56 protein-coding genes (2 of these 56 running past the window's edge) are annotated in these 57,671 nt (G+C 45.2%); 8 read left to right on the forward strand and 48 right to left on the reverse strand.

Annotated features, from left to right (window positions below; all coding sequences use genetic code 11):
• The 11 genes from pilM to BLT91_RS12725 form a co-directional block, all read right to left on the reverse strand.
• A protein-coding gene (gene pilM, locus BLT91_RS12675) for a type IV pilus biogenesis protein PilM (protein ID WP_090821362.1) crosses the window boundary here: on the reverse strand, positions 1-960 show its 5' portion. It extends 231 nt beyond the left edge of the window; only the first 960 of its 1,191 coding nucleotides appear in the window; it begins with the start codon at positions 958-960; its stop codon lies off the left edge, out of view.
• Between the two features lie 59 nt (positions 961-1,019).
• The gene (locus tag BLT91_RS12680; RefSeq protein WP_090821364.1) at positions 1,020-1,805 is read right to left on the reverse strand and encodes a prepilin peptidase; all 786 of its coding nucleotides are present in this window, start codon (positions 1,803-1,805) and stop codon (positions 1,020-1,022) included.
• Between the two features lie 85 nt (positions 1,806-1,890).
• Positions 1,891-2,319: a competence type IV pilus major pilin ComGC gene (locus BLT91_RS32830; protein ID WP_254776918.1), complete on the reverse strand. Its 429-nt coding sequence runs from the start codon at positions 2,317-2,319 to the stop codon at positions 1,891-1,893.
• A 39-nt stretch (positions 2,320-2,358) separates the two neighbouring features.
• Positions 2,359-3,570, reverse strand: a complete 1,212-nt coding sequence (locus BLT91_RS12690; protein WP_090821366.1) for a type II secretion system F family protein — start codon at positions 3,568-3,570, stop codon at positions 2,359-2,361.
• A 32-nt stretch (positions 3,571-3,602) separates the two neighbouring features.
• Positions 3,603-4,634: a type IV pilus twitching motility protein PilT gene (locus tag BLT91_RS12695; protein ID WP_090821368.1), complete on the reverse strand. Its 1,032-nt coding sequence runs from the start codon at positions 4,632-4,634 to the stop codon at positions 3,603-3,605.
• Between the two features lie 107 nt (positions 4,635-4,741).
• Positions 4,742-6,406, reverse strand: coding sequence for a GspE/PulE family protein (locus tag BLT91_RS12700; RefSeq protein WP_090821370.1), 1,665 nt, complete (start codon positions 6,404-6,406; stop codon positions 4,742-4,744).
• Between the two features lie 231 nt (positions 6,407-6,637).
• A complete protein-coding gene (locus tag BLT91_RS12705) occupies positions 6,638-7,648 on the reverse strand; it encodes a metal-dependent hydrolase (protein WP_368086797.1) in 1,011 nt (336 codons plus the stop codon).
• Positions 7,649-7,667: 19 nt separating this feature from the next.
• Complete coding sequence (locus BLT91_RS12710) at positions 7,668-8,651, reverse strand: lysophospholipid acyltransferase family protein (RefSeq protein ID WP_090821373.1); 984 nt, start codon at positions 8,649-8,651, stop codon at positions 7,668-7,670.
• 20 nt (positions 8,652-8,671) lie between these two features.
• Positions 8,672-9,442, reverse strand: a complete 771-nt coding sequence (locus BLT91_RS12715; protein WP_090821375.1) for a GNAT family N-acetyltransferase — start codon at positions 9,440-9,442, stop codon at positions 8,672-8,674.
• A gap of 156 nt (positions 9,443-9,598) precedes the next feature.
• Positions 9,599-10,288 carry an LrgB family protein gene (locus BLT91_RS12720; protein ID WP_090821378.1) on the reverse strand — a complete coding sequence of 230 codons (690 nt, stop codon included), beginning with the start codon at positions 10,286-10,288 and terminating at the stop codon, positions 9,599-9,601.
• Complete coding sequence (locus BLT91_RS12725) at positions 10,278-10,679, reverse strand: CidA/LrgA family protein (RefSeq protein WP_254776919.1); 402 nt, start codon at positions 10,677-10,679, stop codon at positions 10,278-10,280. Before BLT91_RS12725 ends, BLT91_RS12720 begins: the two co-directional genes overlap by 11 nt.
• Positions 10,680-10,902: 223 nt before the next feature.
• Between BLT91_RS12725 and tlp the strand changes: the two genes are divergently transcribed.
• Positions 10,903-11,118, forward strand: coding sequence for a small acid-soluble spore protein Tlp (gene tlp / locus BLT91_RS12730; RefSeq protein ID WP_090821380.1), 216 nt, complete (start codon positions 10,903-10,905; stop codon positions 11,116-11,118).
• Positions 11,119-11,162: 44 nt separating this feature from the next.
• On the opposite strand, the gene rnz is transcribed toward tlp, so the two are convergent.
• A complete protein-coding gene (gene rnz, locus BLT91_RS12735) occupies positions 11,163-12,092 on the reverse strand; it encodes a ribonuclease Z (RefSeq protein ID WP_090821382.1) in 930 nt (309 codons plus the stop codon).
• Positions 12,093-12,198: 106 nt separating this feature from the next.
• The gene (metH, locus tag BLT91_RS12740; protein WP_090821384.1) at positions 12,199-15,636 is read right to left on the reverse strand and encodes a methionine synthase; all 3,438 of its coding nucleotides are present in this window, start codon (positions 15,634-15,636) and stop codon (positions 12,199-12,201) included.
• A 216-nt stretch (positions 15,637-15,852) separates the two neighbouring features.
• Here metH and BLT91_RS12745 point away from each other — a divergent pair, with 216 nt between their 5' ends.
• Positions 15,853-16,395 (forward strand): 1,2-dihydroxy-3-keto-5-methylthiopentene dioxygenase, encoded by a 543-nt coding sequence (locus BLT91_RS12745; protein WP_090821386.1) that lies wholly within the window; start codon positions 15,853-15,855, stop codon positions 16,393-16,395.
• Between the two features lie 78 nt (positions 16,396-16,473).
• Here the strand turns inward: BLT91_RS12745 and BLT91_RS12750 are convergent, their stop codons facing one another.
• From BLT91_RS12750 to BLT91_RS12760, 3 genes are all read right to left on the reverse strand, one after another.
• Complete coding sequence (locus BLT91_RS12750; RefSeq protein ID WP_090821389.1) at positions 16,474-17,265, reverse strand: HAD family hydrolase; 792 nt, start codon at positions 17,263-17,265, stop codon at positions 16,474-16,476.
• A gap of 43 nt (positions 17,266-17,308) precedes the next feature.
• Positions 17,309-17,491, reverse strand: coding sequence for a DUF896 domain-containing protein (locus tag BLT91_RS12755; protein ID WP_090821391.1), 183 nt, complete (start codon positions 17,489-17,491; stop codon positions 17,309-17,311).
• Positions 17,492-17,630: 139 nt separating this feature from the next.
• A complete protein-coding gene (locus tag BLT91_RS12760; RefSeq protein ID WP_090821393.1) occupies positions 17,631-18,032 on the reverse strand; it encodes a LysM peptidoglycan-binding domain-containing protein in 402 nt (133 codons plus the stop codon).
• A gap of 148 nt (positions 18,033-18,180) precedes the next feature.
• Between BLT91_RS12760 and lexA the strand changes: the two genes are divergently transcribed.
• Positions 18,181-18,798: a transcriptional repressor LexA gene (gene lexA / locus BLT91_RS12765; RefSeq protein WP_090821395.1), complete on the forward strand. Its 618-nt coding sequence runs from the start codon at positions 18,181-18,183 to the stop codon at positions 18,796-18,798.
• Positions 18,799-18,994: 196 nt separating this feature from the next.
• Here the strand turns inward: lexA and BLT91_RS12770 are convergent, their stop codons facing one another.
• The 13 genes from BLT91_RS12770 to BLT91_RS12830 form a co-directional block, all read right to left on the reverse strand.
• Positions 18,995-20,233, reverse strand: coding sequence for an aminopeptidase (locus tag BLT91_RS12770; RefSeq protein ID WP_090821397.1), 1,239 nt, complete (start codon positions 20,231-20,233; stop codon positions 18,995-18,997).
• A gap of 107 nt (positions 20,234-20,340) precedes the next feature.
• Complete coding sequence (gene glnA, locus BLT91_RS12775) at positions 20,341-21,681, reverse strand: type I glutamate--ammonia ligase (RefSeq protein WP_090821400.1); 1,341 nt, start codon at positions 21,679-21,681, stop codon at positions 20,341-20,343.
• Between the two features lie 40 nt (positions 21,682-21,721).
• Positions 21,722-22,132 (reverse strand): MerR family transcriptional regulator, encoded by a 411-nt coding sequence (locus BLT91_RS12780; RefSeq protein WP_047676992.1) that lies wholly within the window; start codon positions 22,130-22,132, stop codon positions 21,722-21,724.
• Between the two features lie 94 nt (positions 22,133-22,226).
• Positions 22,227-23,477, reverse strand: a complete 1,251-nt coding sequence (locus BLT91_RS12785) for a methionine gamma-lyase family protein (protein WP_090821402.1) — start codon at positions 23,475-23,477, stop codon at positions 22,227-22,229.
• Positions 23,478-23,479: 2 nt separating this feature from the next.
• Positions 23,480-24,805, reverse strand: coding sequence for a GTPase HflX (gene hflX, locus BLT91_RS12790; protein WP_090821404.1), 1,326 nt, complete (start codon positions 24,803-24,805; stop codon positions 23,480-23,482).
• Between the two features lie 190 nt (positions 24,806-24,995).
• Complete coding sequence (gene efeB / locus BLT91_RS12795; RefSeq protein WP_090821406.1) at positions 24,996-26,273, reverse strand: iron uptake transporter deferrochelatase/peroxidase subunit; 1,278 nt, start codon at positions 26,271-26,273, stop codon at positions 24,996-24,998.
• A 28-nt stretch (positions 26,274-26,301) separates the two neighbouring features.
• The gene (locus tag BLT91_RS12800) at positions 26,302-27,468 is read right to left on the reverse strand and encodes an EfeM/EfeO family lipoprotein (RefSeq protein WP_090821408.1); all 1,167 of its coding nucleotides are present in this window, start codon (positions 27,466-27,468) and stop codon (positions 26,302-26,304) included.
• A gap of 29 nt (positions 27,469-27,497) precedes the next feature.
• The gene (locus BLT91_RS12805; RefSeq protein ID WP_090821410.1) at positions 27,498-28,985 is read right to left on the reverse strand and encodes an FTR1 family iron permease; all 1,488 of its coding nucleotides are present in this window, start codon (positions 28,983-28,985) and stop codon (positions 27,498-27,500) included.
• 171 nt (positions 28,986-29,156) lie between these two features.
• Positions 29,157-30,134 (reverse strand): AAA family ATPase, encoded by a 978-nt coding sequence (locus BLT91_RS12810; protein ID WP_090821412.1) that lies wholly within the window; start codon positions 30,132-30,134, stop codon positions 29,157-29,159.
• A 167-nt stretch (positions 30,135-30,301) separates the two neighbouring features.
• Positions 30,302-30,607 carry an antibiotic biosynthesis monooxygenase family protein gene (locus BLT91_RS12815; protein ID WP_090821413.1) on the reverse strand — a complete coding sequence of 102 codons (306 nt, stop codon included), beginning with the start codon at positions 30,605-30,607 and terminating at the stop codon, positions 30,302-30,304.
• A gap of 27 nt (positions 30,608-30,634) precedes the next feature.
• On the reverse strand, positions 30,635-31,261 hold the full coding sequence (locus BLT91_RS12820) for a histidine phosphatase family protein (protein ID WP_090821415.1): 627 nt from the start codon (positions 31,259-31,261) through the stop codon (positions 30,635-30,637).
• A 23-nt stretch (positions 31,262-31,284) separates the two neighbouring features.
• Positions 31,285-32,286 carry a lipoate--protein ligase gene (locus BLT91_RS12825; RefSeq protein ID WP_090821417.1) on the reverse strand — a complete coding sequence of 334 codons (1,002 nt, stop codon included), beginning with the start codon at positions 32,284-32,286 and terminating at the stop codon, positions 31,285-31,287.
• Between the two features lie 13 nt (positions 32,287-32,299).
• Positions 32,300-32,785, reverse strand: a complete 486-nt coding sequence (locus tag BLT91_RS12830) for a GNAT family N-acetyltransferase (RefSeq protein WP_090821419.1) — start codon at positions 32,783-32,785, stop codon at positions 32,300-32,302.
• Between the two features lie 158 nt (positions 32,786-32,943).
• On the opposite strand from BLT91_RS12830, the gene BLT91_RS12835 reads away from it, so the two are divergent.
• The 3 genes from BLT91_RS12835 to BLT91_RS12845 are packed head-to-tail and all read left to right on the forward strand — an operon-like array spanning position 32,944 to position 34,627.
• Entirely contained in the window at positions 32,944-33,387 is a 444-nt protein-coding gene (locus tag BLT91_RS12835; protein ID WP_090821423.1) for a GNAT family N-acetyltransferase, cg3035/Rv0428c family, read from the forward strand.
• Between the two features lie 16 nt (positions 33,388-33,403).
• Entirely contained in the window at positions 33,404-33,721 is a 318-nt protein-coding gene (locus BLT91_RS12840; RefSeq protein ID WP_090821425.1) for a GNAT family N-acetyltransferase, read from the forward strand.
• Between the two features lie 36 nt (positions 33,722-33,757).
• A complete protein-coding gene (locus BLT91_RS12845; RefSeq protein WP_090821427.1) occupies positions 33,758-34,627 on the forward strand; it encodes an SDR family oxidoreductase in 870 nt (289 codons plus the stop codon).
• 72 nt (positions 34,628-34,699) lie between these two features.
• Here the strand turns inward: BLT91_RS12845 and BLT91_RS12850 are convergent, their stop codons facing one another.
• The 17 genes from BLT91_RS12850 to BLT91_RS12930 all read right to left on the reverse strand — a co-directional run bounded on the left by BLT91_RS12850 (position 34,700) and on the right by BLT91_RS12930 (position 55,696).
• On the reverse strand, positions 34,700-35,395 hold the full coding sequence (locus tag BLT91_RS12850) for a YdcF family protein (RefSeq protein WP_254776920.1): 696 nt from the start codon (positions 35,393-35,395) through the stop codon (positions 34,700-34,702).
• Positions 35,396-35,400: 5 nt separating this feature from the next.
• Positions 35,401-36,060 carry an alpha/beta hydrolase gene (locus tag BLT91_RS12855; protein ID WP_254776921.1) on the reverse strand — a complete coding sequence of 220 codons (660 nt, stop codon included), beginning with the start codon at positions 36,058-36,060 and terminating at the stop codon, positions 35,401-35,403.
• A 54-nt stretch (positions 36,061-36,114) separates the two neighbouring features.
• Entirely contained in the window at positions 36,115-36,852 is a 738-nt protein-coding gene (locus BLT91_RS12860) for a peptidylprolyl isomerase (protein WP_090821431.1), read from the reverse strand.
• Between the two features lie 44 nt (positions 36,853-36,896).
• On the reverse strand, positions 36,897-39,425 hold the full coding sequence (locus BLT91_RS12865; protein ID WP_254776922.1) for a transglycosylase domain-containing protein: 2,529 nt from the start codon (positions 39,423-39,425) through the stop codon (positions 36,897-36,899).
• 141 nt (positions 39,426-39,566) lie between these two features.
• Positions 39,567-39,803, reverse strand: coding sequence for an RNA chaperone Hfq (gene hfq, locus BLT91_RS12870; RefSeq protein WP_090821433.1), 237 nt, complete (start codon positions 39,801-39,803; stop codon positions 39,567-39,569).
• Positions 39,804-39,868: 65 nt separating this feature from the next.
• The gene (gene miaA, locus BLT91_RS12875) at positions 39,869-40,840 is read right to left on the reverse strand and encodes a tRNA (adenosine(37)-N6)-dimethylallyltransferase MiaA (RefSeq protein WP_090821435.1); all 972 of its coding nucleotides are present in this window, start codon (positions 40,838-40,840) and stop codon (positions 39,869-39,871) included.
• Positions 40,831-41,607: a class I SAM-dependent methyltransferase gene (locus tag BLT91_RS12880; RefSeq protein ID WP_090821437.1), complete on the reverse strand. Its 777-nt coding sequence runs from the start codon at positions 41,605-41,607 to the stop codon at positions 40,831-40,833. The genes miaA and BLT91_RS12880 overlap by 10 nt, the downstream gene beginning before the upstream one ends.
• A gap of 4 nt (positions 41,608-41,611) precedes the next feature.
• Positions 41,612-43,657: a DNA mismatch repair endonuclease MutL gene (mutL, locus tag BLT91_RS12885; protein ID WP_090821439.1), complete on the reverse strand. Its 2,046-nt coding sequence runs from the start codon at positions 43,655-43,657 to the stop codon at positions 41,612-41,614.
• A 5-nt stretch (positions 43,658-43,662) separates the two neighbouring features.
• The gene (locus BLT91_RS12890; protein WP_090821441.1) at positions 43,663-45,099 is read right to left on the reverse strand and encodes a S41 family peptidase; all 1,437 of its coding nucleotides are present in this window, start codon (positions 45,097-45,099) and stop codon (positions 43,663-43,665) included.
• Between the two features lie 45 nt (positions 45,100-45,144).
• Positions 45,145-47,778 carry a DNA mismatch repair protein MutS gene (gene mutS, locus BLT91_RS12895; protein WP_090821443.1) on the reverse strand — a complete coding sequence of 878 codons (2,634 nt, stop codon included), beginning with the start codon at positions 47,776-47,778 and terminating at the stop codon, positions 45,145-45,147.
• Positions 47,779-48,005: 227 nt separating this feature from the next.
• Entirely contained in the window at positions 48,006-49,475 is a 1,470-nt protein-coding gene (locus BLT91_RS12900) for a putative amidoligase domain-containing protein (protein ID WP_090821445.1), read from the reverse strand.
• 144 nt (positions 49,476-49,619) lie between these two features.
• Entirely contained in the window at positions 49,620-50,186 is a 567-nt protein-coding gene (cotE, locus tag BLT91_RS12905) for an outer spore coat protein CotE (protein ID WP_090821447.1), read from the reverse strand.
• Positions 50,187-50,268: 82 nt separating this feature from the next.
• On the reverse strand, positions 50,269-51,261 hold the full coding sequence (locus BLT91_RS12910) for an aromatic acid exporter family protein (RefSeq protein WP_090821449.1): 993 nt from the start codon (positions 51,259-51,261) through the stop codon (positions 50,269-50,271).
• A 70-nt stretch (positions 51,262-51,331) separates the two neighbouring features.
• On the reverse strand, positions 51,332-52,174 hold the full coding sequence (locus BLT91_RS12915; protein ID WP_090821451.1) for an ABC transporter permease: 843 nt from the start codon (positions 52,172-52,174) through the stop codon (positions 51,332-51,334).
• A complete protein-coding gene (locus BLT91_RS12920) occupies positions 52,171-52,941 on the reverse strand; it encodes an ABC transporter ATP-binding protein (protein WP_090821453.1) in 771 nt (256 codons plus the stop codon). Before BLT91_RS12920 ends, BLT91_RS12915 begins: the two co-directional genes overlap by 4 nt.
• A 44-nt stretch (positions 52,942-52,985) precedes the next feature.
• Positions 52,986-53,999 (reverse strand): ABC transporter substrate-binding protein, encoded by a 1,014-nt coding sequence (locus BLT91_RS12925; RefSeq protein ID WP_090821455.1) that lies wholly within the window; start codon positions 53,997-53,999, stop codon positions 52,986-52,988.
• Positions 54,000-54,175: 176 nt separating this feature from the next.
• On the reverse strand, positions 54,176-55,696 hold the full coding sequence (locus BLT91_RS12930; protein WP_090821458.1) for a carboxypeptidase M32: 1,521 nt from the start codon (positions 55,694-55,696) through the stop codon (positions 54,176-54,178).
• A 145-nt stretch (positions 55,697-55,841) separates the two neighbouring features.
• Here BLT91_RS12930 and BLT91_RS12935 point away from each other — a divergent pair, with 145 nt between their 5' ends.
• Complete coding sequence (locus tag BLT91_RS12935; RefSeq protein WP_090821460.1) at positions 55,842-56,165, forward strand: iron-sulfur cluster biosynthesis family protein; 324 nt, start codon at positions 55,842-55,844, stop codon at positions 56,163-56,165.
• 48 nt (positions 56,166-56,213) lie between these two features.
• Complete coding sequence (locus BLT91_RS12940; protein ID WP_090821462.1) at positions 56,214-56,792, forward strand: beta-class carbonic anhydrase; 579 nt, start codon at positions 56,214-56,216, stop codon at positions 56,790-56,792.
• Positions 56,793-56,853: 61 nt separating this feature from the next.
• Here BLT91_RS12940 and BLT91_RS12945 read toward each other — a convergent pair whose 3' ends face one another.
• Both BLT91_RS12945 and BLT91_RS12950 read right to left on the reverse strand, forming a co-directional pair.
• Positions 56,854-57,213, reverse strand: a complete 360-nt coding sequence (locus BLT91_RS12945; RefSeq protein ID WP_090821464.1) for a hypothetical protein — start codon at positions 57,211-57,213, stop codon at positions 56,854-56,856.
• An 87-nt stretch (positions 57,214-57,300) separates the two neighbouring features.
• Positions 57,301-57,671: the 3' portion of a hypothetical protein gene (locus BLT91_RS12950; RefSeq protein WP_090821466.1), read on the reverse strand. It continues 238 nt past the right edge of the window; only the last 371 of its 609 coding nucleotides appear in the window; the start codon falls outside the window, past its right edge; its stop codon occupies positions 57,301-57,303.

Consider the following 57,671-nt stretch of genomic DNA (forward strand, 5'->3'; position numbering starts at 1 on the left):
CATCAACCGCTCAAGTTCATGTGCCAAATCGTTGCAATGATTACGGAAATCTCCATCAGTCTTCAAAAACTCTGCAAACAACTGATCCGTACTCACTTTTACTTCTGAGGTTATATCCGGCTTTACTGCGAAATTGAGTGGAATACTGCGAGTAATCTTGAGCTCCTCACCATTAAAAATACTAAGATCACCAGCATTCTCATTCAAATCAACAAGCAAAAAAGTGTCCTTCCACTCGATCAACGATATTCTTTGCAGTAAACGAAATAAAGAGAGTGCTTTAATTTCAATGCTAGTAAGCTTGATCCCTGCGGAATCCATAACTTCAAGATATTGATCCATCATATCTTTTGGTGCAGCTACCAGCATGACATCGCATTGAATGGCTGTTTCTGCTTTTGGTTCATCCTCCTGAAAATCATCAAACAGCCCTTTGCCTCCGCCTAGATCCTCTTTCCCGGCAGCGGCCTCCAAAAAAGAATCCTTCCCCGTAGGAGCAACAGGCACTTTTTTCAACTTTTTCAACGTTTTTCTTTTTTTATGAGTAGCCCCATTCATCTTTACAAAATCATAAAGCGGATTCTCAAAAGGCAAATGAATGTTATGTTTCATCTCAAAATCTACAAGCTTGGCCAAATCCTTCTCCGCGATATCTGGCAGTTTTAGAAACCTAACCATAACAAGCTGGCTAGGGAATACCAGATGAACGTGCTTTGGCTTCGAATCTAGTCGTGCTATCATCGTTTGCAAGGTCTGTATCAATCGAAGCGGTTCTTTGATTCGGCCTTCTTCCATCACATGTGGCGGAAGCTCTTCAGTTATATTAGTCTGAATCAACGGTTCTTTTTTGTCGCGCAGCAGTACTTTGCTCATTTTTATAGATGAATCAGAAATTTCAATACCCAAGGAGGTTTGTCCTGGTTTCAACGCTTTAATAATAGAACCCCGTGATGTCCGCATAGAGTCCAGATTCACTCCTTTTCCTGAAATTCTGAGCTGTTAGCTGTGTGAAGAATGACTTAGTTGTAATGAAGTAAGCTTAAGTACCAAGTAATTAAGGGCTCTCCCCAAAAATAACTAAAGAAGGCGCCTGCGGCTATGAATGGACCAAATGGAATTCCCTGATCTTCTCGTGACGATTTCACGAGCATTTGTACAAGGCCATAAATTGTTCCTAATAAACTTGCAGCAAATAGCGTAAATAAGGTTAATTTGATCCCAGCTATGAGACCAATAAAAGCAAACAATTTGATATCACCGCCGCCCATGCCTTCTTTTTTCAGGACGAGGATGGATGCAAGTGCAATCAGATAAAGCAATCCCCCGCCAATGAAAAACGCTGCGAAGTAGTTCCAAAAAGGTAGTGGATGAATCCAAATTCGAAGAAGTAAAGCAGCTATCATACCTGAGAAAACAACTACATCAGGAATGATCCTGTACATGATATCGGCAATTGAACAAATCATTAAAATAGAAACAAATATCAGCCCGACAATCAGATCAAAAGAGGGGCCAATTTGCCATGTAGTTACAGCAAACGCAGCAGAAGTTACGAATTCACCTATGGGATAGATCGGTGAAATCTTAGCTCGGCAATACCTGCAAGCTCCGCGTAAACCCAAATAGCTAAGCACAGGAATCAGATCTAGCGGTTTAAGTTCATGATCACAATGAACACAACGTGAAGGCGGATAAGCGATAGATTCCTTTTTTACAACCCTTATACCTACAACGTTAAAAAAACTTCCAAAAACAAGTCCGAATAATGCAGCTGTTATCGCATATAGGAGAGTTAAAGATTCCATAGTAGCTCCATTCGGAAAAGATTCAATAAAGGTAACTCTTGGGAGTTACCTTTATTGGGGTGAAGATAAGTAGATAAAAAAAGTACTACGAAACCGTTATAGTTCCAGTTGAAGTCCAGCTACTGTTAGTGAAAGTAACAGGAATAGATGTATAAGTATTTGCCGTGGTAAGTTGTTGTTTTTTAGGCGCCTCTTTTAAATAACCTGCTGTTACTAATTGAGCTACCGTAATCGCTCCTGAAGCGTATCCCGTAACTGCTGTAGTTCCATCCGCAAGAAGACCGTTTCCATCTGGATCAACGTCTGTCATATAGCGAACTGCTGCATCATGCAACAGAAGCTCCGTTTGTGTATCTGCATTCTTCTTAGAGTTACTGATAACTCCACCAATAGCCGGAACCGCTATCGCAGCAATAACCCCTAAAATTACGATAACAGCTAGTAACTCGACAAGCGTCAATCCTTTTTGATTCTTGAGCAGCTTAAACCTTGTGTTCATCATTTTTTTCAACATGTGTACCCAACTCCTTTGAATGATAAAATAATAATTTATTTAATGAATACCACCCATCAGCTTAAACGTTGGAAGCATAACGGCAAGCACGATTCCTCCAACAATTCCTGAGAGCAGTAAGATCATTAGTGGTTCTAATAGCGATTTCAGTCGATCGGCCATTGTGTCAACATCAGCCTCGTAGAAATCAGCTACTTTTTCCAGCATGCTATCCAGAGCGCCTGTTTTCTCGCCGATAGCTAACATTTGTACGACCATTGGCGGGAATAGCCATGAGTTCTTGAAGGGATCTGCGATCGATCGTCCACTCCTCAAGCCTTCTCGTGATTCCAAGATCAGCTTTCCTATTACTTCATTGCCTACTACGTTCGAAACGATCGTCATTGCTTGAAGCATTGGAATCGCAGCCGCAAACAGTGAACTGAAGGTTCGACTGAAGCGAGCGATGGATTGCTTATGCGCCAATTTGCCAAAAACAGGAATCTTGAGCCTAAAATAATCCCAGTAATAGTTACCTTTCTTCGTACGCTTCATTGCATTGATGATGAGGCTTGGTGCGATCACGAAGATTGGCATGAAGAACCAGTAAGCTTTCAGAAGATCGCTTATCTTGATGACGATCCTTGTTGGTAGCGGCAGCTCCAATCCCATTGCTTTGAAATTCTCCACATATCTTGGGATTACGAATGTCATCAAAAGAGTAACTACTGCTATAGTAACTACGCCCATGATGATAGGATAGATCATTGCAGACTTCACTTTTTCCTTGGTGTAATACTCTTTCTCGTAAAACACCGCTAGACGATCCAACATCTCGTCCAAATTTCCGCTTGCCTCTCCGGCTCGGATCATGTTGATGAAAACCGTAGAAAATACGGTTGGAAACTGAGATGAAGCTATGGAAAGCTGCGTACCTCGCTGCATATCCTCAGCAACTTCCTTAAGAATTTTCTTAAATACCTTGCTCTCTGTCTGTTCGCTTAAGATGCGTACGGACTCAACCATATTGACACCGGATTTATACAAGGTAGAAAGTTGTCTGCAAAATACGGTAAAGTGTTCCGTTTTGACCTTCGGGCCACCGAAGGAGATTTCTCGATACAAAATGCTCTTACCCTGGTCAAAGCAATCGAGAATCCAAAGTCCTTTGCCCTTCAACTCATCAGTAGCAGACTGAAACGAAGGCGCTTCGAGTACCCCTTTATAGAAATGACCGTAATCATCAACAGCTTGATACCTGAACTTAGGCACTCGAACTCACCTCCTTTATTGCAGTTCGCTTACTACAGCTCTGCGAAACCGAAGAGTGCTTCTTTCGCGGTATCTACCGTGATTATTCGCTGCTGAAGCAGTTCGCGAAGCGCCATTTCCATGGTCTGCATTCCTTGAGCTTTCCCGGTTTGCATAACTGAGCGGATCTGATGCACCTTCTCCGAACGAATTAGATTCGCTACAGCTGGCGTATTAACTAACACTTCAATTGCGGCTACGCGACCGCTGCCGTCCGTGGTTGGCAGAAGCCTCTGTGCCATAACGCCCAACATAACGGATGCGAGCTGAACACGCACTTGCTGCTGAGCTTCTGGAGGAAATACATCAATGATTCTGTCAATCGTTTGAGGAGCATCTGCCGTATGTAAAGTTCCGAAAACCAAATGACCTGTTTCCGCCGCGGTAATCGCTATGCTGATCGTTTCCAGATCGCGCATTTCACCTACCAGAATAACGTCCGGGTCTTGTCGAAGTGCTGCCCTCAGTCCTGTAGAGAACGAATCTGTATCAACGCCGATCTCCCTCTGATTGACAATACACGATTTGTGCGGATGCACAAACTCGATTGGATCTTCCAGCGTAATGATATGATCATTTCTTGTACGATTGATATAATCTAGGATCGCAGATAGTGTTGTTGATTTTCCGCTTCCGGTAGGTCCAGTCACAAGTAGGAGCCCTTGCGGCTTTTTGGCAAAATCTTCGGCTATCGAGGGTAACCCTAGCATTTCCATCGCCGGTATTTTACTAGGTATAAGACGTATCGTCAGACTCACGTTGCCTTTTTGTTTATATACATTGACCCTGTATCTAGAAACATCTGGGATACCGTAAGAGAGGTCTAAATCCCCTTTTTCTAAAAAAGATTCATATTGTTCGCTTGTCATCAGTTCTTTCGCCATCTCCAACGTTGCAGAAGGGGTTAGAAGTTGATCGTTTACTGGTTTCAGTTCGCCATGAATACGAAACATAGCGGGCGAATTGACCGTAATATGAATGTCAGAAGCTTTACGCTCTTGAGCAATCTTCATCAGCTCTATCATTGCCAGAAGAATCCCTCCTATCTGTCGGAATAGGTATATATACATAGTATAATAGAACTATTTGGAAAGTGTTATATATAATTTTCGACATTTTATTCACAAAATGTTCAGTCCTTGCCCGTTACACGGAACACTTCCGCCAAAGTCGTTTGACCAGCGATCACTTTACCGATGCCATCTTTAATCATCGGTATCAATCCGTGTTCAGTCGCGTAATTCCGATATTCGTTGTCTGAACGTTTTTGCAAAATCATGGTGCGAAGCGTATCATTGATTGGTAAAATTTCATGAATTGCCAGTCGCCCCTTGTACCCGCTTCGTCCGCATTCTCCGCAGCCACTGCCTTTGCGCAGTGTTTCAGCTGTATACCCATGTTCTTCCAATAACTTTTTCTCTTCTAGAGTAGGCACATAGGAAGCTGCACAGCCTGGACAAATTTTACGAACAAGTCGCTGTGCAATAACGCAGTTTACCGCAGATGAAACCAAGAAAGGTTCTACTCCCATATCGATTAGACGTGTAATCGAATTCGCTGCGCTGTTTGTATGCAGTGTGCTGAGAACAAGATGTCCGGTCATGGCTGCGCGAATTGCAATCTCAGCTGTCTCCACATCCCTGATCTCCCCAACCATGACAATGTTTGGATCTTGACGTAGGATAGTACGCAGCCCTTTCGCGAATGTCAGTCCGGTTACCGAATTAACCTGCACTTGATTAATACCTTGAAGTTGATATTCAACGGGATCTTCAACGGTGATAATGTTAACTTCCTCGTTATTCAATCTGGATAGAGCGGAATACAAGGTTGTTGTTTTGCCGCTGCCAGTCGGTCCTGTAATGAGTACTACACCGTGAGCACTGCTTATGCCTTTTTGAAACAACATCAGGTTGTGCTCAGAGAGTCCTAATTTCTCGATTTCGGTGAGTGTGCTCCCCAGATCGAGAATTCGCATGACGACTTTCTCTCCATGAATCGTTGGAAGAGAGGAGATTCGAATATCTACCTTACGGAATTCAATATCCATCTCAACGCGACCATCTTGCGGCAGTCTTCTTTCCGCGACGTTCATGTTCGCCATGATTTTGATCCTAGCAATAATAACACTCTGCATGTGAGGAGGTAGTGTCCTCTCAGTTCGCATGACCCCATCCACTCGATATCGAATACGCAAGCTATCTTCCTGCGGATCCATGTGAATGTCACTCGCTCCAATTTGGATCGCTTGAATAATGATTTGATTCACCGTCTTGACGACTGGAGAATCCTCATCTTCCACTTGCGGCTTCGCTGCTTCCGATTCACGAGTATTTAAGTTCTGCATGATCTGCTCGACGGATTCTTGCAGCCCATAATAGCGCTTAATCGCACGTTGGAGTTCATCTTTCGAAGCAATCGTAGGCTCAATGCGGAAACCAGTCGTCATACGAAGCTCATCTATAGCAAAATAGTCCAAAGGGTCGGCCATCGCCAAAATAAGTTTATTGCCTTCAGTCCGAATTGGTAAAACCTGATGCTGCTCAGCAAGCCGCTGCGGGATAATATTAATAATTTTCGTTTCAATTTTTTGACGGTAAAGTTGGATATGCGGAATGCCCAGTTGGAATTCAAGCACTTCGATTAGCTGCTGTTCTGTTATGTAATTCCGGGTTATCAGCACATCGCCGAGTCTCATATTCAGCTCTTTTTGCTCTCTGAGGGCATTTTTCAGCTGTTCTTCCGAGATCAAGCCGGATTCGACCAAGAGATCTCCGATTCTTTTTCGAGGAGCCATAACTCCATTTCCCCCCCATCGTATTCAAAAAACCTTTTTCCGACATCAAAAAAGGCCAGTTGCTTTATTCGCACCTGACTCCTAAGTGCCTATATACAGGTAGTCAGCAAATCATTAAGGGCACAAAATGGATAATCTTTTTTATTTAAACATACCGGGAATTCTTTGGTCAATGTAAGTTTCATTCGACAAAAGAAAACCTCACTCCCGCAAGAGCAAGGCTTCCATTATTCATACATATGGCGGGTCCCACGCCTTTTTATCCCAACCGAGCGTGGCGCTCACAACGTTCATGTCGCGATCAAGAAAAACGTTAACGCCGAACGGCAGCTTGCGTTTGTGCCAAAAGCGCACATCCCGCCATTGCACTTCATAACCGTCGTTATTCTCTTTCCAGCACACGTGGATACGCTGTGCGAAGTGCAGGAAGGCACGAACACCATCTGTAGCCAAGGTAGCCTGCACGATAGGGTGCGAGTGGTCTTGATTGTAATCGATTTTACTGTACTCTACTTGGATCAGAACGCGGCCATTGAGGACTTCTCCTAAATAGAAGTGCTTATCTCCCTCAAGTACGAATTGCCAACGAAACCAACTGAGGCTAGGGATGAGATGGCAGATCCCATCTGCGAGGTTCAACTCACTTTTTACGAGCTCTATGAATCGATTGCGCTGCGAGGCTCTGATGGAAATGTAGAAAAAGGATGCGGCATAAATAAGAGCGAACATCTCTCCGATATGACTGCCTCCATTTCCTTCCCAAACGAATATCCATATTAAGATGCCTAGCGTATGAAGGCCAAACAAGAAAGGTTCATAGAGACAGAGGGTGTCGAGATGGAACCATTTCGGGGAAAATGGACGAAAGCACTGGACGCCATACACGTTAAACAGATCTAGAAAAACGTGAAACACAACAGCTGCAAATGTCCATAAATATAAGCTAATCAGATGCTCCCAAACGCCAAACATAGCAGCAAGAGGCAAGCTGAGAAGGATGGGCCAAATGAACAAAGCCGGCAATGAATGTGTAATCCCCCGATGAACACGCACATAGTTAGCATAACCTTTTAAACGTGCTAGGGTATCAAAATCAGGGGCATGCGAACCAATCAGTGTGCCTGCAAGTATGGCATGGGCTAGGGTAGGTTCCTGTACGACGGCCGGTTCCAAACAAGCTAATCCCGCTAGGGTAACACCGAATAATAAGTGGCTTCCAGTATCCATGTGTCGATCACTCATCCTTTTGTCTTGGTGTACATTATCCTGCTTCCGATGAGGTCATATCTAAACTCCCGATCAAACCGTTACTTGTTTGAACGGCAGTAACCGATTGGACTTTCTCCCAACGTTCCTGAGCATTAAACCAATAAAACCAAGACGATGGCTGATTTCGGATAACCTTCTCGATAAAACCATTCAGCAATAGGTTTGCCTTGGAACGCTCTGAATGTCCAGATCGGTCAAATTGTTCATGCAGATAAACAGGAGTGCCAAATTCCAGCCGATGATTAAATCCTCGGACGCGATATCCGTAGAAGGGCACAATAGGCACATGATGCTCGAGTGCCAACATTGCCGCCCCTTCAGGTGTACGCGTAAGTCTGCCAAACAACCTGGACAATGGAAATGTCGGTCTCCAGAAGTCACCGAGGATGAACACGACTCCGCCGCCAAGTACATGCTTTTTCAAAGTACGATATAGTTCTAGGGGGGGGACATTGTCATAATCCAAGCCTTTACATCCCAGAGCTGCGAACTTCATATAGAGTGGTTTAAGCTCAGGGCTCCCCGCTGAAGCAACTGTTAAACAATCGAATTTCTTAGTCAAATACCAATAATAGTAGAAAAAGTTGCCCACGTGAGGAGAATAAACAATGAATCCCTTCCCATTCGCACGGCTCTGTGCTTCTTGCAGATGTTCCTCACCATGTACATGAAAATAATTAGCATGAAGCTTTTTCAAACGATTGGATTGGAAGAGAATTTCATAAAGCGTGAACACTGCATTTTGAACATAATGCTTTGAGAAAGACCTCAATGAACTCTTAGGCATCTCACCTAGCAGGTCTACCATATTTTGTTCCACAAGCCTCAGAAACCCTTTACGTAATGCCCCGTATAGAACAAACGCTAATATATAACAGGCAGCTGCCATCATCCAAATGGGGAAGACACTGAAGACTCTCTCAATTCGATCAAGTCTATGTTCATTTGATGTTAGCTTCGCAATCCATTCATACAAGATAAGTCCTCCTTACCTACTTAAGTTGTTAGAAAATGGCGCTTATAACGACGCGTAACCCGATCTTTTTGCAAAATAATGAAAAAATCCACGGTTCCGAACAACTCATCGTAAGCCGGATCTCCGCCAATCTCAGCGCCGAGCCATTGATAACCTTTCATCAAAGGCGGCAGCTTGCGAAACAGGTTTTTATCGTTGCAATCGATGTCTAATTGAGCTAGGCCAGGAATTCGATGTGTCAAAAGAGGCTCAATACCGAACCGGTCTGTCAGCACCTGCTTCTGACGCAGCATCGTGTAGATTAAATTCAATTCTTCCAAATTGTCCATATGAATACTCGCACAACCAATCAAATGCGTATAATTTCGCTCGCTAATATAACCGGCAATTCCTTCCCATAGGAGTTGAATTGCTTTACCTCCGCGGTACTCAGCTGCAATACAGCTGCGGCCAAGCTCAAGTGTTTGATTTTTTAAATCTGCATAAGTCGTTAGATTAAATTCAGTTTCAGAATAAAATCCAATCCCGTTCAAAGCACGATCTCCAGGCAGCAATCGGTACGTTCCAATTACCTGATCGGTTTCGATATCTTTCACAATGAGATGATCACAGTACGCATCGTAGGCATCTTTTTCAAGCCCTTCCTCATTCAGCATCCGCATGTTTTTCTCTTCCTCAACAAAAACCTGATACCTAAGCCGCATGGCCTGCTCAATCTCATGTGCGCTGCTTGCAAGCATAACAGACAGCTTGGCATGCTGGGGTGCCGTATTCAGAAGTGTTCCGTTCATCTTCCTCACGCCTTTCAACTGGAGTCTCACAACTTAAGCTTAGCAAAGGTTTATTAAGTGTTCGTTTTCTTGTTGTTAAGCTTTTGTAATTTTTACAGAATCACAAAAAAAGAGCAAAACTCTTTGAGCGAGTTCTGCTCCAAAACAAGCACATCACTATTTTAACCACATGTAAATGGGAATAAATAAGATCGAAGTCATAATCCCACAAATGGCCATTGATAATCCGGCAAATCCGCCCTGTCGTTCAGAATCTTTGAGAACTTTAGCCGTTCCGATGCCATGAGCTGCTGTTCCAAGAGCAATTCCGATGGAGATATCATCTCTAATGCGAAGCCAACTCAAAATGCGAGTACCAAACATACTGCCAAACAGCCCAGTTATTGTGGTTAAAACCGCCGTCAGTTCGGGGATTCCACCTAGTCGTACAGCTATTTCGATAGATATGGGGGAACTTACCGATTTCGGCAGCATACTCAGAATAATCGATTGACTTCCGCCTAGAAGCCCTACAATGGCAGCACTCGCTCCAATGCCTGTAATTGAACCTGCTAAAACACTCAGCAAAACACGCGCCAAATTTGTACGAATTAATACTCTGTATTTGAAAAGAGGTACGCCTAACGCCACGGTAGCAGGTCCCAATAAAAGCGTCAGTACATCTGCCCCTCGTTTAAAGTCCTCAAAAGGAATACGAAAACACACCAATATAAGGATAATGAACCCCGTACATACAAAAAGCGGATGCATAAACCGCCATCGTTGGTATAACAAATTGGCAAACGCATAGCTGATCACACTTAGTGAAAGTCCGAATAATGGGTGCTGAAGTATACTATTTGTCATTTGTATTTCCCTCCTGACTCAGCTTAGACGAAACCCATCCAGTTACAATAAGAACAGCCACAGTTGCACCAATAATACCGCCACAAATGGCAACCCAATTGGCTCCAATGACCGGAATAAACAAAAGAATACCTACCGTATAAGGGATAAAAAAGAGCATCATGTGCCTAGTCAGTACGGAAGCCGCTTCTTCCACCCAACTAAGCTTTATAAGCTTAGCGAACAATGCCGCGGTAAATAGAATGAGCCCGATCACGTTGCCCGGTAACGGCAGGTGCAGGCTCATTTGAATCACAAAACCTATGAAATTAAAACCTAATAATATAGCAAAACCAAGCATAACTTCTCCATTCCAGCTCCAAGCAGCCCTATCCAGAGTCTTTGCAAGCATTTCTTATTTCTCTTAACATAACATAAAAAATCGAGGACATAAAGATAGAAAGCAGCACTTCTGCCCATGTTATTCCCATACCTTCACCTCGGTTTTCGCGGTTTTTTGGATAGTGTATGAGGGAGACCAGAGAAAATGACTGCTTTCCTAATGAATATTTTTTTTGTGTTGTGGAATCGTATAACAGGATGACAAAATTCTTAAAAAGGAGAGAAACACAATTATGGCAAAGCCAGACAATCGCGAAGATAATCCAGCACGCCTGCAGAACGCTATCGATCACACGATTGCCAACCTACATGAAGCTGAAGATTATTTAGACGAACATGCAGATGAAATAACTTCCGAGGAGAAACAAAGCATCGAATCCAAAAACGAGCGTCGCAAAGAAAGCATTAAAGGCTTCATTGAGGAGAAAAAAGACGAATCTAACAGATAAACACAAAGAAGCCTCTTCCATCATTGGAAGAGGCTTCTCACTTCTCACCCTTTGCGAGGGACTTCGAAGCTCCAGAAATCTTTAGCAATGTAGCTGTTGCCATGTAGTTTCTGAGCCTCTAGCAGAAGCTCCATAACGGCATCTCCTTGATATCGCGAGCTAATATGCGTCATAATCAGTGCGTTCGCTCCTGCTTCCTGAGCAGTCCTTGCCGCATCGTTAGAGGTCGCATGATCAAACGCATACGCAAGCTCCTGCTTGTCCATGGCGAACGTAGCCTCGTGAACTAGAACATCGGCTCCGCGAGCCAAGTGTTGAGCTCCGTGGCAATAGCGCGTATCACCTAAAATAACGACGATGCGTCCGGGAATCGGAGCACCAAGATAATCAGCCCCATGAAGCATACGCCCATCCTCCAACTGGACAGACTGGCCTGACTTCAGCTTACCATAGATGGGACCAGCAGGAATGCCAAGCTCTAAAAGTTTATCTTGCATAAGCTTGCCAGGCTGATCCTTCTCTATCACTCGATAACCGAAACATTCGATGCGATGCTCTAGACGAGCCGTCTCAACTTGGAAGCTATCGTCTTCGAAAATCAGACCATCTTCCTCGATTTCCACGATCTTCAGCGTATAGCTCAAATGCGCACCACTCACATCAAGCGCTGTTTCAACAAAACGCTTAAGACCTTGAGGTCCATATAATGTAAGCGGTGTATCACCACCTAAATAAGCACGACTCGTTAATAGTCCAGGCAGACCATACAAATGATCCCCGTGCAGATGTGTGATGAAAAGCATCTCTGTTCGTCCCAATTTCACCGGAGAATTCAGAATCTGCTGTTGCGTCCCTTCTCCACAGTCGAACAACCAGTAGGTTCCCCGTTCATCCAGCAAATTCAAGGCAATTGAGGTGACATTTCGTTGTTTGGAAGGCATGCCTGCCCCCGTTCCCAGAAAATAGATATCCACGATCTAAACTCCAATCTCTCTGAAAATCACAATGTTAAAATGTAAAGCGAGGACGCTTCCGAACAAGATTATTCGCGAAAGCTGCCTCGCTTTATTCATAAACTTCTTAACCTACGTTAAAGTAACGCGCTTCCTTATGAGCGAACACAATGGCCGAAACCGACGCTTCTGGCTCCATCATAAACGACTCCGTTAGCTCAACGCCAATATCCTCGGGCTTCAGTAAGTTGAACAGTTTCGCTTGGTCGTCCAGATTAGGACATGCCGGATAACCGAAAGAGAAACGTTGCCCGGTATATTTAGCCCCAAACCTCTCCTGCATCGTCATATCCACGCGATCAGCTATGCCCCATACATCTCGCATGATATGATGCATACGTTCAGCGAATCCTTCAGCCAACTCTAATGCAGTCGCCTGAAGAGCATGAGATTTCAAATAATCCCCTTTATCCCGCCATTCTTTGGCCAAATCGTTAATATCATGCCCGGCTGTAACAAGCAGGAAGCCCACATAATCCATTTGCCCGCTCTCAACTGACTTCAGGTAGTCAGATAAACAGAGATAAGGCTCTTTATCCTGACGCGGGAAGGTAAAGGTTTCAAGCACTTTGCTGTGATCCTGCGGGTCATATACGATAACATCGTTACCGCTAGACTGTGCTGGGAAGAAGCGGTACATCCCGTGAGCTTTGATAATCCCATCTTTCTGTGCAGCATATAGGATAGAATCAACCGTATCTTTGAGCTGTAAGGCTTTCGAATCTTTATCGCCCAGCAGTTGTTCCACTTTACCTTTCAAACCGAGATGATGTCCTAGCAGCATTTGCATGTTAACATAAGGCATTAGATGGCTGATTGGGTAATCTCTCATGATATGACGCTCCGTATCCTGCGGCACTTGCACAGGCAGGTCCTTGGAAACGGCAGACGAACTCACGCGCGTGAGCTGCGGCGATTTTTCTTCCTTCTTGCCAGTATCCATCACATCGGATTCCAGACTCTCTCTCAGCTCCTGAATGAGTCGTTTACGCTGCTCAGGATCACTTAGTCGGTTGGCAATATCCAAACCGTCCATCGCATCCTTTGCATACAGAACAACCCCCTCATATTCAGGCTGAATACGGGTTTTAGTGAATTTACGAGTAAGCGCAGCGCCACCAACCATAATCGGTACCTCCACACCAGCCGTGCGTAAATCCTGAGCTGTTATCACCATTTGCTGTGCAGATTTAACGAGCAATCCAGATAAACCAATGGCATCCGGCTTCTCTCTCCGATAAGCTTCAATAATTTGCTCCGGCGGTACTTTAATCCCGAGGTTTACAATCTTATAGCCATTGTTCGAAAGGATAATTTCGACTAGATTTTTCCCAATATCGTGGACATCACCTTTGACCGTTGCCAAGATGATTTTCCCTTTAACCGCTGTCTCGGATTTCTCCATGAATGGTTCCAGATAATTAACGGATGCCTTCATTACCTCGGCGCTTTGTAATACCTCCGCTACAATCAATTCATTGTTATTAAAGAGGCGTCCAACTTCCTCCATCCCCTTCATGAGCGGTCCATTAATAACTTCAAGCGGCGAATACGTTTTTAAAGCAATCTCTAAATCAGGAATTAGACCTTCCTTCGTCCCTTCAACCACATAAGAGCCAAGTCTTTCTTCCAAAGAGAGATTGGAAATCTTCTCTTTCTTCTCGACATTCTTCTCACGGAAATGAGCAACGAATTTCGCCAGTGTCTCATCATTCGTATTGTAAATAAGATCCTCGGCTAACTGACGCTCAGTATCGGGAATTGAAGCATAACGCTCCAGCTTCTCTGTATTTACAATGGCATAATCAAGGCCGGCCTTCGTACAATGATAAAGATATACCGAGTTCAGCACTTCTCGTCCGGCATCCGGTAATCCGAAAGAGATATTACTTAAGCCTAGAATCGTTTTGGCAGCTGGAAACTTTTCTTTTATCAATTTAATACCCTCAATCGTCTCAACTGCTGAGCCAATATACTGCGGGTCCCCTGAACCTACAGGGAACATATTAGGATCGAAAATAATATCCTCTGGATTCATGCCATACTTCTTAGTCAAAAGCTCGTAGGACCGCGTTGCCACTTCGATCTTCGCATCGCGCGAAACGGCTTGACCACGTTCATCAATGAGAATACAAACAACGGCTGCCCCATAACGATGGATTAAGGGTAAAATCCCTTCAAACTTCGCTTCACCATCCTCCAAGTTAATGGAGTTAATGATCGCTTTACCTTGTGAATACTTGAGACCAAGCTCAATGATATGGTCATAAGTCGAGTCTATCATTAAAGGAACCTTTACTTTTTTCACAACCTGCTGCATGAACTCTTCGACAGCATAAGCCTCATCAATATCCGTATCCTGCAGATTAATGTCGATGACGTGAGCGCCGTTCTTAACTTGATTACGGGCAATCTCAGAGCCTTCTTCAAACTTTCCTTCTTTTATCAGGCGTTTGAATTTGCGTGAACCGGAAATATTAGTCCGCTCCCCGACCATAATGGGACGGTTTTCAGGCTCAATATAAACCGTTTCAATGCCTGATACAGCAGGTGGATGGGAGCCATATTTCGTTCGCGGCTTATATTGTCCGAGTGTTTCGGCCAATGCACGAATATGATCCGGTGTTGTACCACAGCAGCCACCCGCAATATTCAGCCAGCCCTGTTCCGCAAATCCGGCCATTTTCTTCGCCAAAGATTCTGGAGACTCATGATAATGACCGTTCTCATCAGGTAAACCGGCGTTCGGATAACAACTAATTGCAGTTTCTGCAATTTCCGACAATGAACGAATATGATCCCTCATGAATTCAGGTCCTGTTGCACAATTCAAACCCATGGAAATGGGCTTCAAATGTTCAAGTGAAATATAGAAAGATTCAATATTTTGCCCAGCTAACGTTGTCCCCATTGGTTCAATTGTTCCCGAGATCATAATTGGAAGCTCAATGCCCAATGTTTCATAGGCTCTGCGTATTCCAATACTCCCTGCTTTCACATTGAGTGTATCCTGGGAAGTTTCTAAGAGAAGTGCATCAACGCCTGCTTCGACAAGGGCTAGCGCCTGCTGATAATAGCTTTCCTCTAGCTGAGCGAAAGTAACCCCACCCGTTACAGACAACGTTTTAGTCGTTGGGCCCATGGCACCTATGACATAACGAGGCCATTCCGTTGTGGAATATTTATTCGCCGCCTCGATAGCTAGCTTAGCTGCAGCAAGATTTAGCTCGCGATGACGGTCTTGCAAATTATATTCTGCTAATACGACACTCGTAGTCCCGAACGTGTTTGTTTCTATCATATCAGCGCCCGCGGCGAAGTAAGCTTCATGAATTTTACGGATAACATCAGGACGTGTAACACAGAGAATCTCATTACATCCGTCTAGATCATCACCTCCGAAATCATCAGCCGTTAAGTTCTCTTGCTGAATCATTGTACCCATGGCACCATCGAGGATCATTATCTTTTTCTTAAGCTGCTCTTGAATCGGTAGTTTGGTCATTGCATGACTCCCTTTCAACTTAACCTAAAGCTATAGAAATTAAAAAAACGACAAATTATGTTAAGATTTAGTGTAACAGAATCCCGCTTCTATGAAAAGAATTTGAATTATCATATTTACCTATAGGTTTTATCGGAAATTCTTATGCTGCTCCATCGACAGTTACCTTCATTTCCACTATAATACAAGTATATTTATCAGAGAGAGGGATGTAATGTGGCACAAATAAGAATTCGCAATACAAATGAACGCATTGAGGGCGAAGAACAGGTCAAAGCCTTCTTGGATAGTCAAAATGTTGTTTATGAACACTGGGATCCAAACAAGCTTCCTGTAGCGCTACGTGAGAAATTCATTCTTAACGATGAAGAAAAAGCTCAAATCATTAGCACTTATGAAGAAGAAATCCGCGATTTAGCAGCTCGACGTGGTTATGAAATATGGGATGTTATCGCACTTTCCGATTCAACGCCTAACATCGAAGAACTGCTTAAGAAATTCGAACAGGTTCATACCCATACAGAAGATGAAATTCGCGGTATCGTGTCCGGTAAAGGGATTTTCATTATCAAATCCGAAAGCGAAATTGGGTACTTTGATGTTGAGCTTGAACCAGGGGATGTGATTTCTGTACCTGAAAACACAAACCATTTCTTTACACTAATGGACAATCGTGAAATCGTTGCTGTCCGTCTCTTCATCGAAAAAGATGGCTGGGTAGCTTACAACATTGATGATCCAGAATTTATTAAAGCCTAATTCTTACATTTTATAAAAAAGCCCAACGGCGCTGGACTTATCGTCCTAAACAGCCGTTGGGCTTTTCGTTATTCTACATTACCCATTCATAACAATCGGTAAAATATCTTGAAGACGAGAAACCTCATATACAGGAACAATCTCATCTCCGCTTTGAAGTCCATGATGATTAATCCAAATGTTACGCATGCCTATGCTTCCAGAACCGAGGATATCGGTTGTCAATTTATCACCGATCATAATACCTTCCTCTGCTTGTATCCCTAGCAGTCCCAAAGCATGGTTGAAAATAGAAATCGCTGGTTTACCTTCACCAAATTCACCAGAAATCACAATATGATTAAAGTACGATGCAATATTCGGAACACCCGCTAACTTTTCCTTCTGTAGATCTGGCGAGCCATTCGTTAACAGCAGCAGCTGATAATTACCTTTCAAAGCGTCCAATACTCGGAACGTTTCCTCATACACGAAAGGACGGCTGCGGCGTTCTGCCGGAAATAGTTCGCCAAGCTTATAACCAAGCTCACGATCCTCTATACCAAGTGCTTGAAGCCCTCTTGTCCATGACTCAGTGCGATATCCAGGCGCCAGCTTTTCAAGCTTACGGAAGTTCTCATTCTCACCTTGGGTGAAATTAGCCCATAAGCCTTCGAATGGATTGATTCCAATCATTTTCGTAAACGGAAAGGTTTCAAAGGATTCATACAAATCGCGAGCTTCCTTACGAACAGAAGCCTCTAATTCCTCAGGATTCACAGCTACATGCTTTGCTGCTTCGGCACATGTTGCAACGAATGCTTCCTTCACACTAAGGTCATCCCACAATAGTGTATCATCCAAATCAAAAAGTACGGCTTTCAGCGTCATCATTCATTTCCCCTTTGAATGTTGTTTCTATGTGAAAAAGCAATTACTCTTCGTCTGTAAACTTGATGGAGTCAAGTTGAACTTTAAGATTGCCTCGGAAAGCTTCAATATACTTCTTTCTTAATTCGTTACGTTCATCGATTTCTTCATCTGTTAAACCAACTGTTTTAGCTTTACGAGCAAGCTCGTTAATTCGCTCGATGTTTTGTTCCATGTTGTCACTCATACTGATCCTCCCAGTCAAAAATTCAATATGAATATTACTTTGCCATCCCTAAAAGGGATTGTCAAGGTAACGGCAAAAAGAGGCATAGGACCGTGTCCTCACCTCATCAATTACAGTCTATTCGAGAAAACATCCTAATTTAAGGAAGCGATAAAACCTGACCTTCTTTTAAGGAACTGGTGTTTAAATGATTGATTGACTTTATTTTATCCACGTAAGAACGAATGTTCTCGTCACTCTTTTTGTGCGAAGAAGCAATGTTCCAAAGCGTGTCTCCACGTTGAATGATGACTTGATCTTGTACGACAACCTTTGAAATATGATTTGCGGATGTGATGGTAACCGGCGTTGCTGCAGCCCCATCCCCTGCATAGGCTTGAACCATTGCACCAAAAGAAAATACAGTACCGAGAATAACTGCTAATAGGACGAAGCGAACAATCGCTTTTGTATACCCAAAAGTAGGTGTCATCCCTTTGGATGCGCTAGCAGATCTATGAGGTTTGCGTGAATTGTTAGTGTGTGAATAAGCTATATACATGAGTAATCATCCCCCAAACATTTGTTCTGATATCAGAATAACACGAACACATGTTTGAGTCAACACTTTTTCTCGAACTTATGTTTGTACGAACTCGGGTTCTATGTTATACTTTGGGTAATGATTCCCAGTATTGGAGTGATAACTATTGAGTAAGATTTCACAGCGTCAACAAGCTATATTGGAATTTATTAAGAATGAAGTGAAAGATAAGGGATACCCACCTTCCGTTAGAGAAATCGGCGAAGCTGTTGGACTAGCTTCTAGTTCTACAGTACACGGGCATTTGGAACGTCTTGAGAAAAAAGGTTTAATTCGTCGAGATCCTACAAAGCCTCGTGCAATTGAAATTCTTGGCCTTGATGGGGCTGAAACTCATTTTGCAATTTCTGTAGCACGCGTGCCGCTCGTTGGTAAAGTCACAGCGGGGGTACCAATTACTGCAACAGAGAACATTGAAGACTATTTCCCTCTTCCTGTCAGCATGGTAGGAGATAACAATGTGTTCATGCTTAGTGTTATGGGAGATAGTATGATCGAAGCCGGCATTCATAATGGCGATTATGTTATCGTGAAGCAGCAACAAACCGCTAATAACGGGGACATTGTTGTGGCTATGACGGAAGACGATGAAGCAACGGTGAAACGCTTTTATAAGGAACGGGATCATTTCCGTCTTCAACCGGAGAACTCAGCTCTGCAGCCTATCCTCTTGAAGCACGTTACGATTCTTGGCCGTGTCATTGGTTTGTTCCGGGATATGTAACAACCCCCTAAGCCCTTTTCCAACTTACAATACCAATAAGAAAAGAACCGAGAGGACAACAGTCCCTCGGTTCTTTTCGTTAGGCAACAACAAAGCCTGTATACACACCCAAGCCGACATACTAGGAAATCAAGCAAATAACACAGCCTTACGCTCTTAGAACATCTTTCTTTTTGAAAATCTGACCGAAAGTCAATTAAAATGCAAGTGCCCAATTTCCTGCACGGAATATAGGTTCAACCGAACCGTCTTCAACCACGCCATCGATCTCAAGGTCAGCCGTACCTATCATGAAATCCACATGAATCAAACTGGTGTTCCCACCTCGAGCTTTCAACTCTTCTCTCGATAAGGATGCCCCATCCTTCATATTGATTGGATAACAGCTGCCCAAAGCAAGGTGACAGGATGCATTCTCATCGATGCCTGTGTTGTAAAATATACGATCAAGATTGGAGATCGGCGAATCATAAGGCACGAGAGCAACTTCACCCAAATAACGCGCACCCTCGTCCATGTCCAATAACCTTGCCAGATGCTCATAGCCTACTTCGGCCTGATATTCCACGACTTTCCCATCCTCGAACCTAAAAGAAAACCGATCCACAAGTGCCCCGTTTACATTTAAAGGCTTCGTACTCGACACGGTTCCGTTAACGCCTGTTCGCTTGGGCATTGTGAAGACTTCCTCAGTTGGCATGTTCGCAACGAAACGGATACCACTTGCGTTTTCTGTATCACCGCCCAGCCAAATATGACCTTCTGGCAATTCAACTCGTAAATCTGTTCCAGCTGCCCGATATTGAAGCGCCTTATACTGCTTCTCGTTTAGCACCTTACGAACGCGCTTCAATTGCTCAATATGAGCTCGCCACGCCGCAACTGGATCATCTTCATAAACGCGATTAATCCGGAAAATGTCCTCCCACATCGCATCTACTCGCTGTTCCTTAGGCAGATCTGCATATACTTTTGAAGCCCAAGCAACTGTAGGCGCTTTAATTAAGCACCAGCTGAATGCACTCGTCCTGACATATTGTTGGTACTTTGCTCTCGCAGTAGCCATTGCTTTGGATGCCCTAGAAATCAGACTTGCATCAATTCCAGCGTACAGATCAGGATCCGGCACTTTGATATTCAGCAAAGCCCCACCATTTTCAACAAAACGCTCCAGCATATCTGTATACCACTTCGGATAATAATCAAGAGCTTCATCATGAGCATTTTCAAATCGACTACGAGTAATCACATCATCCTGCCAGTGCACCTGAACATAATTCGCCCCAGCCTCATAAGCTTTCTTAACAATAAGCCTAGTTAACTCAAGGGATTCTATCGGTGACTCTATCATCAGATCTTGACCTTTACCTAGATTTACCCCTACTTTGACTACAAGCTCCGCGTACTTTTCCAAATGAATTTGAAAGTTGTCCATATCTTTACGATCTCCTTCGCATTAAAAAGCCCCTCAGCTCAGAATATCTCCTGATGACTGACGGGCTATTCTTATCTAGTTGTTTAATCTCAAAGCGCCAATAGAGATTAGTAAAGTGACAAATACTGATCTCTTTCCCATTGGTGAACTTGCGTGCGGTACATATCCCACTCGATTTCTTTGAGCTCATAAAAGTGAGCTAGTGCGTGCTCGCCAAGTGTATCGCAGATCACATCATCGCGAAGCAGCTCGTCCAGTGCTTGTTTCAAGTTCAATGGCAAAGTTGGAATGCCTTGGCTTTCTCTTTCCTCTTCCGTCATCACATAGATATTACGATCAGTTGGAGGAGGAAGCTGCATTTTGTTCTTAATGCCGTCAATACCGGCAGCAAGCATAACCGCAAGAGCCAAGTATGGATTGGCAGCCGGATCAGGGTTACGAACTTCAACGCGTGTGCTTAAACCGCGGGAAGCTGGAATACGGATCATCGGACTACGGTTACTAGCAGACCATGCTACGTAAACTGGTGCTTCATAACCAGGTACGAGACGTTTATAAGAGTTAACAGTAGGGTTCGTAATCGCAGCAAATGAACGTGCATGACGAAGTACACCTGCCATATAATGTCTAGCAACATTACTTAAACCTAACTTATCGTTCTCGTCATAAAAGGCATTCACCTCGCCCTTGAATAACGATTGGTGACAGTGCATACCTGAACCGTTCATACCAAACAGAGGTTTAGGCATAAAGGTCGCATGCAGACCATGCTGACGGGCAACTGTTTTGACAACGAGCTTGAAGGTTTGAATTTGGTCAGCCGCCTTAATCGCATCTGCGTATTTAAAGTCGATTTCATGCTGACCTGGCGCCACTTCGTGGTGGGAAGCTTCAATTTCAAAACCCATCTCTTCGAGTGTTAACACGATATCGCGACGGCAGTTTTCGCCCAGATCCATCGGAGCCAAATCAAAATATCCGCCTTGGTCATTCAATTCGGTAGTCGGATTGCCTTTGTCATCGGTCTTGAACAAGAAAAACTCTGGTTCTGGACCAACATTCATGGCTGTAAAGCCTAACTCTTCGGCTTGTTTCAAGGCATTTTTCAAGATCGCACGCGGATCTCCCGGGAATGCTCTGCCATCTGGCAAATAAATATCACAGATTAAGCGAGCCACTTTGCTCTCCGTAACCCATGGAAAAATAACCCACGTATTCAAATCAGGATACAAATACATATCCGACTCTTCAATACGCACATAACCCTCAATGGATGATCCATCGAACATCATCTTATTGTCCAACGCTTTTTCTAATTGGCTGTAAGGAATTTCTACGTTCTTAATACTTCCCATCAAGTCAGTAAACTGCAAACGAATGAAGCGAACATTTTCTTCTTTGGCAATGAGTAAAATATCTTCTTTGGTATAGTTATTGGCGTAGCCCACGTGTGCATTCTCCTCTCAATTTACGAACGATTACGAAATGTTATTTATAAAATCGGGAAAGTTGCCCTTGAATTAAGGAAACCTGATCTGGGCGTTTACCTCCGCCAATCAACTGCTGCTTAAGCATTTTGTGCAGCTGCGAGTCGGTCAACTCTTTACGCTTAACTTCCGTGTGTTCGTTTAGAATCGTTGCATCTTCTGAATCTTTATCAACAGGGATGAGCACCTGCTTAATCCCCGCAATGTTCACACCTTTTTCAATTAAATCCTTGATCTCGAGAAGTCGTTCTACATCGTTAAAAGAGTAGAGACGTTGGTTACCAGCCGTTCTAGCCGGGATAATGAGTTCATGTTGCTCATAATAGCGGATTTGTCTCGCGGTTAAATCGGTCAGCTTCATGACGATCCCAATCGGGAATAACGCCATATTTCTACGTATTTCATCACTCATGCTATCACTCCTGCTTAGTCAAGTACCTCACCCTTATTGTACCTTTCTAACAAAAATGTGTCAAGGAGTGTCAGGTTTGTTCACAGTCTTTTTTTCACAACAATCCCTTGTCTTCCATATGCTGGATTGCTGTAAGTACCCCTAACTTACAGTGTGAGTAGGTAAGTCCACCCTGCATATACGCGATGTAAGGCTCACGTATCGGTGCATCCGCTGATAGTTCTAGACTGCCGCCTTGGATGAACGTCCCGGCCGCCATAATGACGGGATGCTCATATCCGGGCATATCCCACGGCTCTGGAACAACGTGCGAATCTACGGCAGCCGCCTTCTGTATGCCCTGCACGAACGTGATCAAGTGATCCGCCGACGTGAAGCGAATCGCTTGGATAAGATCCGTGCGCGGCGTTTGCCAGCGCGGGTGGCTCTCGAAGCCCAGCTCTTCGAACACCGCGGCGGCGAAGACAGAGCCCTTGACCGCTTGCCCCACCAGATGAGGGGCAAGGAACAGCCCTTGAAACATTGCTCGCGTCGTACCGAGCATGGCACCGACCTCGCCCCCAATACCGGGGGCGGTCAATCGGTAGGCGGCTAGCTCCACGAGGTCGCGCCGCCCGGCGATATATCCGCCGGATGGGGCGATGCCGCCGCCGGGGTTCTTGATCAACGAGCCAGCCATGAGATCGACGCCAACCTGCGTCGGCTCCTGCAGCTCGGTGAACTCTCCGTAGCAATTATCGACGAAGACGATAAGGGCAGGGTTCACTTCCTTGACAAATCGGACCATTTCTCCGATTTGCTCGACGGTGAACGACGGCCGCCATGAGTAGCCGCGCGAACGCTGAATGCCGATCAACTTCGTGTTCGGCTGAATGGCTGCCGTGATCGCAGACCAGTCTGGTGCGCCTTCTTCGGTCAAAGCGACCTCGCTGTACACGATGCCAAAGTCCTGCAGCGAACCCTTGCCGTCACCAGGCTTCCCAATTACCTTATGCAACGTATCATAAGGCTTACCCGTTATGTAAAGAAGATGTTCACCTGGGCGTAGAACACCAAACAAAGCTGTGCCTATCGTATGCGTGCCCGATACAAAGTGGGGGCGAACTAGTGCTGCTTCAGCTCCCATCGCATCTGCATACACAAGATCCAGCACTTCTCTGCCGCGGTCATTGTATCCGTAGCCTGTCGAAGAAGCGAAGTGGTAATCGCTTACCTTATGTTTTTGGAAAGCGCTAATCACTTTCCATTGATTAAGATCAATCGTTTTCTCGATCTGACGAAAAGCGCTTTCTACCCGGCGTTCAGCGCTTTCCATTAATGCCATAACTTTATCCCCGAATTGCATGATTAGTAAATCTCTCCCTCATTATCTTGAACCTCTTGCTGAGCATGTTGATCATAAGCCACTAATTGATAGGCCAATTTCACATAATCATCCTTGTTCACACGTACTTTAAACAGCATATCTTCCCCGTCCACTTCCGTCTCCAGCACATCGCCAATTCGGTACATAAGGGAAATGATATCTCCCTTGTCAGCTGGAATGCGGAACTCTTTACTCTCGCCCATCAGCTTCTCTTGAATGGCGATTCGCAGGCGCTCCAAATCATCAGAGTTGTACGCACTGATTTTCAGAAACTCACCTTCGGTTGACAACATTTCCATTTCCTCTTGCGAGCAAAGATCAATTTTATTGTAAATGGTCAGCTGTTCCTTCTGATGTGCCCCCAGTTCTTCCAATACCTCTGCGACGACGCGCATTTGCTCATTTCGCATATCTGTAGAGCTATCTACAACATGCAGGATCAGATCGGCTTCATTGGCCTCTTCAAGCGTGGCACGGAACGATGCGACAAGATCATGCGGCAGATTTTGAATAAAGCCTACGGTATCTGTTAGAACGATTTCCTTGCCGCTTGGCAATTCCATCGTCCGTGAAGTCGGATCTAACGTTGCAAACAATTGATTCTCAATATAAACGTCTGCTTGTGTCAATTGTTTCAATAAAGTTGATTTCCCTGCGTTCGTATACCCCACAAGGGCAACTTGAAACACACCTGTCTTCTTACGGCGTTCCCGATGTAAGGTGCGATGACGTACGACTTCTTCCAGCTGCGCCTTCAACTCGTCGATACGGCCGCGAATATGTCTACGGTCGGTCTCCAGCTTCGACTCCCCTGGACCTCTAGTTCCAATACCGCCTCCAAGCCGTGAGAGGTTTTTACCCTGTCCGGATAACCTTGGAAGCAGATAGCTAAGCTGGGCCAGCTCAACCTGAATAATACCTTCTCTTGTTTTTGCACGCTGGGCGAAGATATCCAAAATTAACTGCGTACGGTCGATGATTTTCACATCTAAGGCGGCCTCTAAGTTTCGGACTTGAGCACCTGAAAGCTCTTGATCGAAGATAGCTGTATTCCCTCCGAGCTCTTCAAGTCTTACCTTTAGCTCTTCTACTTTCCCTTTACCGATAAACCATTTAGTATCCTTCGACTCTTTATTCTGTATCATAGTCTCCAAAACAAGCACACCTGCTGTTTCCGCCAACTTGACCAGTTCTTGCAGCGAGTATTCCGCTAACAATTCATTTTTCTTCTGTTTCTGAGTGACCAAGCTGACGAGCACAGCTCGGTCATCGATCTCTTTTTCTACCATATGTGAAGTTGTTTTCATAAAGGTCTCCTTTACATCGCATTTAAACGATCGAAATGGCTCCAAATGGGCTTATTCCTTCATCATTGTGTAGGAAATGCTTGGGAAAGTCAATTTGCAGAACAGGAAAATTCAATTATAATGGTGTTCCCAATTTGCACACGAAAAAAAACCGAAAGACCAAGAGCCTTTCGGTAGCTTTCCACCTAATTTAAGTAAATAAACTTTGTCCTAAGTAAGCACCTTTAGAAGGGACACCTGGCAGTACAGCGAAATATCCCCCGCCCGTTGTATCCGTATAGGAAAGCATTTTGTCAGGAAACTTGGGATTAGTCAATCTTTTCTGGATGGATTCAAACTGCGTTTGGATATTCCTGTTGAAACACACGAACAACAGACCAGCATTGATTCGGCCAACATTATCGAGGTTATCCATGAAATTATACCCGCGGCGCAAAATGCGTTCACGCTCGGAATTCTCTCCCGTGCGCGGATTTGAAAGGCGGATATGAGAATCGAGTGCTGTAACTTCACCTTTGATATCGCCCGCGAAATTAGGACTATCAAATTCTCCACGTCCATCCATCGGTGCTCCGGAAACCTTCTGACGTCCAATAATCTCTTCTTGATCGGAATAAGATTGTTGATCCCATGTTTCAATGCGCATATGAATACGGCGAACAACCATGTAGGTGCCTCCGGCTAACCAAGATGCACCTTCTCCCGCCTCGACCCAAACATTATTTTTCATAAATTGTTCATCTTGTAAATCTGGATTAGCAGTACCATCCTTGAAGCCGAATAAGTTCCGTTTCGTCCCCTGGGACTTCACGCCCAGCTGTCCGGTCTGCTGCCATCGCAAATGGGCAACACCGCGCGCCGCTTTAGATAAGTTACGAATGGCATGGAAACAGATGATCGGATCATCTGCGCAAGCCTGGATAACGATGTCTCCATGGGTCAATTGCTCCTGAAGCGAGTCTTTATGGAAGATAGGCATTTCTGTGAGGCCAGATGGTTTACGAAATCGAAGACCGAATCGATCGACACCATCCTTCTCAAACAAGGACGCACCTACAGCGAAAGTAATCGTCAGCTTGCCCGAATCGAGCCCCAACTGTTCCCCTGTATCCAAGGGTGGAAATTTACCCTCCTGAGGCTCATCTGCTAGAGGTTTGCCTGCCATTAAAGCAGCTGCCATCTCCGTCCAAAGCTGCAGGAGCTCCTTAAGCTCTTTCACATCCTGTGTCGTCACATCGAAGGCAGCCACATTTGCAAAGTTCTGAGCAGGGGTCACGACACCCGTTTGATGAGCGCCATAAAATGAGATTGTGTCTTTCTCTGCCCCTGCAGATGCTGAAACTGGTTGAGTGTTAGAACCGCTAGGTATCGCTTGCTGTGCCTTCCCCAGCAAATCCCCCAGGACAACGCCAGCAGCCCCTGCCGCCGTCATCCCCAAAAAAGCACGGCGATTCATTTTGTCTCCCATTGCCGTTGTTTCCCCTTTCCTAATCCCCTTATTTACTTAACGTCCCTGGCATTTTTACTAGTGACTCAGCAAATGTTTCCAATTTATTTTTCAAATCTTTTTGTTTGGCTTGTTCAATTTTGCCGAAATCGTTCCAAACTGCACCAACAGGTGAAAGTGTGTTCATTGTTTCTATTACCGCAGCTAAGCTTTTGCTGATTTTCTCATCTAGTGCAGGATCTTTCTTTTTCAACTCACTTTTTATGAGTTCATAGATCGCTTGTGCACCCTCAACGTTAGCTCGGATAACGGGTACTGTCGCTCCACTCCAGCGCTCTTCTTCACCAGTGATTTTTTTGGATTGTGCTTCCTCCATCAACTCACCAACACCAGCGATAAAGTCAATAGGTTCGATTGAAGTGGCCGCGATCGCTTGCTGCATTTTCTTGCCATCTTCTAATAAACGCGTTGAGAATGATTCAGCTTCTTTCACGTTCTTTTTCACAAATAGCAAATACTCTATACGATGATATCCCGTGAAATCAGGGTCATTTTCATTTTTAAAATCATCCACACGAGCATCCATAACACCATCTAGCTCGCTAAAAGTCTCGATAATAGGCTCAATTCTCTCATAGGGCATTCGTGATTGACCATAGGATACTTGTGCCTTTTTCAAATCACCGCTCTTCACAGCAGCATCCAATTGCTCTAGGCCGGCAACTAATTGTTTTCCTTGTTCTTGAACGTATTTATTATAGGCTATTGCTGCCGCTTGAAGCTCTTTGGATGCTGTGATGACATCTTTATTGACAGCACCTTTGTTATTGCTCAGGGAAGTACTGAGCTCCGTTATTGCTGCTTTCAAATTGTTATTCAATGCGGTCAATGTCGCATAATCCAGCTTGTCTTGTTTCAAGCCCGCTTCTAGTGGAGTCAGAAATTTCTCTACTTTAAAATACAACTCTGGAAATTTTGGCTTTACTTCATCTTCAAAGCTAGCCCATTGATCTTCAAGCAGGGTTGATTGCTTCTTCGGATCTTTAACCTTATTAGCGTCCAGTTGACCTTTCAACTGCTCAATGCTTGAAAGGAGTGCCGCTGAGCCTTCTTTTAACGGCACTTTGGTCAACTCCGTTGATACTGTTTTACCACAGCCTGCGAGTATAAGTGTTGTAGCTGCTGCTAGAATAATAAGTTTTTGATGTTTGTTCATGAACTAAATCCCTCCACTTTTCTCTATAATTAAGCTTTATTTGATAAATCCAAATTCCTGATTTGAATTGTTTTACGTCGGTCCAAGATGACCGCGAACAGAGCAGATACCAACAATAGAAATTGCGGAATCGCACTCTCTAACGTCGGGTATAACGCAATAACGTCCCAGCTTGGCAGCCAGGAGGCCGTCGTTGCAGGCACATAACCAGCCAATTGAAGTCCGTGAACGCCCATCCCCGTAAATTTAAAGCAAAGATAAAAGACGAAGAAGCTTGAAACAAGAAAGAAAGGACGCATAGGAATACGCAAGCCAATTTTCAGAATTAAGAAAGCGACAATCAGCAGTATGACAACCCCAATGACAATGCCTCCAATCAGTGAGCTTAACGAAATCGAGGACGCCATCCCAATCATGAAGAGGACTGTCTCCGTACCTTCACGGAAAACAGCAAGAAAAGCAAGCAGACTTAGTGAAACTAGACTCCCGGTTGCTAAAGCTTTTACGCTCTGATCCCTTATGTATTTCTGCCAGTTAGAAACGCTTGATTTGCTATGCAGCCAGTAGCTCATATACAGCAGCATGACAGCAGCAAAAATTCCTGTACAACCAGCAATTAAGAAGTTGTTATTGCCAAATGCACTTGTGGAAAACAACTGCTGAACAATAATACCAAGCGCCAAACTTACAAGTAAGCCTCCAAGCACTCCGTACCAAATCCATTGCTTCTTCTCACTATGACCCGACTTATTAAGGAATCCGAGCAAGGCAATCACGACTAACAAAGCTTCCAGCCCCTCTCGAAGCAAAATAGTAGTAGCATCCAACATGGTGTAGGTTGTTTTGGCTGCTAAAGGCTGTAAATCGGCATGCATTTTTGCAATTGTTGCTGAAGCATCACTAACTTGAACAGGTTTAGCAGACAGCTGCGCGTAGGCTGTAACCATGTCTCTTTCCATCGACGTGTATACAGATGAGGATTGCGTAAGTACGTTTCCTTCAATTTGCAACCAGGACTTGCGAAGGGTTTGAACGCTTGCTAAAGCACCTTCGAGATCGTTCTGCTTTAATTGATCAGCCGCTTTCTCCAGTAAAGAAACCAATGAGCCCACCGTTACATTCTCACTACTCTGAGCTACTTTACCGAATGCATCCAGATTCCCATCTATGAAGTTCTTGTTGAGATTGTGTAGTTCTTTCAGTCCCGCAATAAGCTTCTGGGAGTCAATTGGCTGCTTTAGCGTTTGGAAAGATACTTCCCCCATCGCTTGTTCAATCTTCTGATACGCTGCCAGCGAGCGCTCTTTAATACCACCTTCATAGGTCAACCAGTTCTTTTGAAACGTATCGAACAGTTTGGAGGCTTCCTCCAATTTCCCGCTCTCCGCAGCTTGAATGGCGCGAATAATACCCTCATCACCCTTGGCTAGATCATCTTCCGCTTTTGCACCAACCGTTAAAGGCACGGACAGAAACATCAGCAGCACTATCCAAGTCACAAACAAAACTCTATGCATGATTCACAACTCCCTATAGAAAATAAAACCAAATTTCAAGTTTCCATTAATATTGATAATCATTATCACTCGATCACTCTGTTTATTTTACGCCATTCATCCCATCTGTCAATTCTTTTTTGCAAGAAAAAAAGCCATTTAACTTAGATAAGTTAAACCGCTTTAGAAATTTCATTTAAATTTCATATCTTCAGGCCTAATCGACATTAATTCAAATTTGGAAGGCGCATTTACATATTGGCTAAGTAATCTTACCGCTTGATGCCGCATCGCTTTCTCCAGAATGTTTCTAACATATCTTGCATTGCTAAATGCACGCCATGTAGTGGCTTTCTCTTCAGTCAAATGCTGCTTAAGCTTTACGAGCGTTTGCGGAAGAAGAACATACTCGCGGTCTTTCGCCATGAGCTCGGTAATCTGAATCAGCTGTTCAATCGGATAATCCTCAAAATCAATTTGAATTGGAAACCTCGATGGAAGCCCTGGATTCGTTGACAGAAACTGCTCCATTTCATCGCTATACCCAGCTAGGATTAGAATGAATTCATTCTTCTTATCCTCCATTCCTTTGACTAGTGCATCAATCGATTCCTTTCCAAAATCCTTATCCCCTCCACGCGCTAAACTGTAGGCTTCATCGATAAACAGGATGCCGCCCATTGCTTTTTTCATCAACTCACGTGTCTTAAGAGCTGTATGCCCAATGTATTCACCTACGAGATCCGCGCGCTCCACCTCGATGAAATGGCCCTTGCTCAAAACACCCATCGCGTGAAACATGCGGCCCATAAGACGAGCTACCGTCGTTTTACCTGTTCCGGGGCTCCCTTTGAAAATCATATGGTACACATGCGCATTGCTTATCAGACCAGCTTCAGCGCGGAATTGAGAAATTTGTAAAAGCGCGTAAATTTCGTGCACCAGCTCTTTGACATTATCGAGGCCTATCAATTGATTAAGTTCTTTGAAAATATCCGAAAGCGGACCCTCGAGCGGTGTCCTTTTTCCTGTTAGCTGTGGCTCGGAATCGGCCAGCGGCGAAGCGTGGGTCTGGTCGCCTACTCCATCAACTGCTCGCTTATGCATTCCAGACTCTGGCTGCCGCAAGACGATGTTGATCTGTCTGGATGGCAAGCTTCGACCACTCATGAGGATCACCTCGTTTACATGATGAATTTGATGGTTAGTATCAATCCATCCTACGCTCGTTTGATGCATTTTAGACCGCAGTCGTCTTTAATGATGCTCAACCTACCGCCATTATCGCTCTCACAGACAAAAAAATCCTCCGGCAGCATCACCAGAGACTCTCAACTTCATTTTGCACCGTAAGATTGGGTTAGGCTATAATGCTCAACCACCGGAAACGGATCATAGAAATGATGCAGCAGCTTGCGCCACTCCTGATATTCAGCAGAACCGCGGAAACCTACGGTGTGATCATCAAGTGTTTCCCATTGAACGAATAGCAAGTATTTGTTGCTATCCTCAATACAAGTCTGCAACTCATGAGAAATGTAACCTTTCATCGATGAAATAATGGATGATGCTTGGCGAAAAGCCGCTTCGAACTCTGCATTTTTCCCTGTAATTACAGGAAGAACAGCTACTTCTAAAATCATGTATACATCCTCCATTCGAATCCAATTTTAGAAGCCAAATGCTTCTTCTTGAAAATGAGACGTATCTCCGTGAAGACGGATATTAGGCTCATTATCTATCATTTCTACAAGACTTAGGCAAGTAGGATGAAAATAGGGCGGGTTCCATAGGTCTGTAAATGCTCTTCCTTCAAAATAAGCCATTATGATTTTCAACGTGACCGTGTGTGAAACCAAGCCTATTGTTTTTCCAGTATGCTCCTTAAGCAGCAGCATTAGAGCAGGAATGACGCGAGCCTGTAGATCGTCATATGACTCACCCTTCGTTGGTCTATATAGGTCTGGGGTATGCCAGAACGCATGATAGTTATCAGAATCAAATTCCTCAATTTCAGCAGAAACTCGCCCCTCCCATGCACCTAGATTCATCTCTCTCCAATCGTCCGAGGAATGAATTGATAAGTCACGCGAGCCTTTCACAATATGAGCTGTTTGCATAGTACGCCCGCTGCTGCTTGAGTATAGCACATCAAACGGAACATCCTTCAATGCGTTAGACAACCATGTGGCTTGCTGCTCCCCTAAAGCAGAAAGTGGCGAATCCAAGTGTCCTTGCATTCTGCGCTCCACATTCCACACCGTTTCCCCATGCCGGATTAAATAAAGCTTTGTCATCGCAAGAACTCCCCTACTGGTAGTTAAGGTAACATCAATAATGCTATAAAAGACTCCAAATCCATCGCACCAAAGTAACGATGCAGCTCAATACCAGCCAGTCGCTCCCTTAACGCGAACTCTTCGTACCGAGAACCACGTAACGCTTCCTCCAGCTCTGCTACATCGCTAGCTCCGAAGAAGTCCCCATATATTTTCAAATGATGTATATGACCTTCTTCAATATCTAATCGCACATCTAACTTACCAACACCTTCGAAACGTTTGGAGTTTTGTACGGTGCTTTTGGGCGATTTACCGTAATTCCAGTCCCAGTTCTGGTAGCGCTCTTCGGATAGCTCGTGAATACGGCCCCAATCTTCCTCAGAGAGCTTGTATGAGGGAACCTTTGACGCCTCCTCACCAAAGATAGACTCTAGCAGTTTCATCCGGAAATCCTCAATCGTAATGGACTTTTCCAGAAACTCTACAATGTTAGCGACCCTGCTGCGAATCGATTTAATGCCTTTGGACTGAATTTTGTCGGGACTAACCTTGAGGGCCGATACGACGTTTTCGATCTCAGAATCGAATAGAAGTGTCCCGTGACTGAACATCCTACCTTTAGTCGCAAATTGAGCATTTCCTGAAATTTTGCGTTCACCGACTTGGATATCGTTCCGACCCGTTAATGCCGCTTCAACACCAAGCTGGCGAAGCGCTTTAACTACAGGCTCAGTGAATTTTTGGAAATTGTGAAAAGAGTTTCCGTCATCTTGGGTTATGAAGCTGAAATTCAGATTGCCCAAATCATGATACACTGCTCCGCCACCCGATAACCTGCGAACCACGTGCAGATGGTTCTCTTTAACATATTCAGGATTGATTTCTTCCAACGTATTTTGATTTTTACCTATAATGATAGACGGTTCGTTGATATAAAAAAGCAAATAACTCTCCTGATTAGGAAGATGTCTTAAGACATATTCCTCAATGGCCAAATTAATACGGGGATCTGTAATCCCTTCATTATCGATAAAAAGCATGATCGCACTCCCTTCATTTTTGTATTTTAATAGTGGTCGTCATGGTACGATTTAATGTCATCATCCCTAAGGATTTATAAAAAGCTATGGCACGGTCATTAAATTCCCAAACGTTTAATTCCAGCGAAGAAGCTGCTCGCTCTTCGGCCCAGGCTACAGAAGCCCTATATAGCTTGGTACCAATACCCTGACGCTGAAAGTCCGGTGAGATAGCCAGTTCATTTAAATAGGCATAAGTTCGAGGAACTAGCGCTTCATAGGAAGGGCTTTTCTTCATTTCCAGCATAGCCAAACCAACCACCAAGCCATCCAAATCTGCTATGAATATCACTTTGTTCTGTTGATCCGAGAAGCTGCGGTACCAGCCCATGGCAACAACGCGATCTAACCTGGCAAATCGATCAGGCAAAGCATCTGCATGCTCCTCCTGCCCGACACGAATTATGGCATTTACGGCCTCGTAATCTTCCGAACGTGCCGTACGTATGATGAGTTCCAAGAAAATCCACCTCCTGTAACCTGTTAACGGGTTCGTTCCGTTGCTTCATAGCTTATATCAAAGAACAAAACTTTTCCACTTTACTGTATTGAATATTTATACATTAATATGTATATTTATTAATATTATTAAAATATTTGGAGAGGAGATTGCTGCAATTGAACGAAAAAAAAGATTTTTATACCACTATTGATACCGTGGCTTCAAATACTTGGCCTGCCGAATCATCAGCTTTCATCGACAAGTGGCTCCTACGGGCCTCTCAAGGCATTACCAAACGTGCAAACAGTGTGCTTACGATTAGCGAATATCCGAATAATTCAAATTGGCTAGCGAAAATAGAACATTTCTATCACGCTCTTGGCTTACCCGCTATTTTTCAAATCAGCAGCACTTCCCCACAGGATCTGGATGAGCTTCTTCAAAAAAATGGTTATGCGATAGATACGCCATGTTTGATGATGACCGCTGCCAGTCAGGAGGTAGCTGAGAGAGCACAGAATAAGATGCAGATGAAAAACGCGCCCTTTACGACGGAATGGGCACAAGTTGCTGATACTGAATGGGTTGACGCTTTTCTCACGCTCGAAAACCTTCTATAGCGGTCTATTTGAACGGATGCCTGTTACAAAAGGGTTCGTCAAGCTCAAACAAGATGGTCAAATCATCGCACTAGGCACCGCTATTGTCCAGGAAGAATGGGCAGGCTTTGTAAATGTTGTTATCCAAGAGGAACACCGCGGAAAAGGACTTGGTTACGCAATTATGCATGCGCTAACCGACTGGAGTTTGGAAAATGGAGCTGTAAGGCAATATTTGCAGGTCATAGCCTCCAATAAACCTGCGGTAACCTTGTATCAAAAGCTCGGCTATCGAGCTAGCTTTGGGTATCATTACCGAATTAAGTATGATTTACAGCCCTTTGCATCATCCTAACTAAGAATTTGTATAGGATGAAAGGAGTAACACATTATGGCAACAGCAACACAAAAGAAACCTGTTTTTCCACCCCAACACCAGAACCAACAACCAGGCATTGAGTCCAAAATGAATCCTCTTCCTGTCTTTGAGAATGCTGATTACAAAGCAGCTGGCAAGCTGAAGGATAAAGTCGCTCTTATTACCGGTGGCGATAGCGGGATAGGCAGAGCGGTCGCAGTTGCCTATGCCAAAGAAGGCGCCGACGTCGTATTGGTCTATCTGAACGAGCATACCGATGCGGAAGAAACGCAGCGTCATGTGGAGAAGGCAGGACGCCAATGCTTGCATGTCGCAGGAGACATTGGCGACGAAAACTTCTGCAAGAAGATTATTGAACAAACTGTGGGGAAGTTCGGTAAGCTCGATATTCTAGTTAACAATGCAGCGGAGCAGCATCCGCAGCCAAGCATTGAGAATATCACATCGCAGCAGCTGGAGCGGACATTTCGAACGAATATTTTCTCATTCTTTTATTTAACTAAAGCTGCTCTTCCCCATCTAAAGTCCGGAAGTGCCATTATTAACACGGCTTCCATTACGGCATATCACGGTCATGAGCAGCTGATCGATTACTCCGCTACGAAAGGCGCCATTGTCACCTTCACACGATCCCTCTCACTTCAGCTAAACCCTAAAGGCATACGCGTGAACGCTGTCGCCCCAGGACCGATCTGGACACCTCTCATTCCTTCTACCTTCACAGCAGAGGAAGTGGCTACGTTCGGCTCGACCACACCGATGAAACGTGCAGGTCAGCCTAGTGAGCTCGCAGCCAGCTATGTTTTCCTGGCCAGTGAGGATTCATCCTATATGGCCGGGCAGGTGCTTCATGTGAACGGGGGAGCCATTGTGAACGGGTAACTAACATAAATGCAAAAAAGCATGACTTTTAAGTGGAGAGCTTCCGCTTATAGGCCATGCTTTTTTTTATCGCTAAATGCCTGTCTTCAGCAGCAGCTTTGTCCACATCCACTTCGTATAGGCTAGCGTTTCTCTGGCTTCATGGTACGGCATGAATAGCACTTCTGACTTTGTTGACGATATAAGAGGCTGCTTCAAACCTATCGTTTCCGCAATATCTAATGAACGCGAACCATGATACCGGTGTGTCACAATGATCGAGCTGACAAGACCTTGCTCGTCCATAATTTGTTTGCTGAATAATAAATTCTCATACGTGCTTGTTGCCCGCGGCTCTAGCAAGATACTCTTCGAGGGAAGTCCTTTTTTCACCAAATAATCACGCATTCCTTCCGCCTCCGTCAATTTGGAGCCGTTATGGTCCAGACCTCCGGTGACAATCAGTTGTTTGAACTTTCCCTGTTTATACAGATTCAGAGCCAGATCAAGTCGCTCCTGAAGTCCCGGGCTTGGGATATCTTGACGCAAGGAAGCTCCAAGAACAATACCCACATCAACTTGTTTAGGAAGCGTTTGATCGGGGGACACTTGAACTTTCCATTGAATGTAAATGATCCAGGAAACAACCAAAAGGAACAAGATGACAATAATTCGAAATAAGGTTAAGAGTGTTCGATGAAGGCCCGACTTTTGAACAGACTTCCTAGCCTTTCTTGGTTTGGGAGAAGTGGATCGTTGTTTTTTGTTCATGTTTGCTTTTACCGTCATCCATGCTACTCCTTATCCAAAAATGCGCTAACTTGACGAAAAAGCGCAGCTGCATCATCACTAAGACAAATTAGATGGTTGGATCTTGGATGCCAATGGAGCTCGCGTATACCTCTCAGTTTACTGTATATGTAGCGCGCACTCTGGGGATGGATCACATGATCCTTCTCGGACTGTGCGACCAGCGTGGGTATACTCACCTGACTTAGCTCTGGTTTCAAATGCCGAACTAGTCGAGTAAACTGCCAAGTGGCACTTAATGGCGTTGATTTGGCTTTAAACAAGTTCAATTTCCTTTTATATTTCCACTCTTCACGAATAACTTCAAGCATTCTGCCTGGACTGATATAGATCACTGCTGTGTTGAGTAAAATGAGCCTCCGGACTGGGTATCGCACTGACAGATAGGCCGCAAGCAGCCCTCCCATTGAAAACCCAACTAAGTCGAATGTCCCATACTCACTCGTCATTCTCTCCGCATGCTCTTCTGCAGCTCGAACCCAGTCCTTCCAACGAGACGACTTCAATTGATGATAAGAATCTCCATTCCAGGGGAGTCTGGGTACCTCACAAAGATGACCGCTTTCACGTAAATGCCGAGCCAACGGCTCAACCTCATATGGTCCACCTGTGAATCCGTGGAACAATAAACATGGCTGTTTCACCAGACATCCTCTCCAATCAAAGTTCCAACAATATCTTGCTGTTAGTAAAATATTCTATTTTTCTTTGATTGTGATGGTGTTGATCGTTACCTTTTCTTTAGGCTTACTAGGTGAGGAATCTCCAGTGTTTGGATCCCGCTCAACTGGCGTTTCTGCGATCTTCGCAATCGTGGCCATGCCCTCTGTAGTCACTTTTCCAAAAATGGAGTAGTTAGGCATTTTATTCAGAGATGTGCAGTCTTCTCCCGAACAAACGAAAAACTGGCTGCCATTGGTATTCGGACCGGAATTCGCCATCGCGACAATCCCCGGTTCATACTTATGCGTGGTTTTCAGCTCATCTGCAAACTTGTAGCCAGGACCGCCCCTGCCAGTTCCTTGTGGGTCTCCCGTTTGAATCATGAACGTTTTGATGATGCGATGGAACGTCACATTGTTATAGAAACCTTCTTTGGAAAGAAACACAAAGTTGTTTACCGTCTTCGGAGCTTCCTTCGCAAAAAGATCAATCGTAAATGAACCTTTCGACGTCGTTACTTCGGCTTGATAATTTTTGTTCGGATCGATAATCATCTCCGGTGCTTTACTCCATTGCTTAGATGCTGCAGCAGGTGAAGCCGCTGGGGATGCTGCAGGAGAAGCCGCTGGTGCTGTAGCGCCGCTTTTAGGCGTTGCTGTGCTACCAACAGATTCCGGCGGTTTGTTGCCGCAGGCCGAGGTGAGTAAAGTCAACGTGATCAAAGCAAGCAGGAGAAACTTAATTGGTTTAAGGATGTTGAAGCGCAAGTTCATTGTAATTTCCTCCGTAAATGAGTTTTTGGGATTTGAACGGATCTTTATTTTGGCATCGGTATAATAATTTGCCCATCTTGCTTGCCGTCATTCGGCTTATCTGTTGGACCATCAACCGGCCTGTTTGCCGGTGATGGACTTGAACTGACGTTTGGACTCGGACTCGCCCCAGGCTTACCAGTGTTACCCATTGATGGTGTAGGTTTCGCACCCGGAGATGGCGGAGTCACGCCAGGTGAGGGAGAAGGTGAAACTCCTGGATTTGGAGACGGTTTGGAACCGTCAGGAAGCGTGCCATCCTTCGGGATTTCGACGGAAACCACATTCGATTTAACACCTTCAATATTAGAGTCCAAATTAATCGGAACAACGTAATATTGATACGTTTCTTCGCTGCTCACGGAAGTGTCATTCACCACATTCGTTGCCGAATTAATCAGCATTTTCGGCTCTGTTTCTTTGGAACCTTTCCGATACAGTTGATAAGCGATCTTCTCGCCAAGTGATGCCCAAGTAATTTTGACCGACTTCTTATCCGGCTCATAAACAGCAGCCAAATCGGTAATGCCACTTGGTGGTTCGGTTAGATCAGGTACACCATCAGGCTTCACGAAGTTCGTAACAGGTCGGCCTTCCAGCGACTTCGACATGACTTCTTTGAAAATAGCCGAAGGGCTTCCACTTCCCACAGTGACATAGTGCTTCGAATCGACTTTATCAAAGCCCTCCCATACAGCAGCCGTCCATTCCGGCGTATAACCGACGAACCAGACGTCGCGATCATACTGCTCAATGCCCTTAATATCCAACCCCGTTGACCCTGTTTTACCTGCAACAGGACGATTAATTTTCGCTTTTGCACCTGTTCCGCCTGGTTCTACAACGCCCTGTAGCAGAAGCGTCATGTAATAAGCGGTTTTAGGCTGAATAACCTGTTTCTTCTCAGCCTTATAAGCGGCAATTTCTTTGCCTTGCGCATCCGTAATACGTAGAATAGCATGCGTCTTATTTTGCATCCCTTGATTAGCGAAAGCCGTATACGCCGTCGCCATTTGCAGGGGAGATACCCCATCCGTAAGTCCACCTAACGCGATAGATAAATTTTTGTCCTTTTGAGTATTGAGAGGAGCTCCAATTTTATTGGCAAAGGAAATGCCAGCATTCACGCCCATTCTCTCCAATAACCAAACAGGAGCCAAATTGTAAGACTTTTTAACCGCCTCAAACATTGTCACTTGTCCATGAGTTACACGGTCATAGTTGCGCGGGGAATAGGTTCCATTCGCGAAAGAGGTTTGCGTATCATCCAGCATAGAATACGGCGTATAATTCCCGCTTTCCAATGCTGGACCGTAGGCTGCTATCGGCTTGAACGAAGAGCCTGGCTGTCTTTTGGAATACACACGACTGAATCCTCTCGCTTTGTAATCCCGGCCGCCGATCATCGCCATCAAACCGCCTGTTTTATTATCCATAATGACCATGGCGCTCTGAATCTTTTGACCATCGGAAGCATCCTTTTGGAAAAAGCTCGGATTCGCATACGTCTGCTCCATTACCTTTTGTGCCTTCGGATTCATCGTTGTATAAATGCGGTAGCCTTTGGTCAGCAATTCATCTTCATTGATTCCATACATGTCTTCCGCTTCATTCATCACATAATCCACGTAAGACGCGTAATCCTTAGGGCCTTGACTAGCCGCTGCAGGTGGTACATAATCCACAGCTGTGGCTTCAGCACGCTCAGCTTCTGTAATATAGCCTTGATCCATCATCAGCTTAAGAACGACAGCACGACGTTCCTTCGATAAATCGGGATTCGCGAGAGGCGAATATTTGGTTGGCGCCTTCGGCAAAGCAGCTAGCGTCGCCATTTCCCATACTTTCAAGTCATTCAGGTTGGATTTACCGAAATACACCTTAGCTGCCGCTTTAATGCCATAAGCGTTGCTGCCGAAGAAAATACGATTTAAATATCTTTCCAAAATTTCATCCTTCGTATATTTTTCATCCAAGGCAAAGGCGATTGACATTTCCGTCCCTTTACGGAAAGCTGTTTTCTCGGAACTCAGGAATACGTTCTTAGCGAGCTGTTGGGTAATTGTACTTCCGCCCTCTACAGCACTCATATGAATAATATCTGTGACAACCGCTCGTCCGATTGCTCTTAAATCAACACCGGAATGCTCATTGAAACGGCGATCCTCCGTCGCAATGAAAGCTTGCTTCAATCGCTCTGGAACGTCTTTGATATTCACACTTTCACGGTTTTCACCTTTATAAATTTTGGAAATTTCTGTTGGAGGCTTATCTTTGCCTTCTTCTTGCGCATAAATGAGCGTCGATTCACTTGTTGTTTCGATCTTGTCAATGTTCGCCTCAAGAATTTTGAAGCCGTTCATAATAACGACGATGTAAATAGCCATCGCACAAATAATAGCTAGAATCGTAGCAATAATCGAGCCCATAATTAGTTTGCGAAAATTAAATCCCTTTTTCTTAGATCCTTTTTTATTTCCTTGTGGTTTAGTCTTAGTATTCGTCGTTGACTGTTTATTCGTAGGTTTCTCCAAATCCACCGACTCCCTCGTTGTTTATTTCTCTATCTATTAACTAACAAAAGAACAACCTTAATCAAGGTTGCTCCACAAGTTTCTATTCATTTAGACGTTTCAGTCCATTAAAAAGTTGCAAGACGTACAATGTAGGAGTGATTACTCCGAAGCTTCTGCAGCCATTAAAGACACGGCTCGTTGTGGTGTGAAGGTGGAGATGGCATGTTTGTACACCATTTGTTGACGGCCCTCACTGTCGATAATGATCGTGAAGTTGTCAAAAGCGCGAATAAGTCCTCTGATTTGAAACCCATTGGTTAAATATACGGTAACGGGAATGCTTTCTTTGCGCAGTTGATTTAGAAAATTGTCCTGGATATTAATGGATCTGTTCATCAGTTGGTCCCCCTTAATGGAATGAAACTTTCGCCAGACGGCGCTATTTTCTAGTGGTGTATTTGTTAATTATATTCAATTTTATGTACAAACTTTCCTGCTAGTATATCATTAATAATTTGGAAATGGGCAGAAAAATTTGCTGATTCCGTCACATCCAACCAATGAATGTCTTTCATATGCCGAAACCATGACAATTGGCGCTTGGCAAATCGGCGCGTGTCACGCTTCAATAGCGTCACTGCTTCCTCTAGGCTCAATTCACCTTCCAAATAGCTGACGATTTCTTTGTACCCGAGCGCTTGCATAGAAATTGCTTGTTTCGGACAACCTGCGGCCAGTATCGACTGGACTTCTTCGATAAGTCCCTCCTGCATCATTGCGTCGATACGTTCTTCTATGCGCTTATAAAGCAGTGCACGATCCATCGTCAGTCCAATGATACATAGTTCGTAGGGAGACTCTTTTTTCTGGGAGGCTAAATGGGTTGACATCGTTTCACCTGAGACATGGTAAATCTCAAGAGCACGAATCACACGTCTACGGTCATTGGCATGAAGCCGATCGGCACTCGCCGGGTCAATATTACGCAGCTTCTGATGCAGCGCCTCATCCCCAAGCTCAGTGGCAAACGCCTCCTGTTCCTGACGGAACGCTTCATCCATACTGACGTCCGTAAACTGATAATTGTAACACACGGACTCGATATAAAGTCCCGTTCCTCCAACAATAAAAGGAAGCTTCCCACGTGAGTGAATGTCCAGAATCAAATCCTTCACACGCTCTTGAAATTCAGCTGCCGAAAAGGGATAGGAAGGATCATGAATATCAATCAAATGATGCGGGACAAGCTTCTGCTCAACTTCGCTCGCTTTGGCTGTTCCAATATCCATACCACGGTATACCTGCATGGAATCTCCGGAAATGATTTCGCACCCAAACTTCTGGGCAATTACTAAACTTAGTTTGGTCTTACCTACTGCCGTGGGACCAAGAAGCACGAGTAATTTCGGCTTGGCTGATGGGGCTAACACAATCGAATCACTCCATACGTTGTTTTGGTCGTTGATCGTAATACATGCTCAAACCCGAGCCGGGCAAATTCTTTACTATCTCTGTTCTCTTTGAGCACAATGCTCTTACGTGCAACTCTCCTTGCTTCTGCGATGGAGGCTACGTTGACGGCTTCATCATTCGCATTGCGTCTAAGAAGAGAAATCGCTTGAGATTCCTCAATCGGACTGCGAAACATCGGATCGAAATAGACAACATCCACACTTTGCGTTGCTAATTGCTGCAAATAGGCAAGGTGATGCGTCTTTCTGACCGTGATGCGCCTCATGGCCTCGTTAAGCTCAGTTATTTCTGATTCATAGACGGCTAAGCCTTCTTGAATCAGCATAGCTGGAATCTCTTCGCTTTCTAGTGCTGTGACGCTTCCTTGTGGGCCGACAGCAAAAGAGAAAACGATAGAATCCGACGCTAAACCGGCTGTACAGTCTACAATCGCATCGCCGATTGCTGCACCAGACGCTTCAATCAATAAATCGGATTCGCCTTGCAGCATGCGTTTGACACGAACGAGTGCCATACTTGGATGGAAAAAGTACGCAGGACGGTCATCTTCATAGTACCTGATCTCATCTCTGGTCACAAGCAGAAGGCAATCATCCTCATAATTTCTCCTAAGATGTTCCAAAGAATACTTCCTTCGGGGTACGATCTGGCCGCCATACGAAGCAGCCAGCCGCCCTGCCTTGTCTAATAAGGCATTGGAAGGGTTATACGAAGTTGTCACTAACACAGTTTTACATCACTCGCTTAAACATTTTTTCCAGTTCATAAGTCGTAAAGCTGACGACGATCGGCCGTCCGTGTGGACAGGTGTAGGGATTACGGCAACCTGAGAGCCGGTCAATTAGTGTTTCCATCTCGAGGACACTTAGTCCTTGATTCGCTTTGATTGATGCTTTACAAGAGCACATTATAGCAGCCTTTTCCCTCAGCTTGGCAATATCGACTGCCTTTTTCTCGCTGAGGACCCATTCGCACATGTCTTCAACGATCCCTTTCTCTTCCCCTGACGGAAACCAGTGCGGATGAGCACGGACTAGAAACGTATTCCCCCCGAATGCTTCCATAAACACGCCTGCTTGTTCAAAAAGAGACAGTTTCTCGGCAACAATACCTGCTTCGGACGGTGTAAATTCTAAGGTAATAGGAACGAGCAATTCTTGGCTCGCCTCAGCAGGATTGCCAAAACGCTCGTAATAATATTCATAATTAATTCGCTCATGCGCAGCATGCTGATCAATCAAGTACAAACCTTCTTCATTTTGGGCGACCAAATAAGTACCGTGCATTTGACCAATCGGGTCTAATCTGGGAAATGCGGGCAGTTTTGATGTCTCGCTGTCCTGATTGGAAGGCAAAAGGTCCATGAAGGCTTCATTCGTGCGGCGCTGCTGCTGAATGGATGTACTTCTAGGATTGCTACCTGCAGAGGTGTAAGTGTTGTTCGAAGGCGATGATGCTCGACTCGCGTAAGAAGCCCCCGAGTTTGGCGAGCTTTTTTGAGGTTCTGCTGCAGATGGCCTAGTTATCGTCTCAGAAGCCTTCACAGGTTCCGATCTGTAAGGTGAGACGATTTCTTTCACTTGCGGTAAATCCGTTCTATCCGCAGCCATGGATACACGTTGTACCGTAAAATCAGGGAACGTTGAACTTGACTGTGAAGTTAACGGTGATGAAATCGGTGATGCCGGGTTTGAACGAGTAGAAGGCTCCACTGTTCTTGCGAGCTCCAGCTGCTCCTGTACGTATGCCCCCTTAGGCGCAGCCGCCTTTACTCCCTGCGGGATCAGCACCTGCCTACCAAACAGTCGCTTCACTTCCGCTTCAATCAAAGCGGTCAACTCCGCTTCCTTACTGAAGCGGACCTCCAGCTTGGATGGATGCACATTCACATCCACCAGCGCGGGGTCCATCCCGATTTGCAGCACAGCAACCGGGTAGCGGTTGATCGGCAGCAGGGTATGATAGCCCTGCAGCAGCGCTTGATTCAGCGCGAAATTGCGCACATAACGACCATTCACAATGGTCGAGATGCCGCCACGGTTCGCGCGGGTCATTTCAGGCTTCGCCACGAAGCCCGTGATCGTGTAATCCAAGCTTTCCACTTGGATAGGGAGCATCTGCTTGCCAATGGCGGTGCCATAAATACCGGCAATGACTTGCAGCAAATCTCCATTGCCCAGCGTTTGCAGCAGGAGATTGCCATTATGTTTTAACGAAAAGGCAATGCCAGGATGAGCCAGCGCTAATCTGTATAAATAATCAGAGATGTGGCCAAGCTCTGTCTGGATCGTTTTCATGTATTTCAACCGAGCCGGTGTATTATAAAATAACTCCTTCACTGACACTTCCGTTCCGCGTGAAGCAGCGGTTTCATCGACGCTGCGAATCGTCCCGCCTTCAATGAAAATTTTCCGCCCCAGACCATCATTCGAAGAACTAGTGACACACTCCAGCCTGGATACCGATGCTATACTCGGCAATGCCTCGCCACGGAACCCTAAGGTACGTATGGAAAATAAATCTTTGCTTGTCGAAATCTTGCTCGTCGCATGGCGCTGAAAAGCTAATTCACAATCTTCCAAAGCCATACCTGAACCATTATCAGACACACGTATTAGCTGGAGACCACCCTCCTCGATCGTCACATCAATTCGTGTACTATCGGCATCGACTGAGTTCTCGACAAGCTCTTTCACCACGGAAGAAGGGCGTTCAACCACTTCCCCAGCGGCAATTTGGTTCGCTATATGTTCACTTAAGAGTTGAATTTTGCCCATAATTCCTAGTTCCCCTTTACAGCACGGATGGAAACATTCTCTCCTTGATCATTCACCTGCAGCTGTGGAAAATAATCATCAAACAGATCGACATTGACATAGCTAGTCCCATTCTCAATAATCAGCTTATCAGCTTCAACAGGAATGGCGTGAGTTCCTTTGTTGTCGGAAATATCGACTGTACGATTGGCCTCATTCCATGTGATCGTAGCCCCGACAAGAGCCGCAAGGCCGCGTGTAGATGCATACAATTTTCCGTTTTCATGAAAACTCCCGAATCCACTTCCCATTTCAACCCCGTTGTAGGTGACTTTGTGCTTGGAAATCTCGACCTGAATATCTGATATTCCCGCTGTATGTAAAGCGGTAATCAGTTGAGCAGCAGCCCCATCAACTTTGATGTCTGGTGTAATCCCGACTTTATTCACTTTTCGCTTATTCGGCGTTAAATACTCTTCAACCGTCACTTTCAGCGCACTGTTGTTATCCAATTGATACAGCTGCTGAACGCTGCCTTTGCCATATGTTTGCATACCGATCACTTTGGCTACGTGATAGTCCTGCAGAGCGCCTGACAGCACTTCTGATGCGCTAGCACTATTCTCATTCGCTAAAATATAAACTGGAATTGACAATTCAGATCCACCACTAATCAATACCGGATCATCCACGCCATCTCGGTCTCTAGTATGAATCAGTACGCCTTCTTTGACAAAATGTTTCGCAATGTTCTGAGCCGTATCAACAAGTCCACCCGGGTTGTTTCGAACATCAAGAATTAACGTTTTCAATCCCTTTGCTTGCAAATCAGCAAGCTGTTTGTCAAAATCCTCGTCTGCATCGCTAGAGAAGTCTGTGATCTGAATATAGCCAACACCATTTGTGAAGCTCTTGCTATACACTTCCGGGACATTGACCCCGTTACGAGTAATCTCAACGGTTAGTTCTTTATCCTCACGCTGCACGGTAACCTTTACTTTCGTTCCAGCCACACCAACGATTTTGTTTCGGACTTCCTCAATGGAGGTCTTAGAAGCAGGAACGCCATCCACGGCTCGGACATAATCATCGCGCTTTAAGCCGGCTGATTCGGCAGGGGAACCAGCGAAAACCTCAGACAAATAGATACCTTTGTCATCAATCCCGATACGAGCGCCCATGCCTACATAATTATTTTCTAAGGAGCTAGAGAACTGTCCATATTCTTCTTGACTAAAAAACACCGTATATGGATCTTTCAGGCCTTCGACCATTTGCTTAATGCTTTGATTGGCTAGTGCTTCTTCCGTCACACCGCTCACATGCAGCTTGCCGATGATTTCTCTCACTTGCTGCGTTTGTAAATCCTCTTGCGCCATCGCGCTTACGGGCAGTACCGTCAAAAGAGCCGACACAATAGCTAGTGAAACCTTCATTGTTTTCAATCTTGGCTGATCTTTCATGTGCGTCTCTCCCTGATTATGAAATAATTAGGCTGCCGTAATTGGTTATTGCAGCTTTTGCTTCCATTCATATACTAAATTGAGCGCCTGCAATGGCGTCATATTGATTAAATCAATGCCTTTCAGCTGATCGAGCACCAGCTGAGATTTGCCGTCCGGCTTCTTCTTGACGGCAAGGTTTTCCTTGCTGTCCTCCTCGAAGAGGGAAAGCTGCTGGATAGGGGCTGCCGCTGGTGCGTCGTTGGCAGCCGTGGTTGCGGTTGCGGCGATCTGCGCTGCGCCCGCCGCCCGCTCTTCAAACCCATTCAACAGCTCATAGGAGCGCTGAATGATCGCATCTGGCAGTCCGGCGATTTCGGCACAGTAGATGCCGTAACTCGTACTGGCTGCCCCGGGGATGAGCTTGCGCAGGAAGGTCACCTGCCTGCCGCTTTCTTTCACGGCCATGCAGTGGTTGCGCAGATGCATAAGGCTTTCTTCCAGATGCGCAAGCTCATGGAAATGCGTCGACACGAGTGTCTTACAGCCGATTCTATCGTGCAAGAACTCGATGACCGCCTGCGCAATTGCCATGCCTTCTCCAGTCGAGGTACCGCGGCCAAGCTCATCGATAATGACGAGGCTCTTTCTCGTCGCCTTCTCCGTCATCACTTGGATGTCCATCATCTCGACCATGAACGTGCTCTGCCCGCCGATCAGGTCATCGGCGGCGCCGATCCGCGTGAAGATCCGATCGGTAACCGGGATGCGCGCAGATCGGGCAGGTACGAAACAGCCGATCTGCGCCATAAGGCAGATCACGGCGACTTGCCGCATATACGTGCTCTTACCGGCCATGTTCGGACCGGTAATAAGCAGGATGCGGCCCTGCTCCCCCTCAAGGCGCGAATCGTTCGCGATGAACGAGCCGTCTTGAATGACCGCCTCCACCACGGGGTGGCGGCCTTCTTCAATCTGGAGATCAAAGCCTTCGCCGATCTCCGGCCTGCGGTAATGCTGCGCCGCACTGACAGTGGCCAGCGATTGATACACATCGGCGGTAGCGATCACTTCCGCCAGCTTTTGTAATCTGGAGATATGCTGGGAAATCCGGTCGCGAAGCTCCGTGAACAGCTCGAACTCCAGATCAATCATTTTATCCTGCGCTTCCAGGATGAGCGCTTCTTTCTCTTTCAGCTCCGGCGTTACGTAGCGCTCGGCATTCGCAAGCGTCTGCTTGCGTTCGTAACGGCCTTCCTGCAGTGCGGACATGTTCGCTTTGGTGACTTCAATAAAGTAACCGAACACTTTGTTGTAGCCGATTTTCAGCGACTTGATACCCGTCGCCTCCCGCTCCTGACGCTCCAACTCCGCAATCCACTGTTTTCCGTTCTTACTCGCTTCCCGGAGTTGATCTAGATAAGGCTGATAGCCTTCACGGATCATCCCGCCATCACGAATGGATACCGGAGGCTCGTCCTCAATGGCGCTAGCAATCCACGACATGACATCATCACAGACGTCCATATTTTCGACCAGATTGCGCAGTGTTTCAGAGCCGGAAGCTGCACAAACTTCTTGCAGAAAAGGAATCTGCTGCAAGGAATGCTTCAAAGCGATCATATCGCGGGCGTTTGCATTCCCATAGGAGATACGAGCCACTAACCGCTCCAAATCGTAAACTTCCTTCAAAGCTTGCTTCACATCTTCCCGTACGATGAGCTGATTATAGAGCAGATTTACAGCTTCCAAACGCTCTTCAATGCGTGAAACGCTCATAAGCGGCTTTTCGATCCAACGACGCAGCATGCGTGCGCCCATGGCCGTAACGGTTTTATCCAGCAGCCATAGCAAAGAACCTTTTTTCGCTCGTTCACGAACCGTTTCTACTAATTCTAGATTTCTACGAGTAAAAGGATCCATCGTCATAAATTGATCGGGTTCATAGACCCGTATGTGCTTAACGTGTGTAAGTGCGCGTTTTTGAGTTTCTTTCAAATAGGCTAAAAGTGATGCTACACCATGCCGATTCAAAGCTGATAATGCAGGCAGCGCGGCATCTTCTGCAAAATGCTCGTCCAGCAGCTTCTCATCCGCCTGCGTCCATTCCGTTAGCACCGTGCTGCGGCCCCAAGTAAGGCCTGTTTCCCGAATGGTTGTTAATAATTCCTTATCTGTAATGATCTCGGAAGGGTTGTATACATTTAGTTCATCTACAACAAGCTCCCATGAATTAGAAAGCAGCGTTGTATACAGTTCACCCGTTGAAATATCGCAAGCCGTAAAGGCATACCCATCATCCTTACTCACTAGTGAGACGATATAATTATTGCTTGATTCTCCTAGCAGCTTGCTATCCATAACTGTTCCCGGTGTAACAATCCGAACGATCTCGCGGCGAACGACACCTTTGGCTTCGGATGGATCTTCCACTTGCTCGCAAATGGCTACTTTGAAACCCTTCTCGATTAAACGTGACATATAAGTATCTGCTGCGTGATGAGGCACACCGCACATAGGGATTTTCTCGTCAGCGCCGCCTTCTCTTCCCGTTAACGTAATTTCCAGCTCTCGCGAAGCATTGATTGCATCTTCAAAAAACATCTCATAGAAATCACCCAGGCGAAAAAACAAAAAAGCATCCGGGACTTGCGCCTTCACGGCCAAGTATTGCTGTATCATCGGCGTATATTGGGCCACCTTGCGTACCTCCAACCAATCACTATATTCAATGTCAAATCTATGAAACTACCAGTCATGATTTTCATATGTGTGTAAAAAAAACATGTCAGAGGCTTCAAAACGTCAGCCTCATCATGTAGAAAGCGAATGTCCAAAATCAGGGTGCTTTCCTCACATGATGAGGTGAGGTCTTGAGTTCTTAGCCTCGAATGTATAAGTATGTTTATGTCTGTATAGATACTCTATTATAACATGATTTGCTCCTCAAAAGCTTCTTTCCGATGGTACGGGGCAATTTTCCATGCTTTCCGAATATCCGCTCTTTCGTTCCATGGTTCCATCGATTCAATTCTTATTCGGAGACGTTCTAATACGTCTGCGAATAACTCATAACCCTTCAGCTGCTCGAGATCCTGCCAAAGCTTCGCAACCGTGGCTTGGAGCCGCTGTTTATCGCCGCGATAGTAGGCTGCCTGAATATCTGGGTCCTGCAGGGGCTGCCGCGGGAGCAGCCAGTAGTTGTCAGCGATTAGCGAAGCCAGCGCGAATACACCGCGCGTAATGACGGGTGACTGCATCCAGCTCGGCAGTGTACGGTACTCGAATCCCCCGTGCGACTTCTTGCGAAAGTCGCCGAGGTAGCCGTATCGAGGGCGACGCTGGCGCGTTGTGTCGCCCTCGATCAAGATCAAGGGCAGCGCGAGGTAGTTATCGAGCGCGCGCAGGAGATGCCCATTCAGCCAGCAGCGGCTGAAGTGAATATGTCCGCCCAGGGGGTAGCCCCCCACCGGCATGCCGCCCGAGAGCCACATGAGGCTCTCGTCACGAATTGCCCGCGAGGCGAGCTGCATCGTAGAATGCAGGTTTCTCGCCAGCTCTCGCGGGTCTGTGCTAGGCTGCGGGCGCAGCTCCGCCAGCGGCAAGATCAGTCGCTGCCCGCTGAGTACGATCGCATCGCAGCCGACTTCACCGTCCCGCGTCAGGAAGCGGTCGGCGAAGACGACGTTGCCCTGTGGGCTGAGCAGAAGGAACTCCGGGTCACTGCCGAGCATTGCCCGCTCCTTCCTGCGCAGCTCCTTCGTTAAGGCGAGCTCATAGCGATCGATCGCCTGCGCGAATAGCAGCGCTAGCTTCCCGTTGAGCTTCGGAACGGGATCCACGTCCAATACAAGCGTATGTCCGCTCGGCAATACACCGATGGTTACGAGCCCATAGTCCAGACCTAATGCGTAGATAGCTTTTACAGCCTCACGGCTAGCTCTGCGCACATGAAAACTGGCCCGTTCCGGAGCCACTTCTATGTAGGCCGAATTGGCATTAAATTGTCTTTGGACATAGAGCGCTTTCTCGGATAACAGGAGTGTCTCTTTTTTCTCATAAACAACCAATGTCTGTAAATGGAACACGGCCACCTTATATTTATGCGTAAATGCCAAGCGCTCATCCTTTGCCAGACTGCGTCCTTTATGAGAGGCTAGCGTCTTGATCCCATGCAGATGCAGCAGTTCTTCACGCTTCGTGCGTATCTTAGCCCTTAGAATAGCTTTTATGGGCTGCAACGCCGGCTTCTGTGGCCACTCATCGTGAGCTGCCCCCCAATGAATGATGATCTGGCCACCCCAATCGTCAGGAATCCTTGATCCATTCGGAATGCGAGTGAGACCCGCCAGCTCCAATGCTTCTTTTTCCTGTGCGTGCAGCAGAAATGTTTCCATCCATTTTGCCCCTTCTCGTTTCTCCTACCATCATTCCTATCCCTGATTCTGGTCAGCTGCCCAATTATTCGTATAAAACAAAAAAGAGGGCAAATGCCCTCTGCCGAACCTCTTTCACCAGCATACACTGGAGCATAAGATTCCTTAATCCAATTCATCCTCGAGCAAATCGGCGTCCAGATCCTCGAAATCACCATCGCCGTTGTCATCGAAATCCACATGCTTGTCGTCGAAGTCACTGGGGCTGTACGGGCTAACAATGACATTGACTTTCGTTTCGGCAATGAGCTCGACTTGGAACTCGCGTTCCACCCGAATAAGTACGCTGTCGCCGCTTGAAGAGATACTGGCTTCCACACAGTTCGGCTCTTGCGTTGCGACAGCGGACACTTCAGCTGTAGTTGGCTTATGTTTTTTGTCCAGATAGCTTAGCCCAACGATTTCTACATACGATACGGTTTCTTTTGCTACGTCTGTTTTGGTGTTACGATCGTAAGAATACCAGATGTTGATATCATAAGTACCAACTACCTCTACGCCATCTCCGGATTGGATCGACTCGAATTGGTTATTAATAATCCAAGCGCCCAATATACTGGTCGGAGAAAAGGGCGGAGTCACGGTATGACTTACATGCGAAAATTTGCGACCTTTACCGCAGACAGCTTTTGTAATGATCTCTCTGCTTTGCAAATCTTTATCTAATGACATCCTTTCAACCTCCTCCATACAATCATTCATTACAAGTGTATGCAGGACAGTAGTCTAGAGTGACAATTATTTTATATTATTTTTACTTGTTAAAAATACTTATATCTTTAAGAGTCAACCCCGCCTCCGGGCGTTGTTTTTTTTGTTTTTTAGCTATAGATAAATAGTGCATAAGTTCCCTGTTGAGCTGTAAAATGGCTGATCGCACCTCGAATTCCTCTCGGCTTGTCGGCAGCGCCAACTGTTTATAGCGAGCGTCCAGCTCTTGCAATTCTTTCTCCGCTTTACCTGTATAGTATTCTTCTTTTACAGTTTGACTAATATCTTCAAGAATTGCTGCGACCCACTCCCCTTGCGGCAAAGTCTGATATACCTGAGCAACAAGATCGATCATCCGGTGAATCGACTCCAACTGTTCGCCTCTCATATAGAAATAAACCCTCCAGTAAGGATCTCCACCGAAAATGAGTGTATTATCCATCGAACGTTTAGCCTGCCCCGTGCCTTCTTCAATCTCTTCACTGACTTCCAGAAGCTCTTTACCATCCCAGATAAACGTTTTATCACGAAGATGCTTAGCTATGTTTACGAAAATATCCGAGAATAACGCCTCGATTCTTTGCTTATGCGCCACAATCGCTTTATCCGCCTTCGGCATGTAGGCAATATTGATAATTGTCGCTGTACCTAAACCTATGAGCAATAATCTCATTTCATTCATAACAGCATCCCATCCGGCTGATTCATATGCGAAAAGATGCAGCATGACAACAGCCCCTGTAACCGCACCTTCTGTAATCCGAAGACGATGCAGCAGAGGAAATACAATGAGGATAAATGCACTGACGACCCACACATGGAAACCCAGCATCATAAAAAGAAAAGAACCAATTAGCAGCGCGAGCACAGAAGCTGTGATCCGATGAAGTGCGCTTTGAATACCTTTTCTCTTCGTCACTTCAATACCTAGAATGGCGAGAAGTCCAGCCGATGCAGGCGATTTTATCCCAATCACGTGCGCTAAATACATCGCTATAACGACCGCAAGCGCCGTTTTGAGCACACGAAGGCCCATAGCGTCTTCACCTCTTTACTGGTTTTAACTATGGGCTTATTATTTCATTTTGGGCAAAAAGTGGCAAGTATCAGCGGTGTTTGGTCAATCTTTTTTCCAAATTGGATACAATCTGATACATCAATGTAGCTACAAGTGCGATGACGAATAACGTGGAAATGACCAGTGTAAAATTAAACACTTGAAAACCATAAATAATTAAATAACCAAGACCCATTTGTGATACGAGAAATTCCCCTACAATGACACCAATCCAAGCCAAGCCCACGTTCACTTTCAAAGTCGAGACGATAGCCGGGAAGGAAGCGGGAAGAATGACCTTCAAGAACACCTTTGGCTGACTCCCCCCGAATAAAGTCACAACCTTCACATAGTTCTGATCCACCTCTTTGAAGCTCCCATAAACCACAAGCGTTGTGATAATAACCGTTATCGATAACGTTGTTGCAATAATCGAAAGCAAGCCTGGTCCCAATCCTACGATAAATAATGGACCCAGTGCCACCTTCGGCATACTATTTAGCACGACAATATAAGGATCAAGCACTTTCGATAGAAACGGTGACCACCAGATCAAGACGGCCAACGCTGTACCGAACAAGGTGCCTAACACAAAGCCAATAATTGTCTCTAGCACTGTTACTCCCACATGGGGAAGGAGGCTGCCGTCAAGAAGTTTATCCCAGAGCAGCTTAACTACTTTGCTCGGATAGCTAAAAAGAAGCACATCGATCCACTTTAACCGTGCAGCCGTTTCCCACAGGCAGAAAAATAAAAGCAAGATGGCAAGTTGAACAAGCTTTACATCCTTCGATTCTTTTTTCTTTGCCAAAGCAAACTGCTGATGAACTTGCTTTGTAAGAGAGTCGCATGCGGTGTCGTTTAAACTTGTCTGCAGCTGCCTATCGCTCATGAAGCATGCCCTCCAAACTCCTGCCAAATCAATCGAAAGAGCGCATGGAAACCAGGCAATTCCCGCGCCGCGAAGGGTATCGAAGCCCGAATCTCCTCCGGAATCACAAACTCTTGGCGAATTCGTCCCGGATTAGGATCCAAAACAATAATACGATCGCTCATCGCTATGGCCTCTGAAATGTCATGCGTCACGAGAAGAACCGTCTTCTTTTTAGCATGAAGGGTCTCCACGACTAAATCCTCCAACTGAAGCTTGGTTTGATAATCAAGCGCAGAGAACGGTTCATCCAACAGAAGAAGCTCAGGCTCTGTAGCTAACGTACGAACTAGCGCTACTCGCTGGCGCATGCCCCCCGAAAGCTGCGAAGGATAATAGTCCTTGAAGCTAAGCAGTCCCATCTCATCCAATAAGTGAAGCACACCCTGTTTCTTTTCTTTCGTTAACGTTCCTGCAATCTCTAAACCCATGCAAGCATTATCTTCTATCGTACGCCAAGGGAACAAATAATCCTGCTGAAGCATATAACCGACTCTTGTCGAGGGACCATTCACTTTCTTCCCCGCTACAGACACAGTGCCTACCGTCGGACGAATGAGCCCGGCAATGATGGACAAGAGAGTAGTCTTCCCGCAGCCGCTAGGACCGATTATACTAACGAATTCACCGCGCTGGATAGCAAAATCAATCTGCTGAACAGCGAGAGTCGCCCGTTCCTCGGTTACGTAAACTTGCGTCACGTCTTTTACAGTCACAGCTGTATCCATGTTCGTACTCCCCCTCTCGTTCAATTCATTGACTTTCCGGTTTGCTATTGTTTGATGCTTGATTTCGCTTTCTCAGCAAAGGTGTTGTTTACAAGTTTTTTCCAAGCCACTTTTTCCTTCAACTCACCTGCCGAAGTCATCACTTCCAGCAAATTATTCCACTCTTGCTCATCGACAATGCCATCCGTAGCGTAAGAACCTTGTTCCTTATAGCGTTTAACAACACTTTTCACAATTTCCACATCGATATCTTTAAAATAGGGCAGCACTGCGTTCGTAATTTCATCCACGCTTTTCGCTGCAACCCAAAGCTGAGCACGTTGTACCGCGTTAGTAAACTTCTGAATCGTTCCAGGGTTTGATTTCATGAAACTTTGTTTGGTCATAAAGACCGTGTAAGGTAAGTGTCCGCTTTCCACACCGAAAGAAGCCAAAACAAAGCCCTTACCTTCTTTTTCTATAATGGAAGCTTGCGGTTCGAAGAGTTGTACATATTCCCCTGTTCCAGATGAATAAGCGGATGCAATATTGGCGAATTCAATATTTTGAATAAGCTGCAGATCTTTCTTAGGATCAATATTGTGCTTTTTCAACGTGAATTCCCCTGCCATCTGAGGCATGCCGCCTTTTCTTTGACCTAGGAAAACAGACCCTTTCAGCGAGTTCCAATCAAACTTATCGACTTTCTTACGTGCAACAAGGAAGGTGCCATCCGTTTGTGTCAACTGAGCAAAATTAATGACGGGATCATCCGAGCCTTGTTGAGACACATAGATCGAGGTTTCCGATCCAACTAACGCTACATCAATGGCGCCTGAGAGCAAGGCAGTCATCGTTTTGTCGCCACCGGGTGTAGTAGTTAATTCAACGTCAAGTCCTTCTTCCTTGAAAAATCCTTGAGACAAAGCCACATACTGAGGTGCATAAAATAAAGATCGTGTAACTTCACCAATACGAACCTTGGTTGTTTCTGTGCTTTTCGTTCCACATGCCGAAACGATAACACTGAGCAGTAGGACTACAGATAATGCCAATCCCAATCTTTTCCGAATGTTCATAGACTGACCTCCGATAATAGTAGTACTGTATCGTATGCAGGTGCCCAGAAGTCGGTTAATTTTGTTTTTCTGAAAATAAATTGAATATCTCATTTTTCATCGACCTGATCAACAAAAAAACAGCATCTTATGACAGTTACTACTGCCATAAGATGCTGCTCGATACAAATTAAATTCTAAATACCATAAACTGACTTGTACTTTTCTTCCAAGTATTCAACCAAATAGTCGGGATTCAAATCCTCCCCTGTAACCTCGCGAATGATCTCATTCGGCGTCAACAGTTTTCCATGCTGGTACACTTTATCCGTTAACCATTCCTTAATCGGCACTAGGTTGCCCTCGGCAATCAGGCTTTCGAAATTTGGCAGCTGTTTACGAAGTGTATATGTGAATTGCGCCGCGTACATGTTACCCAGTGCATACGATGGGAAATAGCCAAATGCCCCCCCTGACCAATGCACATCCTGCAGCACTCCTTCGCCGTCATTCGCAGGAACCACGCCCAAATACTCTTCGTATTTGGCATTCCATGCTTTAGGCAGATCAGCTACGGCAATCGTACCGTTGAATAACCCTTTCTCCAGCTCATACCGGATCATGATATGTAAGTTGTAAGTCAACTCATCCGCCTCTATGCGAATTAATGATGGTTCGATATGGTTAATAGCACGATAGAAGGAATCAACATCTACATCATCAATCTGCCCGCTGAACGTCGTTTGCAGCTCGCCATAGTAACGATCCCAGAACGCTTTACTGCGGCCAATCACATTTTCCCAGAAACGGGACTGCGACTCGTGAATACCCATTGATGTGCCTGTGCATAGATTCGTGCCGATTAAATCTTTGGAAATATTTTGCTCATAAAGCGCATGTCCGCCTTCATGAATCGTTCCGAATAAAGCGGATGTAATGTCATTAGGTAAATAACGCGTCGTGATACGAACATCACCTGGATTCAGCGCCGTTGCGAAAGGATGCACCGTTTCGTCTAGCCGGCCCGCTTCAAAGTCATACTGCATTTGCTTCAAAATCGAAAGGGAGAATTGCTTCTGTTTGCTTATTTCAAATTGTTGATCCAAAAAGGATCGATTAGGCTGATTCGGTGAAGCTTGAATACGCTGAAGTAAGGGAACTGCTTTTTCACGCAGCGCACCGAAGACCTCATCTAATTTCTCGACCGTCATTCCCGGTTCATACATATCCAGCAAAGTGTTATATTTATTTCCTTCATAGCCCCACAGCTCAATAAATTCTTGGGTAGTCGCGACAATCTTCTCCAAATAAGGCTGGAACGAAACCCAATCGGAATTGTGCTTCGCATCTTCCCATGCGGATTCGGCTTGGGAGGTAAGGACAACATAGGCCTGATATTTCTCGGCCGGTATTTTTTTACTGCGATCATATTCTTTTTTGCATTCCAATACCATTTTTTTGGAAATGGCATCTAGCTTCTCCAGCTCCGAAGGCTGAATGAAGAAGTCCAAATAACTTCCCATTTCATCCGATGTCGACATGCGGAAAACTTCGGTGGATAGTTCTCCGACAACCTCGGAGCGAGTTTCTATCCCTTTTTTCGGAGCGCCGGTGCGCATGTCCCAATAAATTAAGGCTATGGCCTCCTCATACTGCTTCATTTTGCGAACATATGCCTTGAACGATTCCAGCTTTGCTGGGGCTACTTGCACACTCATGCTCTAATCTCCTCCCAAAAGTTTCTTAATTTATCATACTTCGTCCCCTACTCAGAATCAAATTTATGCTAGGTTATGTTAGAATAATGACAAGCCTTTTTTCAGAAGGTTGTTTTGGTACAAATATTTTGAAGGAGATGATTAAATGAAAATCACATTTACAGATACAGCTATACATAGATTGACACCAGTTGCAGGGCATAATGAAGCGATATTGAAGCTTGTTTTTGACACAGAAGGCTGCGGCTGCTCCGTGAACGGTGTACCTACCCTATGGCTAGTTTCGAAAGCGAATGAAGATGATATTACTGCTGAAACCGAGATTTTCAAGCTCATTTATAAAGCTAAGGACGAGATCTTTTTTGAAGAGAATATGAAAATCGACTTTCACGAAGGAAATAAATCCTATATACTGAAGAGTAATAATCAAATTTATAATGCGGGTATGAGCTTAGTCGACAAAAGATAAAGCTGCAGAAAATAGACAAGCAGCCATCAAATTACTTGGAGGGAAACCATGTCTTTGATTAGCGAAATCATGAATTATAACGAGGAATTTGTAGTATCGAAGCAGTACAAACAGTTTCTGACTACGAAATTCCCCGACAAACGGATGGTTGTTCTCACTTGTATGGATACGCGGCTGGTCGAACTACTGCCCAAGGCAATGAATCTCCAAAATGGCGATGCCAAAATCATTAAAAACGCCGGCGCCATTGTCTCTCATCCATTCGGCAGTATTATGCGCAGCATTGTTGTAGCTGTCTATGAGCTGGATGCAGATGAAGTCTTCGTCATCGGACATTACGACTGCGGGATGACGGGTCTAAATTCAGACAGTGTCATTGCCAATGCCAAGAAACGCGGTATTTCAGATGATGTAATAGCAACACTTGGCCACTCTGGTATCGATTTGTCCGGTTGGTTGACAGGTTTCGACCATGTTAGAGAAGGGATTGAGAAGAGTGTCAACATCATTCGGAATCACCCTTTACTTCCTAAGAATTTGCCGGTTCACGGTCTTATCATTGATCCGGAAACGGGTCGACTCGATTTGATTGAAGACGGTTATCATTCGAACGAATCAAACACATAATGAAAAAGGTGCTTATCCTTGCGGATAAGCACCTTTTATTTAATCATTTAAGCTATTTGCGCTACATTTTAAGCGTTTTGACCAAGCGTTTGGCGTCACCGTTAGGTGTTGCAACCACTTCATACAGGTTGATACTGACATCGGAGCCCAATTGTTCGGATTTAATAGTGCCAAAATCAATAAATTGAACACCGGACATAATCTTCTGCTGCCCTGTGAAGTTCATCGTCTTATCTTTGGGCTCGAATTGCGCGGTACCGGAAACGGAAGAGCGGATATTCCCTTTCTTGACATCAACCGTCACCTCTTTAACGTCCGCTGCTTTCGTTTTCTTCCCTTTCGCTAAATAAGCATATGAACCACCTGCATAAACGCTTACCGCGACAATTACAATGAACCACTTACTGCGATACCATTTCATGAAGTTATTTCCTCCTTAGCGATTTGCTTTAGCAAAACTTGCATTGTAAGACTCTGAGTTTTCATACGAAAGCTAGCAGCTTATCACCTAATCATGTTTGGACACCAGCAATTCCATTAATTGCTTTTCAACACTAATTCCCATACTTCTTGAATCAAATGGCTGATTTGCACCGTTAGCTTGTTCGATCATATCTGGTTCAACCTGCCGATCCGACTTTCTTTTTTGGATAAATGCTTCGACTCGCTTCTCCCTTTCTTCCAAGGAGAGCTCCTCACCCAAATTGTCTATTCGCTCCTCCATATGCTTCTTTACTTGGATAGATTGTTCATCCAGAAACGCTTTCTGCTCCGGAGTTAAGCCGCTAAGAACTTGCTTTCGTTCGGAATCATTCATGCTTCCTTCGTCCATGCTATTTCGAACAAGAGGCAGCATGTCACGGGCTTGCTTAGCCGTAA

The sequence above is a fragment of the Paenibacillus sp. yr247 genome, assembly GCF_900103825.1.
GTDB lineage: Bacteria > Bacillota > Bacilli > Paenibacillales > NBRC-103111 > Paenibacillus_E.

Bases quoted from the DNA above. Each gene is read 5' to 3' on its own strand.
- BLT91_RS12680 (WP_090821364.1), bottom strand. From the start codon at position 1,805: ATGGAATCTTTAACTCTCCTATATGCGATAACAGCTGCATTATTCGGA.
- BLT91_RS32830 (WP_254776918.1), bottom strand. From the start codon at position 2,319: ATGTTGAAAAAAATGATGAACACAAGGTTTAAGCTGCTCAAGAATCAA.
- BLT91_RS12695 (WP_090821368.1), bottom strand. From the start codon at position 4,634: ATGATAGAGCTGATGAAGATTGCTCAAGAGCGTAAAGCTTCTGACATT.
- BLT91_RS12700 (WP_090821370.1), bottom strand. From the start codon at position 6,406: ATGGCTCCTCGAAAAAGAATCGGAGATCTCTTGGTCGAATCCGGCTTG.
- BLT91_RS12705 (WP_368086797.1), bottom strand. From the start codon at position 7,648: ATGAGTGATCGACACATGGATACTGGAAGCCACTTATTATTCGGTGTT.
- BLT91_RS12715 (WP_090821375.1), bottom strand. From the start codon at position 9,442: ATGAACGGAACACTTCTGAATACGGCACCCCAGCATGCCAAGCTGTCT.
- BLT91_RS12720 (WP_090821378.1), bottom strand. From the start codon at position 10,288: ATGACAAATAGTATACTTCAGCACCCATTATTCGGACTTTCACTAAGT.
- BLT91_RS12725 (WP_254776919.1), bottom strand. From the start codon at position 10,679: ATGCTTGCAAAGACTCTGGATAGGGCTGCTTGGAGCTGGAATGGAGAA.
- tlp (WP_090821380.1), top strand. From the start codon at position 10,903: ATGGCAAAGCCAGACAATCGCGAAGATAATCCAGCACGCCTGCAGAAC.
- metH (WP_090821384.1), bottom strand. From the start codon at position 15,636: ATGACCAAACTACCGATTCAAGAGCAGCTTAAGAAAAAGATAATGATC.
- BLT91_RS12750 (WP_090821389.1), bottom strand. From the start codon at position 17,265: ATGACGCTGAAAGCCGTACTTTTTGATTTGGATGATACACTATTGTGG.
- BLT91_RS12755 (WP_090821391.1), bottom strand. From the start codon at position 17,491: ATGAGTGACAACATGGAACAAAACATCGAGCGAATTAACGAGCTTGCT.
- BLT91_RS12760 (WP_090821393.1), bottom strand. From the start codon at position 18,032: ATGTATATAGCTTATTCACACACTAACAATTCACGCAAACCTCATAGA.
- BLT91_RS12770 (WP_090821397.1), bottom strand. From the start codon at position 20,233: ATGGACAACTTTCAAATTCATTTGGAAAAGTACGCGGAGCTTGTAGTC.
- BLT91_RS12780 (WP_047676992.1), bottom strand. From the start codon at position 22,132: ATGAGTGATGAAATACGTAGAAATATGGCGTTATTCCCGATTGGGATC.
- BLT91_RS12785 (WP_090821402.1), bottom strand. From the start codon at position 23,477: ATGCAATTCGGGGATAAAGTTATGGCATTAATGGAAAGCGCTGAACGC.
- hflX (WP_090821404.1), bottom strand. From the start codon at position 24,805: ATGAAAACAACTTCACATATGGTAGAAAAAGAGATCGATGACCGAGCT.
- efeB (WP_090821406.1), bottom strand. From the start codon at position 26,273: ATGGGAGACAAAATGAATCGCCGTGCTTTTTTGGGGATGACGGCGGCA.
- BLT91_RS12800 (WP_090821408.1), bottom strand. From the start codon at position 27,468: ATGAACAAACATCAAAAACTTATTATTCTAGCAGCAGCTACAACACTT.
- BLT91_RS12805 (WP_090821410.1), bottom strand. From the start codon at position 28,985: ATGCATAGAGTTTTGTTTGTGACTTGGATAGTGCTGCTGATGTTTCTG.
- BLT91_RS12810 (WP_090821412.1), bottom strand. From the start codon at position 30,134: ATGAGTGGTCGAAGCTTGCCATCCAGACAGATCAACATCGTCTTGCGG.
- BLT91_RS12815 (WP_090821413.1), bottom strand. From the start codon at position 30,607: ATGATTTTAGAAGTAGCTGTTCTTCCTGTAATTACAGGGAAAAATGCA.
- BLT91_RS12820 (WP_090821415.1), bottom strand. From the start codon at position 31,261: ATGACAAAGCTTTATTTAATCCGGCATGGGGAAACGGTGTGGAATGTG.
- BLT91_RS12825 (WP_090821417.1), bottom strand. From the start codon at position 32,286: ATGCTTTTTATCGATAATGAAGGGATTACAGATCCCCGTATTAATTTG.
- BLT91_RS12840 (WP_090821425.1), top strand. From the start codon at position 33,404: ATGCCTGTTACAAAAGGGTTCGTCAAGCTCAAACAAGATGGTCAAATC.
- BLT91_RS12845 (WP_090821427.1), top strand. From the start codon at position 33,758: ATGGCAACAGCAACACAAAAGAAACCTGTTTTTCCACCCCAACACCAG.
- BLT91_RS12850 (WP_254776920.1), bottom strand. From the start codon at position 35,395: ATGACGGTAAAAGCAAACATGAACAAAAAACAACGATCCACTTCTCCC.
- BLT91_RS12860 (WP_090821431.1), bottom strand. From the start codon at position 36,852: ATGAACTTGCGCTTCAACATCCTTAAACCAATTAAGTTTCTCCTGCTT.
- hfq (WP_090821433.1), bottom strand. From the start codon at position 39,803: ATGAACAGATCCATTAATATCCAGGACAATTTTCTAAATCAACTGCGC.
- mutL (WP_090821439.1), bottom strand. From the start codon at position 43,657: ATGGGCAAAATTCAACTCTTAAGTGAACATATAGCGAACCAAATTGCC.
- BLT91_RS12890 (WP_090821441.1), bottom strand. From the start codon at position 45,099: ATGAAAGATCAGCCAAGATTGAAAACAATGAAGGTTTCACTAGCTATT.
- BLT91_RS12900 (WP_090821445.1), bottom strand. From the start codon at position 49,475: ATGGAAACATTTCTGCTGCACGCACAGGAAAAAGAAGCATTGGAGCTG.
- cotE (WP_090821447.1), bottom strand. From the start codon at position 50,186: ATGTCATTAGATAAAGATTTGCAAAGCAGAGAGATCATTACAAAAGCT.
- BLT91_RS12910 (WP_090821449.1), bottom strand. From the start codon at position 51,261: ATGGGCCTTCGTGTGCTCAAAACGGCGCTTGCGGTCGTTATAGCGATG.
- BLT91_RS12915 (WP_090821451.1), bottom strand. From the start codon at position 52,174: ATGAGCGATAGGCAGCTGCAGACAAGTTTAAACGACACCGCATGCGAC.
- BLT91_RS12920 (WP_090821453.1), bottom strand. From the start codon at position 52,941: ATGGATACAGCTGTGACTGTAAAAGACGTGACGCAAGTTTACGTAACC.
- BLT91_RS12925 (WP_090821455.1), bottom strand. From the start codon at position 53,999: ATGAACATTCGGAAAAGATTGGGATTGGCATTATCTGTAGTCCTACTG.
- BLT91_RS12930 (WP_090821458.1), bottom strand. From the start codon at position 55,696: ATGAGTGTGCAAGTAGCCCCAGCAAAGCTGGAATCGTTCAAGGCATAT.
- BLT91_RS12935 (WP_090821460.1), top strand. From the start codon at position 55,842: ATGAAAATCACATTTACAGATACAGCTATACATAGATTGACACCAGTT.
- BLT91_RS12940 (WP_090821462.1), top strand. From the start codon at position 56,214: ATGTCTTTGATTAGCGAAATCATGAATTATAACGAGGAATTTGTAGTA.
- BLT91_RS12945 (WP_090821464.1), bottom strand. From the start codon at position 57,213: ATGAAATGGTATCGCAGTAAGTGGTTCATTGTAATTGTCGCGGTAAGC.